Origin of the sequence: Mucilaginibacter sp. RCC_168, from assembly GCF_041355315.1 — a bacterium.
Classification (GTDB): Bacteria; Bacteroidota; Bacteroidia; order Sphingobacteriales; family Sphingobacteriaceae; genus Mucilaginibacter.
Map to the genome: position 1 here is coordinate 1 of NZ_JBFUPN010000007.1, position 57,671 is coordinate 57,671.

The 57,671-nt window shown below is 41.9% G+C and carries 55 protein-coding genes (1 of these 55 running past the window's edge); 25 read left to right on the forward strand and 30 right to left on the reverse strand.

Annotated features, from left to right (window positions below):
* Positions 1 to 211: 211 nt before the first annotated feature.
* A complete protein-coding gene (gene clpB, locus AB6735_RS07575; protein ID WP_370995301.1) occupies positions 212 to 2,833 on the reverse strand; it encodes an ATP-dependent chaperone ClpB in 2,622 nt (873 codons plus the stop codon).
* Between the two features lie 154 nt (positions 2,834 to 2,987).
* Here clpB and AB6735_RS07580 point away from each other — a divergent pair, with 154 nt between their 5' ends.
* Positions 2,988 to 4,331, forward strand: coding sequence for a sensor histidine kinase (locus tag AB6735_RS07580; protein WP_370995302.1), 1,344 nt, complete (start codon positions 2,988 to 2,990; stop codon positions 4,329 to 4,331).
* Positions 4,332 to 4,372: 41 nt separating this feature from the next.
* Here AB6735_RS07580 and AB6735_RS07585 read toward each other — a convergent pair whose 3' ends face one another.
* From AB6735_RS07585 to AB6735_RS07595, 3 genes are read right to left on the reverse strand one after another with little or no spacing between them, the layout of a single operon-like run.
* Positions 4,373 to 4,555, reverse strand: a complete 183-nt coding sequence (locus AB6735_RS07585; protein WP_370995303.1) for a hypothetical protein — start codon at positions 4,553 to 4,555, stop codon at positions 4,373 to 4,375.
* Between the two features lie 60 nt (positions 4,556 to 4,615).
* Entirely contained in the window at positions 4,616 to 5,887 is a 1,272-nt protein-coding gene (locus AB6735_RS07590) for a DUF1501 domain-containing protein (protein WP_370995304.1), read from the reverse strand.
* A gap of 20 nt (positions 5,888 to 5,907) precedes the next feature.
* A complete protein-coding gene (locus AB6735_RS07595; protein WP_370995305.1) occupies positions 5,908 to 7,887 on the reverse strand; it encodes a DUF1800 domain-containing protein in 1,980 nt (659 codons plus the stop codon).
* 178 nt (positions 7,888 to 8,065) lie between these two features.
* Here AB6735_RS07595 and AB6735_RS07600 point away from each other — a divergent pair, with 178 nt between their 5' ends.
* Complete coding sequence (locus tag AB6735_RS07600) at positions 8,066 to 8,458, forward strand: hypothetical protein (protein ID WP_370995306.1); 393 nt, start codon at positions 8,066 to 8,068, stop codon at positions 8,456 to 8,458.
* A 570-nt stretch (positions 8,459 to 9,028) separates the two neighbouring features.
* Positions 9,029 to 9,352 carry a hypothetical protein gene (locus AB6735_RS07605; RefSeq protein WP_370995307.1) on the forward strand — a complete coding sequence of 108 codons (324 nt, stop codon included), beginning with the start codon at positions 9,029 to 9,031 and terminating at the stop codon, positions 9,350 to 9,352.
* On the opposite strand, the gene AB6735_RS07610 is transcribed toward AB6735_RS07605, so the two are convergent.
* Positions 9,349 to 10,242: an SMP-30/gluconolactonase/LRE family protein gene (locus AB6735_RS07610; RefSeq protein ID WP_370995308.1), complete on the reverse strand. Its 894-nt coding sequence runs from the start codon at positions 10,240 to 10,242 to the stop codon at positions 9,349 to 9,351. The genes AB6735_RS07605 and AB6735_RS07610 overlap by 4 nt on opposite strands.
* A 677-nt stretch (positions 10,243 to 10,919) precedes the next feature.
* Here AB6735_RS07610 and lysS point away from each other — a divergent pair.
* The gene (gene lysS, locus AB6735_RS07615) at positions 10,920 to 12,641 is read left to right on the forward strand and encodes a lysine--tRNA ligase (RefSeq protein WP_370995309.1); all 1,722 of its coding nucleotides are present in this window, start codon (positions 10,920 to 10,922) and stop codon (positions 12,639 to 12,641) included.
* A gap of 274 nt (positions 12,642 to 12,915) precedes the next feature.
* Here lysS and AB6735_RS07620 read toward each other — a convergent pair whose 3' ends face one another.
* Together AB6735_RS07620 and AB6735_RS07625 are read right to left on the reverse strand one after the other, a co-directional pair.
* On the reverse strand, positions 12,916 to 14,208 hold the full coding sequence (locus AB6735_RS07620; RefSeq protein ID WP_370995310.1) for a C1 family peptidase: 1,293 nt from the start codon (positions 14,206 to 14,208) through the stop codon (positions 12,916 to 12,918).
* Entirely contained in the window at positions 14,190 to 15,761 is a 1,572-nt protein-coding gene (locus AB6735_RS07625; protein ID WP_370995311.1) for a hypothetical protein, read from the reverse strand. Before AB6735_RS07625 ends, AB6735_RS07620 begins: the two co-directional genes overlap by 19 nt.
* A 381-nt stretch (positions 15,762 to 16,142) precedes the next feature.
* Between AB6735_RS07625 and AB6735_RS07630 the strand changes: the two genes are divergently transcribed.
* Positions 16,143 to 16,703, forward strand: a complete 561-nt coding sequence (locus tag AB6735_RS07630) for a hypothetical protein (protein WP_370995313.1) — start codon at positions 16,143 to 16,145, stop codon at positions 16,701 to 16,703.
* 115 nt (positions 16,704 to 16,818) lie between these two features.
* On the opposite strand, the gene AB6735_RS07635 is transcribed toward AB6735_RS07630, so the two are convergent.
* A complete protein-coding gene (locus tag AB6735_RS07635) occupies positions 16,819 to 17,772 on the reverse strand; it encodes a hypothetical protein (protein WP_370995315.1) in 954 nt (317 codons plus the stop codon).
* A gap of 330 nt (positions 17,773 to 18,102) precedes the next feature.
* On the opposite strand from AB6735_RS07635, the gene AB6735_RS07640 reads away from it, so the two are divergent.
* Positions 18,103 to 19,197 (forward strand): MBL fold metallo-hydrolase, encoded by a 1,095-nt coding sequence (locus AB6735_RS07640; protein ID WP_370995317.1) that lies wholly within the window; start codon positions 18,103 to 18,105, stop codon positions 19,195 to 19,197.
* Positions 19,198 to 19,298: 101 nt separating this feature from the next.
* Here the strand turns inward: AB6735_RS07640 and AB6735_RS07645 are convergent, their stop codons facing one another.
* From AB6735_RS07645 to AB6735_RS07655, 3 genes are read right to left on the reverse strand one after another with little or no spacing between them, the layout of a single operon-like run.
* Complete coding sequence (locus AB6735_RS07645) at positions 19,299 to 19,802, reverse strand: SRPBCC domain-containing protein (protein ID WP_370995318.1); 504 nt, start codon at positions 19,800 to 19,802, stop codon at positions 19,299 to 19,301.
* On the reverse strand, positions 19,802 to 20,119 hold the full coding sequence (locus tag AB6735_RS07650; protein WP_370995320.1) for an ArsR/SmtB family transcription factor: 318 nt from the start codon (positions 20,117 to 20,119) through the stop codon (positions 19,802 to 19,804). The genes AB6735_RS07645 and AB6735_RS07650 overlap by 1 nt, the downstream gene beginning before the upstream one ends.
* A 54-nt stretch (positions 20,120 to 20,173) precedes the next feature.
* The gene (locus tag AB6735_RS07655) at positions 20,174 to 20,554 is read right to left on the reverse strand and encodes a DoxX family membrane protein (RefSeq protein ID WP_370995321.1); all 381 of its coding nucleotides are present in this window, start codon (positions 20,552 to 20,554) and stop codon (positions 20,174 to 20,176) included.
* A 264-nt stretch (positions 20,555 to 20,818) separates the two neighbouring features.
* Between AB6735_RS07655 and map the strand changes: the two genes are divergently transcribed.
* Positions 20,819 to 21,583 carry a type I methionyl aminopeptidase gene (map, locus tag AB6735_RS07660; RefSeq protein WP_370995322.1) on the forward strand — a complete coding sequence of 255 codons (765 nt, stop codon included), beginning with the start codon at positions 20,819 to 20,821 and terminating at the stop codon, positions 21,581 to 21,583.
* A gap of 148 nt (positions 21,584 to 21,731) precedes the next feature.
* Here the strand turns inward: map and AB6735_RS07665 are convergent, their stop codons facing one another.
* Positions 21,732 to 21,869 carry a hypothetical protein gene (locus tag AB6735_RS07665; RefSeq protein ID WP_370995323.1) on the reverse strand — a complete coding sequence of 46 codons (138 nt, stop codon included), beginning with the start codon at positions 21,867 to 21,869 and terminating at the stop codon, positions 21,732 to 21,734.
* A 116-nt stretch (positions 21,870 to 21,985) separates the two neighbouring features.
* Here AB6735_RS07665 and AB6735_RS07670 point away from each other — a divergent pair, with 116 nt between their 5' ends.
* From AB6735_RS07670 to AB6735_RS07680, 3 genes are all read left to right on the forward strand, one after another.
* Positions 21,986 to 22,807, forward strand: a complete 822-nt coding sequence (locus AB6735_RS07670) for an SDR family NAD(P)-dependent oxidoreductase (RefSeq protein ID WP_370995325.1) — start codon at positions 21,986 to 21,988, stop codon at positions 22,805 to 22,807.
* 58 nt (positions 22,808 to 22,865) lie between these two features.
* Positions 22,866 to 23,762 (forward strand): helix-turn-helix domain-containing protein, encoded by an 897-nt coding sequence (locus AB6735_RS07675; protein ID WP_370995326.1) that lies wholly within the window; start codon positions 22,866 to 22,868, stop codon positions 23,760 to 23,762.
* Between the two features lie 296 nt (positions 23,763 to 24,058).
* Complete coding sequence (locus tag AB6735_RS07680) at positions 24,059 to 24,274, forward strand: hypothetical protein (RefSeq protein WP_090465504.1); 216 nt, start codon at positions 24,059 to 24,061, stop codon at positions 24,272 to 24,274.
* 57 nt (positions 24,275 to 24,331) lie between these two features.
* Here AB6735_RS07680 and AB6735_RS07685 read toward each other — a convergent pair whose 3' ends face one another.
* Positions 24,332 to 24,883 (reverse strand): DUF2892 domain-containing protein, encoded by a 552-nt coding sequence (locus tag AB6735_RS07685; RefSeq protein WP_370995327.1) that lies wholly within the window; start codon positions 24,881 to 24,883, stop codon positions 24,332 to 24,334.
* Between the two features lie 72 nt (positions 24,884 to 24,955).
* Here AB6735_RS07685 and ung point away from each other — a divergent pair, with 72 nt between their 5' ends.
* Positions 24,956 to 25,633, forward strand: a complete 678-nt coding sequence (ung, locus tag AB6735_RS07690; RefSeq protein ID WP_370995328.1) for a uracil-DNA glycosylase — start codon at positions 24,956 to 24,958, stop codon at positions 25,631 to 25,633.
* 131 nt (positions 25,634 to 25,764) lie between these two features.
* On the opposite strand, the gene AB6735_RS07695 is transcribed toward ung, so the two are convergent.
* Complete coding sequence (locus AB6735_RS07695; RefSeq protein ID WP_090465496.1) at positions 25,765 to 26,235, reverse strand: Lrp/AsnC family transcriptional regulator; 471 nt, start codon at positions 26,233 to 26,235, stop codon at positions 25,765 to 25,767.
* A gap of 141 nt (positions 26,236 to 26,376) precedes the next feature.
* Here AB6735_RS07695 and AB6735_RS07700 point away from each other — a divergent pair, with 141 nt between their 5' ends.
* The 4 genes from AB6735_RS07700 (at position 26,377) to AB6735_RS07715 (ending at position 29,915) form a co-directional block, all read left to right on the forward strand.
* On the forward strand, positions 26,377 to 27,030 hold the full coding sequence (locus tag AB6735_RS07700; protein WP_370995329.1) for a metal-dependent transcriptional regulator: 654 nt from the start codon (positions 26,377 to 26,379) through the stop codon (positions 27,028 to 27,030).
* On the forward strand, positions 27,027 to 28,910 hold the full coding sequence (locus AB6735_RS07705; protein ID WP_370995331.1) for an Nramp family divalent metal transporter: 1,884 nt from the start codon (positions 27,027 to 27,029) through the stop codon (positions 28,908 to 28,910). Before AB6735_RS07700 ends, AB6735_RS07705 begins: the two co-directional genes overlap by 4 nt.
* 121 nt (positions 28,911 to 29,031) lie before the next feature.
* Positions 29,032 to 29,487, forward strand: coding sequence for an SsrA-binding protein SmpB (gene smpB, locus AB6735_RS07710; RefSeq protein WP_370995332.1), 456 nt, complete (start codon positions 29,032 to 29,034; stop codon positions 29,485 to 29,487).
* Positions 29,488 to 29,540: 53 nt separating this feature from the next.
* Entirely contained in the window at positions 29,541 to 29,915 is a 375-nt protein-coding gene (locus AB6735_RS07715; RefSeq protein WP_370995334.1) for a hypothetical protein, read from the forward strand.
* Positions 29,916 to 29,949: 34 nt separating this feature from the next.
* On the opposite strand, the gene AB6735_RS07720 is transcribed toward AB6735_RS07715, so the two are convergent.
* Entirely contained in the window at positions 29,950 to 30,609 is a 660-nt protein-coding gene (locus AB6735_RS07720; protein WP_370995335.1) for a protein-L-isoaspartate(D-aspartate) O-methyltransferase, read from the reverse strand.
* 214 nt (positions 30,610 to 30,823) lie between these two features.
* Here AB6735_RS07720 and AB6735_RS07725 point away from each other — a divergent pair, with 214 nt between their 5' ends.
* Positions 30,824 to 31,255: a GxxExxY protein gene (locus tag AB6735_RS07725; RefSeq protein WP_370995336.1), complete on the forward strand. Its 432-nt coding sequence runs from the start codon at positions 30,824 to 30,826 to the stop codon at positions 31,253 to 31,255.
* A 24-nt stretch (positions 31,256 to 31,279) separates the two neighbouring features.
* Here AB6735_RS07725 and priA read toward each other — a convergent pair whose 3' ends face one another.
* Together priA and AB6735_RS07735 are read right to left on the reverse strand one after the other, a co-directional pair.
* A complete protein-coding gene (gene priA / locus AB6735_RS07730) occupies positions 31,280 to 33,772 on the reverse strand; it encodes a primosomal protein N' (RefSeq protein WP_370995338.1) in 2,493 nt (830 codons plus the stop codon).
* 158 nt (positions 33,773 to 33,930) lie between these two features.
* Complete coding sequence (locus AB6735_RS07735) at positions 33,931 to 34,317, reverse strand: DUF423 domain-containing protein (protein WP_370995339.1); 387 nt, start codon at positions 34,315 to 34,317, stop codon at positions 33,931 to 33,933.
* An 85-nt stretch (positions 34,318 to 34,402) separates the two neighbouring features.
* Here AB6735_RS07735 and AB6735_RS07740 point away from each other — a divergent pair, with 85 nt between their 5' ends.
* Together AB6735_RS07740 and AB6735_RS07745 are read left to right on the forward strand one after the other, a co-directional pair.
* The gene (locus tag AB6735_RS07740; protein ID WP_370995340.1) at positions 34,403 to 35,998 is read left to right on the forward strand and encodes a hypothetical protein; all 1,596 of its coding nucleotides are present in this window, start codon (positions 34,403 to 34,405) and stop codon (positions 35,996 to 35,998) included.
* Between the two features lie 137 nt (positions 35,999 to 36,135).
* Complete coding sequence (locus AB6735_RS07745; RefSeq protein WP_370995342.1) at positions 36,136 to 37,608, forward strand: DUF5723 family protein; 1,473 nt, start codon at positions 36,136 to 36,138, stop codon at positions 37,606 to 37,608.
* A gap of 20 nt (positions 37,609 to 37,628) precedes the next feature.
* Here AB6735_RS07745 and tsaB read toward each other — a convergent pair whose 3' ends face one another.
* The 4 genes from tsaB to rpmH form a co-directional block, all read right to left on the reverse strand.
* Entirely contained in the window at positions 37,629 to 38,321 is a 693-nt protein-coding gene (gene tsaB / locus AB6735_RS07750; RefSeq protein WP_370995344.1) for a tRNA (adenosine(37)-N6)-threonylcarbamoyltransferase complex dimerization subunit type 1 TsaB, read from the reverse strand.
* Between the two features lie 111 nt (positions 38,322 to 38,432).
* Complete coding sequence (gene yidD / locus AB6735_RS07755; RefSeq protein WP_370995346.1) at positions 38,433 to 38,675, reverse strand: membrane protein insertion efficiency factor YidD; 243 nt, start codon at positions 38,673 to 38,675, stop codon at positions 38,433 to 38,435.
* A gap of 1 nt (position 38,676) precedes the next feature.
* On the reverse strand, positions 38,677 to 39,090 hold the full coding sequence (gene rnpA / locus AB6735_RS07760; protein WP_370995347.1) for a ribonuclease P protein component: 414 nt from the start codon (positions 39,088 to 39,090) through the stop codon (positions 38,677 to 38,679).
* Between the two features lie 66 nt (positions 39,091 to 39,156).
* On the reverse strand, positions 39,157 to 39,315 hold the full coding sequence (gene rpmH, locus AB6735_RS07765) for a 50S ribosomal protein L34 (RefSeq protein ID WP_110583460.1): 159 nt from the start codon (positions 39,313 to 39,315) through the stop codon (positions 39,157 to 39,159).
* A gap of 140 nt (positions 39,316 to 39,455) precedes the next feature.
* Here rpmH and AB6735_RS07770 point away from each other — a divergent pair, with 140 nt between their 5' ends.
* Entirely contained in the window at positions 39,456 to 40,334 is an 879-nt protein-coding gene (locus AB6735_RS07770) for a ChaN family lipoprotein (RefSeq protein ID WP_370995349.1), read from the forward strand.
* An 81-nt stretch (positions 40,335 to 40,415) separates the two neighbouring features.
* Here AB6735_RS07770 and mscL read toward each other — a convergent pair whose 3' ends face one another.
* Positions 40,416 to 40,826, reverse strand: coding sequence for a large-conductance mechanosensitive channel protein MscL (mscL, locus tag AB6735_RS07775; protein WP_370995351.1), 411 nt, complete (start codon positions 40,824 to 40,826; stop codon positions 40,416 to 40,418).
* Positions 40,827 to 41,019: 193 nt separating this feature from the next.
* Between mscL and rpoN the strand changes: the two genes are divergently transcribed.
* Positions 41,020 to 42,495, forward strand: a complete 1,476-nt coding sequence (gene rpoN / locus AB6735_RS07780; RefSeq protein ID WP_370995353.1) for an RNA polymerase factor sigma-54 — start codon at positions 41,020 to 41,022, stop codon at positions 42,493 to 42,495.
* Positions 42,496 to 42,647: 152 nt separating this feature from the next.
* On the opposite strand, the gene AB6735_RS07785 is transcribed toward rpoN, so the two are convergent.
* The 5 genes from AB6735_RS07785 to AB6735_RS07805 form a co-directional block, all read right to left on the reverse strand.
* Complete coding sequence (locus AB6735_RS07785; protein ID WP_370995355.1) at positions 42,648 to 43,664, reverse strand: type IX secretion system membrane protein PorP/SprF; 1,017 nt, start codon at positions 43,662 to 43,664, stop codon at positions 42,648 to 42,650.
* A 129-nt stretch (positions 43,665 to 43,793) separates the two neighbouring features.
* On the reverse strand, positions 43,794 to 44,243 hold the full coding sequence (locus AB6735_RS07790; RefSeq protein WP_370995357.1) for a response regulator: 450 nt from the start codon (positions 44,241 to 44,243) through the stop codon (positions 43,794 to 43,796).
* A gap of 151 nt (positions 44,244 to 44,394) precedes the next feature.
* Complete coding sequence (locus tag AB6735_RS07795; RefSeq protein WP_370995359.1) at positions 44,395 to 45,099, reverse strand: NUDIX domain-containing protein; 705 nt, start codon at positions 45,097 to 45,099, stop codon at positions 44,395 to 44,397.
* Between the two features lie 352 nt (positions 45,100 to 45,451).
* A complete protein-coding gene (locus AB6735_RS07800) occupies positions 45,452 to 47,212 on the reverse strand; it encodes an ABC transporter ATP-binding protein (RefSeq protein WP_370995360.1) in 1,761 nt (586 codons plus the stop codon).
* Between the two features lie 126 nt (positions 47,213 to 47,338).
* Positions 47,339 to 49,090, reverse strand: coding sequence for an ABC transporter ATP-binding protein (locus AB6735_RS07805; protein WP_370995361.1), 1,752 nt, complete (start codon positions 49,088 to 49,090; stop codon positions 47,339 to 47,341).
* A 222-nt stretch (positions 49,091 to 49,312) separates the two neighbouring features.
* On the opposite strand from AB6735_RS07805, the gene AB6735_RS07810 reads away from it, so the two are divergent.
* The 5 genes from AB6735_RS07810 to AB6735_RS07830 all read left to right on the forward strand — a co-directional run bounded on the left by AB6735_RS07810 (position 49,313) and on the right by AB6735_RS07830 (position 54,640).
* Complete coding sequence (locus AB6735_RS07810; protein WP_370995362.1) at positions 49,313 to 49,945, forward strand: MarR family winged helix-turn-helix transcriptional regulator; 633 nt, start codon at positions 49,313 to 49,315, stop codon at positions 49,943 to 49,945.
* Positions 49,946 to 49,968: 23 nt separating this feature from the next.
* Positions 49,969 to 50,568 (forward strand): GNAT family N-acetyltransferase, encoded by a 600-nt coding sequence (locus AB6735_RS07815; RefSeq protein WP_370995363.1) that lies wholly within the window; start codon positions 49,969 to 49,971, stop codon positions 50,566 to 50,568.
* A 134-nt stretch (positions 50,569 to 50,702) separates the two neighbouring features.
* On the forward strand, positions 50,703 to 51,392 hold the full coding sequence (locus AB6735_RS07820) for an ABC transporter ATP-binding protein (protein ID WP_370995365.1): 690 nt from the start codon (positions 50,703 to 50,705) through the stop codon (positions 51,390 to 51,392).
* Complete coding sequence (locus tag AB6735_RS07825; RefSeq protein ID WP_370995366.1) at positions 51,370 to 53,955, forward strand: ABC transporter permease; 2,586 nt, start codon at positions 51,370 to 51,372, stop codon at positions 53,953 to 53,955. The genes AB6735_RS07820 and AB6735_RS07825 overlap by 23 nt, the downstream gene beginning before the upstream one ends.
* Before the next feature lie 4 nt (positions 53,956 to 53,959).
* Positions 53,960 to 54,640: an arylesterase gene (locus AB6735_RS07830; RefSeq protein WP_370995368.1), complete on the forward strand. Its 681-nt coding sequence runs from the start codon at positions 53,960 to 53,962 to the stop codon at positions 54,638 to 54,640.
* Positions 54,641 to 54,647: 7 nt separating this feature from the next.
* Here AB6735_RS07830 and AB6735_RS07835 read toward each other — a convergent pair whose 3' ends face one another.
* From AB6735_RS07835 to AB6735_RS07845, 3 genes are all read right to left on the reverse strand, one after another.
* The gene (locus AB6735_RS07835; RefSeq protein WP_370995370.1) at positions 54,648 to 55,928 is read right to left on the reverse strand and encodes a serine hydrolase domain-containing protein; all 1,281 of its coding nucleotides are present in this window, start codon (positions 55,926 to 55,928) and stop codon (positions 54,648 to 54,650) included.
* 50 nt (positions 55,929 to 55,978) lie between these two features.
* Entirely contained in the window at positions 55,979 to 56,992 is a 1,014-nt protein-coding gene (locus tag AB6735_RS07840; protein ID WP_370995372.1) for a LacI family DNA-binding transcriptional regulator, read from the reverse strand.
* Positions 56,993 to 57,193: 201 nt separating this feature from the next.
* On the reverse strand, positions 57,194 to 57,671 hold the 3' portion of the coding sequence (locus AB6735_RS07845; RefSeq protein ID WP_370995373.1) for a hypothetical protein. It continues 218 nt past the right edge of the window; only the last 478 of its 696 coding nucleotides appear in the window; the start codon falls outside the window, past its right edge; its stop codon occupies positions 57,194 to 57,196.

Below are 57,671 nucleotides of genomic sequence, written 5' to 3' on the forward strand. Positions count from 1 at the left end.
TTAGTTTTCACTTTTGTTAACTTTAAGTTACTGTGAAACTTCTATCCGAAGCTTGTTTTTCAAACATACTAACTCTATGCTGTACAGAGCGAACTTTTATAGTTGACCTGCTTGTGTAGAGATTGCTTCGTACCTCGCAATGACGCGTGGAGAATTAACGCAAAGAGCCGCCCAAATGGGTGGCTCTTTGCTATATGATGGATTTATTATTTTATTGTTTTACCGGTTCATCGGCAGTTTTTGGAGTATTTAAAAACACAAAGTTGTTGTCAAACATATCCACTTTAATGGTACTGTCCTTATCAACTGTGCCGGCCAGGATCTGTTTTGATAATTCGTTCAGAATCTTTTTCTGGATGACACGTTTCAACGGACGGGCACCAAATTGCGGATCGTAGCCTAATTGGGCCAGCCAATCCAATGCTTCGTCGGTAGCTTCCATCGTGATGCCCATTTCGGCAAGGGTTTGTTTTACCTGGTTAAACTGTAGTTTCACAATATCATGTATCTCATCACGGCTCAATGGAGTAAACATGATGATCTCATCAATACGGTTCAAAAACTCGGGGCGAATGGTAGCACGCAACAGCATAAACAGTTCGTTCTTGGTTTTGGCTATCAGTTCCTCACGGTTATTATCCTCCAGTGTCTGGAAGTTTTCCTGTATAATGTTTGAGCCAATGTTAGAGGTCATGATAATGATGGTATTCTTAAAATTCACCACACGACCCTTATTATCAGTCAAACGGCCATCATCCAATACCTGTAACAGAATGTTAAACACATCCGGATGTGCTTTTTCAATTTCATCCAGTAATACTACACTATAAGGTTTACGACGCACAGCCTCTGTAAGCTGACCACCTTCATCATAACCTACGTAACCCGGAGGCGCTCCTATGAGCCTTGACACCGCATGGCGTTCCTGGTATTCGCTCATATCAATACGCACCAATGCACCTTCGTCATTGAACAGATACTCTGCCAAAGCCTTCGCCAACTCAGTTTTACCAACACCGGTTGTACCTAAGAATATAAACGAACCGATGGGCCTGCGCTTATCCTGCAAACCGGCACGGCTGCGGCGTATGGCATCACTGATAGCTTCAATGGCTTCCTCCTGGCCTGCTACACGCTTGTGCAGTTCTTCTTCCAGGTGCAGTAGCTTTTCGCGTTCACTCTGTATCATTTTGGAAACAGGTATGCCTGTCCAACGGGATACCACGCCGGCAATATCATCGGCAGTAACCTCCTCTTTCAGCATGCGGCTATCACTTTGGTTTTCCAGCAGCGCGGCCTTTAGTTTTTCCACTTCTGCCTGGGCCTGTACAATGGTTCCGTAGCGTAATTCAGCAACTTTGCCATAATCACCAGCGCGTTCGGCCTGTTCGGCTTCCAGCTTATAGTTTTCTATCAGTTCTACCTTTTGGTTAATGCCATCAACCAGGTCTTTTTCACCTTGCCATTTGGCGCGTAACGAATCACGCTGGGCAGATAGATTTGCGATCTCTTCGCTTAGCTCAGCTACTTTACGGTCGTCTTTTTCTCGTTTGATAGCTTCGCGTTCAATCTCCAGCTGCATAATGCGGCGTTCCAATTCGTCAACCACCTCAGGTACCGAGTCCATTTCCAAGCGTAGTTTAGAAGCAGCCTCATCCATCAGGTCAATCGCTTTATCGGGTAAAAACCGGTCAGAAATATACCGTTGCGACATTTCAACCGCGGCAATAATGGCTTCGTCTTTGATCCGCACTTTGTGGTGGGTTTCGTAACGTTCCTTCAAACCACGTAAAATAGATATGGCATCGGCGGCATCAGGCTCTTCTACCATAACTTTCTGGAAACGCCTTTCCAACGCTTTATCTTTTTCCAGGTATTTCTGGTACTCGTTAAGCGTGGTAGCACCAATTGACCGTAATTCGCCGCGGGCTAATGCCGGTTTTAATATATTGGCCGCATCCATGGCGCCTTCACCACCACCTGCACCTACCAGCGTATGGATCTCATCAATAAACAGGATGATCTCGCCATCGCTTTGGGTAACTTCCTTGATCACCGCTTTTAAACGCTCTTCAAACTCACCTTTGTATTTGGCGCCAGCTATCAGCGCACCCATATCCAACGAATAAACCACCTTGGTTTTCAGGCTCTCAGGTACATCGCCTTTAATAATCCGGAAAGCAATACCTTCGGCAATGGCTGTTTTACCCACACCGGGCTCACCCACCAGTATCGGGTTGTTTTTGGTACGGCGTGACAGGATCTGAATTACACGGCGGATCTCTTCATCCCTGCCGATAACGGGATCGAGTTTACCTGAACCGGCATACTCATTCAGGTTACGGGCATATTTATTCAGGGCATTATAGGTAGCCTCAGCATTCTGATCAGTTACCTTACTGTCGCCACGTAAACTTACAATGGCTTTTTTAAGATCTTTTTCATTTACACCGAGGTCTTTTAACAGCGAGCTGATAGTACCGCCAGCTGCCAGTATGCCTAATAGTATATGTTCAACCGATACAAATTCATCTTTAAATTCCTTTAAGTAACCCTGCGCTTTTTGCAGCGCCGAATTGGTATCTGATGACAGATAAATATTGCTTCCGCTTACCTTGGGGTATGAGCTGATCTGCGCATCGAGCGTTTCATTCAACCGGTTAAGGTTTACGTTCAATTTTTTTAATAAATAGGTTATAACATTTTCATCAACCAGCAACAAGCCTTTTAACAGGTGTGCGGGTTCTATTGCCTGCTGTTGATTACCAGTGGCAATTTCCGAAGCCTTTTGTACGGCTTCCTGGGCTTTTATTGTAAAGTTGTTAAAGTTCATATCAATGAGTATTAATCAAAACGCCTGCCACTTAATGTCAAGTGAAAAAAAGTCAGATAAATATAAACTGAAACGACATTTTGACTTGTTATTATTTGAAAAATTTATTATTAAATTTTGATATTTTTGCCCGACAACCTTATATGCGATACAATTGAAAAGTCATTTCTTTTTTAATAGCCTGCCAGGAAAATACCGGGCATCATACAGGGATTATTATACCTATCAAAACCTGGTTGCTATAAGGGCCGGAAGTATCATATTCCTTGTGCTGAATGTTATTATAAGGATACTATACTTTGTTTTTCCGGTGAGCCTTACACGCGCTCAAAATTTTCCTGAATTTAGCCTAAGTAATTGGGTATTTATTATTTTAACTCCTATTTTTCTGATTCTGAGTAACCTGCTCATCGCCAATTTTAAAAGCCACAAAAAAGCAACTGCCGCAATGGCATTATTGGTATTCCTGTTCTCGGTTTATATTATATCCTGTGGCATGTATTCAAGTTTCATCGCCACATCCGACCCCAGCAACGCATTAACATTATATCTTATCGCCTTAAGTTTGATAAGCGCTATATACGTGTTTGAATATTACGAAACCATTATATTAATAATAACTATTGAGATATTGTTTACCGGCCTGTTGTTTTATAGCCAAACCAGCTCAACCCAAATGGTGTATAACCAACTGATATCGGCTATTCTGCTTTCTGCTTTTTACCTCACTTCCAGGTACTTTTTCTCTTATAAAGTTAACTATTATCAGCAGGTGATCGAGATCAGAGAAAAAAATGTAGAAATAGAAAAGGCTGGCGAATTTAAGAACCAGGTATTAGGTATGGTGGCACACGACCTCCGTAACCCTATCGCGGCGGTGGAGTCGCTGGCCATGATCATGGAAATGGACCATGACCTAAACGATGAAATGCAGGAAAACCTGAATATGATGAAAGCCTCGTGTGTTAAGGCCCGAACCATTATTGACGATCTGCTGGAAGCTGCCCGCAACGATACCGGCGACGTTTTCGACATGGAAAGAACGGAGCTGAACCAATTGTTAAAAGGCATTGTGAACGACTGGGAGATACAGCAAGATCTCAAAACAGATGTAATATTTACCAGCAACATTAACCCTGCCTATGCCAAAGTAAATAAGGAAAAATTGCATCGTGCCGTAGATAACCTGATTAGCAACGCCATCAAATTTTCAAAAGATAATAGCCGGGTAGATGTACGGCTGAATAAAAAGAACGAAGAACTGATTATTGAGGTACAAGACTATGGCCTGGGTATTCCTGCCGACATGCTCCCGGATATATTTAACCGTTTTTCAAAAGCACGGAGGACCGGTGTCCGCGGTGAAGAATCAACCGGCCTTGGCCTGAGTATTGTGCGCCAGATAATCGAAAAGCATAACGGCATTATCGATGTAGAAAGCATTGTAGGCCGCGGTACCGTTTTTTATATAAAACTACCTGTTGCCTGGTTGGGGTAACATAAGAAGGCCCCCAATGATCATTGAGGACCTTTTTAAATTTAACTCTTTTTATTTTCTTGTTTACGATTGCTATCGCGATTTGATGTTTGGTCAGATCGTTGTCCGCCGCCATTACTGATACCGGCACGTTTTTGGGCTGCCTTTTGATCATAAAATGCTCTGTCTGATGTTGAACTACCCTGCATGTTTCCACCGTTTTTAAGATCCTGTTGAGTTTTCATAATATTAAAATTAAGTGTACAATAACAGGAATAAAACAATAACTATGCCGATGGGAAACACTATCCCCGCATTACCCCTATCCGGTCGCCCTTCCAATCTGGAAACAGGATATGATCATTATTAATACTCAGATGTTTATCTGCTACTTCGCTAAATACACTTCTGAAATCGGTAGTAACAGCCAGATCTCGCCCATCTTCCAGATTTTCGATAGCTAATGGCTGCATATTACCATGTACCAGCCCACCATTGATATCATTACCTAAAATAAAGTTACATGAAGCCCGGCCATGATCGGTACCGCCAGTACCGTTCTGGTGTACGGTGCGCCCAAATTCAGTCATGGTCATCACCGTAACATCATCCTGATAAGCTTCCAGATCACACCATAAGGCGCTGATGCTGTAACTTAGATCGGCCACATTACGGGCAAATATGCCGTTTTCAGTCCCCTGGTTAAAGTGTGTGTCCCAGCCGTTTGATTCGGCAAAGGCTACCTCTAATCCTACATCCATTTTAACCAACTGGGCTATTTGCTTTAACGAATTACCCAGTGTCGAATTTGGATATACCGCGTTGTTGGCTGGTGTATAGTTTTTAATATTTGTTTTTTGCAGCATTTTAACCGCCTCAAAGCTTTCTTTACCAGTTTGTTTTAGCAGACTGGATGAAGTTTGATCATACAGATCTTCAAAGCTTTTGGCAGCCATATTGGCGCCCATAGGGTTACCACGCATCTGGATGGCAAAATCCTGCAGGTTACTGATAGATACCGAAGGATTATCACCATAAAAAGACCGCGGCATAGCCGATGTCATGCTCACCGCGGTAAATGGCGTCATGGCATCATGTCCCAGTAAGCCAACCGCCCGGTTAAGCCAACCGCTTGAGGTACCTTTATTAAAAGGCGTACCCGATTCCATATAATCCTGCGCGTCAAAATGCGAACGGGTATTGTTTGGCGACCCAATGCCCTGCACTATGCCTAATCGTTTTTCACGGAACAGAGGTTCAAAGGATTTCATGGACGGGTGCAAACCAAACCTGCCGTCCAGATCAATAAGTGGGGAGCTATTACCCGTTTTCGCTGCCGACATAAATAATGTTGGCCGGGCATCTTTTAAATATTGGTCGGTAAACGGTGTCACCGCCATCAGGCCATCCATCGCCCCTCTTTGGAATATGCAGATCAGCGTTTTACGTTTTTTATAGGGCGATATGATCTTTTCGCTCGCGGCGGCTTCTGCTAAAAAACCGGGGATACCACCCATTAAACCTACACCCAATAAGGCTAAACCTCCTGATTTTAAAAAACCTCTTCTTGATACCATGATCCTATATTTTTATAGATTTAACGCCGTTGATATTCTGGTGAACCGATGATCACACCTACTACCTGCCCCAGCATGGAACTGTTGCCTCCCGGTTTTTGCATAGCTATTACATTATTTGGCCGCTTACCTTGTGCAGCCAATTTATTATCGGCCATCATCTTCTCGGGAGCGGTCATGGTCATGCTGGCAGGCTGCCCTTCTTTTACATACAGCTTATTGGAGCTTGCTTCGTCAACCCGTTGTGCCAGGTTAGGGTCGGTAAGCAATGGTGTAAGCCGTTTGATGGTCTCGTCGAGTTTACGTTCCGGCATGATCAGTTTGCTGTAGATTTCCAATGCTGCTTGTGCGCTTTCGGGCTCATGATGGTTGTTTAGCGCAGCCAGATCTATCTTTACACCTGGTATACGCCCGGCTGCCAGCGCCAGGCCAAAATTCATACGGTTAAGCAATGCCCCTGTATTGATCCAATACTGTCCCTTATCCGGAAAACCGGTTGGGGCCTGGTAATAATACACCTTCTCGCCCATTTTATTAATCCAATTGTATAACTGATAAGGCTGTTCAATGCTGGCGTGCAAACTGCGTACTGAGCCTATAGCGAACTCAAACGGAGATTTTGTCTTTTCGCGCAGGGCCGATGAATTCCAGAATTCGGGCGCGCTTACCATGGTAATGAGCACCTGTTTGATATCGCCATCCTTATCCATGAATGTTTTGGCCATCTTATTGATCAGGCTCTGTGGTGGGTTGTCGCTTACAAAACGCACTGCTATTTTACGACTGATAAACTTTGCCGTAGCCGGACTGTGTGCCAGCATGGACAATAACCGTACCCCTTCCTGGTATCCATCATCTGGACCAAAATGTTTACCTAAAACCACCTTCTCCGTTTTATCATGCCGGTTGGCATTGAACAGGAAATCGCTATCCCGGACAAAGCCCCGCTTTTCCAAACGATCGGCACCTATTTTATCCATGATGTTTTTACCCAGCTTACCGTACTGACCCATTGGGTATATTGTCCAGCCGGTTAATACTTTGGCCGCTTGGGTTACATCCTGTTGGGTATATCCTCCATCAACCCCAAGCGTATGCAATTCCATTACCTCGCGGGCATAATTTTCATTTAACCCCTGTGTGCTTTTTGCCTTTTGTAATTTATTAACCAGAGCAACACGCCTCCCGCTATCCACCATTTGGCCAGACATATTTTGCAGTTGCGCGGCACGAATGAGGTTTTTTGCAGCCGGCTTATCCATATTAACAGCCGAACTGGTAAAGTTATCCAGATAGTATAACATGGCCGGTGATTTGGCCGTAGCCAACAAAATGTCATTGAATTTACCCAGGGCATTAGGTCGGATCACATCCCGCTCATAGGCTGGTATAAATTGCGCGCAATCGTTTTTGGTGATGGATACATTAAAATGGTTAAACCAAAAGCTCGTCATTACCTCCTGCAATTGGTTATTGGTGTAAGCGGCACGTAATATCTTTTGATTGATAAACTGCCGAAAAAGCTCCTGCTCGGGCTTCATCCCATTTTGCTGCATGTAATTTTGCAGCACATCTTTGTAAGCTTTTTGGTCAGTTTTTACCGAATCCTTATTTACTACCCCGGCATTTATAGCCATGCGTAATACCTGCGCATTTTTTGGGAACTCCATAACTACCTGCGTATTACTCAATGCAAGGGCATCGTATGGCACTAACATGCGGTTAAGAGAATCATCCGGAAGATCGGCATCCATTTGCTGCTTAAACCAGTTTTCCAGACCTGATTTTACTACTTCGTCAATTTCGCCAGGAGTAGCTCCATAGGTAAATCTACTTAGTAAATGGGCCGCTGCCTGCCGCTCTGTTAAACCCTGTTGCCGGTACGGAAACCGCCATTTGAAGGGCGAGTTATGATTGCGTACAACGAAAAATGAGGAAAGCGATACTGTTCCCAAAATCAGTAACGTAATGCAACAGAGGTACTTTATGGTCTTTTTCATAGATGATCATTTGCGCAGGATCATGAATTACAGATGCTTTGACTTTATTATGACATTTTGGTTTAATTATAAATTTGAGTTTTTTGTGTTAACTTTCTGTTAATTACATTCATTTTATGTTTATTAAACCAAATGAGCCCTCGTTTGTCATATCAAGCAAACCATCAATAAAAAGATAATGAAAAAATTAATTCTAATAATAGCATTGGTAACCGGCTTAAATGTGTTGGCCAATGCCCAGCAACAAACCGCTAAAACGCCTGCTCAAAAGGCTGCGCATAAAACAGAAAACCTGCAAAAGAAACTAAAACTTACTGCCAGTCAAACCAAGCAGGTGAACGCCTTATTTTTAACCGAGGCCACACGCGTAGATAGTTTAAAAGCGCATAAGACTAATAAAAAAGCAAACAAAGCCGCTCACAAAGCGATACAGGCCCAAACGGATCAAAAATTGAATGCCATTTTAACCGCCGATCAACAAAAGGCATTCGCCGATCTGAAAGCTGCCAAAAAAGCAAAACATGATCAGAAAAAAGCTGCCGATGCGGCTAATGCTGCTCCAAAGCAATAATTAATACGATCAAATAAAAATTCGGAAAGCTGTTCCTATTGGGACAGCTTTTTTGTATTTGCCTGAATGTCCCGACGTGCGATCTTTGCAAAGAAATGTTTCGGTTTTTTGATCTTTTTGTCAGCGAAAAGCAATTTAATTTGTAAGCCTGACAGTAAATACCCTCACAATTTACAAATTCTCATCATTTCAGGAGTAATTATTAACATATGTTACATGATAAATCTAATTGATATTCAATACTTAACTGTAAAAACCACACTTAATTATATTATTAATATCATATCCTAAGTGTTGTATGATTAACAAATTGTTAACACCTAAATATTATCATTGAAACTATTGCAATATTAAACAGACTTTGTATATTTGTGCCATAGTTATTTGTAAGGAGCTGACAGGCAGCAAACGATGGTTCGACTCCTCCCTTGCAACTCTTCTCATAATTTAGGTTTATAATTGGTTAGAACGCGCCCCTGCCCATCAGGGGCGCTTCTTGTTTCTATACAGTTTTGCTCCGAGCAAACAAACGCTACAAGCTGCTGTATTTATTAACAAATAACCTGTCCTATGAAAAATCCGGCTACCCTCATTTTAAAACATGCAGACGGCAGTTCAAGAAATATTATTATTGAACCTATACTACGGCCCGATCTTACAAACACCGGCACTTACAAGATCTATAAAACTACTATCGATAACGAATCGACCTTGTTTACCGAGAACCTGGAGATAGATGAAGGCGCGCCTGCCCTACCCGATGAGGCTAATCCTGATTACCTGGGCAGTATGGTAATAGAGCCCATGCCTCAACAATGGAAATATACCGGCGACCTGCTTACATCTGATGAGCAGCAACAGATCGCCGATTTTATAGAACAACAAGCATTTTAATCAAACCCTTTTACTTTCATCTGCATGGTATACACTGCTTTTGAAGCGGTAATAAACAGGATATCCCTGTTTTTGCCGCCGAAGCATACATTGGCCGACCATGGTTCATCAATATCAATATGCCCTATTTTTTCGCCCTGGGGGTTTACAATGGTAACTCCTTTACCGCATAAGTAAATGTTTCCGCGCTCGTCGATAGCCATTCCATCGGATCCCTGGGCAAAAAACAGCGTGCGGTTGCTTAAAGAGCCATCTTTATTGATGTCATACTTATAGATCTTATTATCACCAATATCGGCTACATACAGTGTTTGGCCATCAGGTGTACCTACAATACCGTTGGGGCGTACAAATTTATCGTCCACAATAACTGCTTTAGGTTTGCCTTTAGCCAGGTAATATAACTTTTGACCGTCCAGATCGGGCTTTTTGCGGGTCCAGTAATCACGCTGATAATACGGGTCGGTGATATAAATACCGCCATTAGGGTGGATCCAGACATCATTAGGACCATTAAACAGATGCCCTTCATAATCCTTTAGCAACACTGTAACTTTACCTTTGGGACTGATTGACCATAGCTCATCCTTAGCATCGGCACAGCTGATGAGGTTGCCTTTTTTATCAAAATACATCCCGTTGGAACGACCCGCACTATCCAGAAAAACCGACAGCTTACCGTCGGTATCATACTTCCAGATCTTATTATTGGGTTGATCGGTAAAAAATATGTTGCCCTGTTTATCTACAGCAGGCCCTTCGGTAAAGGAAAATTGTTTGGATACCAGCTGCGGTTTGGTACCCGGATCATACAGATCGGTAGCACCCTGGCTAAACGCCCTGCCCGCCGCTATTGTCAAAAACAGGAATACCGAAGTTAATTTTCTCATCATCATTTGTATTAGGTTTCAAAATGTTAAAGTACGAAGTTCAAAAACTTTTTAAAGCAATAATTTTAACACTTTTCTCATCGAAAACAGGCCAGAATCAGCTTAAAAATCGTTCATAACCATCGATTTTAACACTTTTTAACAAATTCCAACGCGATTTTGAGCAGTTTTTAAAACTTTAAAAAGTGTTAAACAATTTATTTACAATACATAAAATATAAATCGATCGGTTTTTGGTCTTGTTTTTCTCTTAACCAAACAGCCCGGTACTCTGATAAAAGAGAACCGGGCTGCTGTATATACGAAGATACGAAAATAAGTCCGAAGTTTTAAGTCTCAAGTCCTGATTGCTGAATTTAAACTATCGCGCGGTGCCGACTCCCCCAGGGCATGGCTACGCTCGCCGCGCCTCTCCATGCGTCATTGCGTAGCGTGGCAATCCCCCACTCACAGAGACACTCTGCATATCGGGGATTGCCACGTCGTTCCTCCCCCAATGACGCGCCGGGGAAAATGCGCAAATTCACTCCTCTTTCCGCCGCAGGCGAAGAGAGTGATCCAGCGAAGCGCAGATCGGGTGAGTTAATTTCTCTCCCTTCCACCCCTTCTAAAAAAACTCACCACCAAACTCATTAAAAACGCTATTTTTGCAAATTATTTAAAATACCGTTTATAGCATGAGTATTGCACTATCCGAACAGGAAATTATACGCCGCCAATCTTTACAACAATTAAGGGAATTGGGTATTAACCCATACCCTGCCGAAGCTTTTGATGTTAACGCCTGGGCACAGGACATTACCGATAACTTTAAGGACAAACCCGAGGCCTACCAAAATGTAGTAATTGCCGGCCGTATTATGACCCGCCGTATTATGGGTAGCGCGTCATTTGCCGAGATCCAGGATTCAACCGGTCGCGTGCAGATCTATATTAAACGCGATGATATTTGTCCGGATGAGGATAAAACCTTATACAATACCGTATTTAAAAAACTGCTGGACATTGGCGATTACGTAGGTGTTAAAGGTTATGTATTTTTAACCCAGACCGGCGAAATATCGGTTCACGTTCGTGAGCTGATCGTGCTTTCTAAATCATTAAAACCACTGCCGGTTGTAAAACGCGAAGATGACGGCACCATCCATGATGGTTTTACCGATCCGGAGCTGCGTTACCGCCAGCGCTATGTGGATTTAACCGTTAACCCCGAATACAAAAATATTTTTATTAATCGCTCCAAAGTGATCAGCGCTATGCGCGGTTATTTTAATACCCAGGGCTGGATGGAAGTGGAAACCCCTATCCTGCAGCCTGTGCATGGCGGTGCGGCGGCGAGGCCGTTTGCTACGCACCATAACACGCTGGATATGCCCCTGTTTTTGCGTATCGCCAACGAACTGTACCTGAAACGTTTGATCGTAGCCGGTTTTGATGGGGTGTATGAGTTTGGTAAGATGTTCCGTAACGAGGGCATGGACCGCACCCACAACCCGGAGTTTACCGCCATGGAGATCTATGTAGCCTATAAAGACTATATATGGATGATGAAAATGGTTGAAGAATGCCTGGAAACAGTTGCCAAAGCGGTGCATGGTATCCCGGTGGTACAGGTGGGCAGTAATGAGATCAACTTTGCAGGTCCGTATGAAAAACTGTCGATGTATGATTCTATCCTGAAATATACGGGTATCGATGTATCGGCTATGGACGAAGCCGCTTTGCGCCAAACCTGCGCTGAGCTCAAAATAGAAGTTAACCCAACTATGGGTAAAGGCAAACTGATCGACGAGATCTTCAGTGCTAAAGTGGAGGCCAACCTGATCCAGCCAACCTATATTACCGACTACCCTATCGAAATGACCCCACTGGCCAAAAAACACCGCAGCAAGGATGGCCTTGTGGAGCGTTTTGAGCTATTTGTGAACGGCAAGGAGATAGCGAATGCCTACTCGGAATTAAACGACCCTATCGATCAGCGTGAACGTTTGGAGGAGCAATTGATACTGGCAGGTAGAGGCGACGACGAAGCAATGGCCATGGACGACGACTTTTTACGCGCCCTGGAATATGGTATGCCGCCAACATCGGGCCTGGGTATCGGTATCGACCGTTTGGTGATGCTGATGACCAACCAAAGCACCATACAGGAAGTATTGTTCTTCCCGCAGATGCGCCCCGAGAAAAAGGCCAAAGTAGCCACAGCCGAAGATTTTGTAAATATAGGTGTACCCGCCGAATGGGTACCCGTACTGAATAAAATGGGCTTCAACACCGTTGAAGAGCTCAAAGCGGGCAACCCCAACAAAGTTTTCAACGACCTGGGTGGTATGCGCAAAAAACTAAAACTGGATATTACCATGCCGACCAAAGAAGTGGTAATGGCCTGGTTTGAATAATTCTGAACCTTGATTTAAGGATTTCAGGATCAACTTGATCTTTTTGAAGAGACGCATGTAATGCGTCTCTTTTTTGTTAATCGATATTTATATGCTTGAAAGTACACACGTACGACAGCTATGATGGGATCACAATTAAACAATCGATACCATTATCGTATAAATGAAAAGGCAACCCAAAACAAAGAGACCACATTAGTTTATATACAACATGACTCCTTTCGTTTTGAAATTGCCATAATTATTTAACACATTGAGCGCTCGTTCAAACCATTTAATTTAACATTTTTCTGATTACCGGGTCAGGTGAATCAGGACTGACTTTTATCGTCAATAAAACATCGTTTTTTAAGGAACTGACACCATCAATATCGATTCCTGAAAATGTTATGTTGATCTTCTCCTTATTGTAATAAAAATATTTGGTATCATCTTCAAACAGTAAAAGATTAGCAATAAGTGTTTTTTTTGACGGTGTAAGTACAGAAACGATAACCTCCCCCTTGTTTTTATTTACATAGTTCACACCAATATTGTATTTCCCAAATTTTTTATAAAATCCCAATCGAAAATACCCCTGATAGCGTCCCCGGTTGTCCAAACTATAAGTCCGGGTTTCATTACTAATTAGTGCTGAGGGTGCTATGGCTGTTGTTGTATTCGCCTTTGCTATGTATGCTTCCTTAACATTGCCAATAAGATCCTGATACTTCATAAAAAAATAGCCGTTGGTTCCAAAACTACTTCCCCAGCTATTTAAGATTTTGAAACAACCTGTTGATTGCTCATACCCTGTAACGAGTAAGGCATGATAGCCAAAGTACGGCTTTCCAGGATCGAATTTATAGATGAATGGCTCTCCATGCTGACCTATGACGTAGCCTTTTTTAACAAAGTCTGAGTCCAAATCCATCCCTATTATTATTGGATTGAATGTAGTCAGTAAATATTGGAATTGCCTTGTATTAAAAGATGTTAAAATATCGTATGTCAAAATTTTATTTTCCTCTGCCAATACCGAAAGCTGTTCTATAAGTATAGGTGTGAGGCAATCCATGGCATCCTGGCCCTTGTATGGAAGATCACGAAGTGTGGGAGAGCCTTTGTCCCTCAATCCATCTAAAATTTTCGATAACAATACGCCACCCTGGCAATCAGAAATGCCAACCTCAGTCATTTTTAGCAGGTTATAAAGATATTTAGGACTATAGGTTCGCAGGGAATCAATTACTCCGTTTACTGTAGCACTTGTATTATTCTTACGATTCTGGATATAGGTCAGGCAATCATAAACTGCAGTAAACGCTGCACAACTGCCCTGGCTTCCCTGATTACCCGGTAGCGGCATCTGGTCAGACAGATCTGCCCTCGGATCTGGCACGAAATCATCAGGCACAGACGCAGCCGCGGCGTGTGGCAGCCGTTTAAGATAATCTTCCGACGGTTTAAGCAGCCCAGTTTTAGATTCCTGACTAACTTGGGCGTTTAGCGCTTTGATACAGACCAAAGCAAACGTCAATATTAGCAACATTACTTTTTTCATAACATTTACTTTGATAAATTCCATGATATAGAAAACATACCTTTAAAATCTAAATGCGACTCAGTGGTAACGTCTGTTATCGTTTCGCGATAAAGTACGTTTTCCTGATATTTGGAGCTCAATCGAGTCACGCTTCCCCATGCACCGCCTACTCCGAAGACTACCCTTTGAAAATTCGCTATCATGAAATTTGCGCCCACCGCCAGCACCGGTTTTGCATTGTCTTTAAACATAAAGCCTGTTCCTATGAACGCGCCATAGTTAAAGGGACCGGCTGTCATGCTATGAAAGTGCATGAACGCCATTGGCCCATAACTAAAATTAGCCCCGCTGCGTTGCTTGATGGAACTAAAAGTAGATTGATTGGGCTTTACTACAACCGTCCCGTTCTCAACTGTTGAATCCTGCGTAATACGCGTGGTTTGAGAAGCCACATACGATTTGTCATTAAGTCCCGAAAAAAAGAGTCCTGCCGAAAAATCGATCTTTGCTCCGCCCCTCCTTTTGATAATAATACCGGGAAAAGTTGATAAAGCATCCGTGTTAGTTACTAAATCAGTTTTGGAAAATTTAATGGTGATTTCATCATTTTGCTGCAGCGTAAACGGCCCTACCAGCGTTGAATATTGAAGCGCCGCCACATCGGTGACCGATACCGCGAAAGGAGCGAGTTTAGGTTGTTGAGTGGTAGTAAAATCGGTTTGATAACTTTGGGTAGCTGCCAGGCTATTCTTAAAATCCGACTTAAAACTATCATAGTCGCTAATTCCAACCTGTCTGGCGTAACCTTTTATATCGGCTGCATGGGCAGTTTCAAAAGCAGTAAGGTCATTTAAAGCAAGTTTATATTCGTCTACCCGTTTTGTCAGATCATTATTAACTGTTACCGGAAAATCAGTGATCATATAATAATCGATCTGGCAAGCGGGGGTTGTCCCGAGTGTCGGCTGGTATGGGTTGTTCGTTCCCGGGGGAAAATAATCATTGATAAGATTTCCTAACCTGTTGTAAATTTTCTTCTGTTCAGTTTGGATCGTAGCGCTAGTCAATTGTTCAATCTTTTTCCAGGACCTGTCAATCGTATTCTGATAATCTGCCAAAATATTCAGGAAATCCGAGATCGTTTTAATGTCATTGTTAATTTTGGGAGTTGTAGTGGTAATGCGCAAAATGATAGACCTTAATTTAGTAACATCTGCTGCCACCAACGCTGCCGAAGTATCTGGTGCTGCACCTGGCGCCACCTGAGTTGTGGCTGTTGGAGCAGTAATAGTGGTGTAGGCAATAACCGGACTTGCACTATTTTGAAAAGTGACAAGTCCCGTGGTTGTAGCACCAATGCGGTATTTTAATGGATTATAACCGGTGACCTCAACCATAAACACGTCATTCGATCTGGCATAACCATTCGTTAACGATCCGTAATCGATGTTGAGACCTTTTGATAGATCAAGCCTAACGGGATTTACATTAGGCTGAGTTCCGGGATTGCCAGCTACAAGAGGTTGTCGGCTTTTACACGCTCCGAATGTTAAAAGAATGGCAAGAAGCCCTGCCGGACAAATTAGTTGTTTCATTGTGATTTGGTTTAAGTAACTAAATATAAGTAACTTAAATCAAATTAGAATGATATTTAAAATATTTTCGGAGTGAAATAGATAGAACGATAAAACTTGCCTATTTTCGGGCAGTTTTTACTTGAATTCACCCACTACCGCAAGCGTCCCGCTTGTGGTTATCATGTTGAGCATCTGTTATCTTTCTTTATGCTATAAATAGCACAAGCGGGACGCTTGCGGTAGCATGTGGGCGCCTGATTTTCATTCCGGATCCGTCCGGGACTGACGATTCCGCTACTATTTTATAATTTATTTACAAAGTTTACATTTTTATTTACAATCCAAACCACTCGACCCGAAAAATATCAAAGTAGATTCGCTGAATCAATTTGAACGGATATGAAAAATAAAAAAATTCTCATCTATGCGCTGATCTTACCGCTGGTTGTGCTGAGCGGATTAGTATTTGCTAATCGTGAAATTAAAAATGAAACTGAGCCGTCCCCAAAGCCGTTGTCCATTGCTGACAGGAAAGCCCGCATGGCGGATGACAGGAAAAAATGGGAGGCTTCTCCTGACGGTATAAAGTACAAAGAATGGGAGGTTTCTCCCAAAGGTAAAAAGGTGCACGCCAGTGCTGATAAAATAAGGAAGTACATAAAAGCTTTTGCCAATATGGAGGCCGTGGTAACCTCTGTTACTTTTCAGCGCGCAAACGCGAAATCATCAGGACCAAAATGGCTAATAGTCAGAATTGATGGTGAAGAGTACATGATGCAGTTTATTCCTAAGGATTTTCAGCAGTTAAATAGCCTGAGAGTTAACGACAAAATAATTGTAAGAAGCCGCAGCGCAGGGTATTCGCCTAACCATCCATATTTGATTATATCGGGCGACTATATTGAGCAAAATAACAAGATACTTTTTAAACGTGATTTCAGCAAAAATAACCGTTGCTGAGGATTGGCTGCAAATCTTGCCGTTAAAATATGATGCATAATTAAATACAAAAGCCCCGCTACCACAAGCGGGACGCTTGCGGCAGCTGAGGAAATTATTGATCAACGACTAAACATCATGGAGCAGCTATTTTAGGCTTACTTGTTTTACTCTCACTTTGGTCATTGCTTTTTTCGGTCGAGGTATTAGGCGAAGCGGTATTAAACAAGTTTATTCCTATCCCAAATCCAATCCAATTTTTGCCGTGATAAATCCAGCTGCGTTCAACAGGTGATGGCCTATTTATAAAATCCCAACCCCAACCAAGGGTGAAATTTATATTTTTATATGCATATACAGCACCGATAGAAGGAGTTAAGGCAGGTCTATCAGTACTGGTTTTTACGACCCCTTTTGTGGAAGCACTGTCCAGAGTAACAGAAGACAAAGATAAGCCAATGATGACGCCGATTGAATTGTTTTTATTCAACTGATATTTACCAGCGACAGAGCTACCTAAGCTTAAATTACTTGTGAAATAAGATTTTTGTGGGCGAAACTTAAACGGATAGGTAAATGTTCCGAATGAGAATTCGAACTTTGAGGTTTTAGTGTATTCCTCTGCGTAAGCTAAAAACTCATCCTTAGATATTAAGAAAAAACGAATATTATTGGGCAATTCAGAAATATTGCCATTTGAATCCTTATCATCCAAGCTAATATAATTATAAATCTTCAATTTGTCGTTCTGCATAAAATTAAAATCGTAGTAAATTATCACAGAACAATCTGAACTTTTTACTCCAGCAATTTTGAATACTGTTTGAGGTTCAGCATACACATCGCCCTGTGTTTTCAAATTATCATCTAAAGGACTCCCCGAAGCTGTAACTTGAGTCAGTTTAAGGTAGCCCTTGAATATATAATTCTTATCTGATATTACAATCGGACATGAGCTGCCAGAATTGCCCGTTGGTGGTTTACTACTATCACCATTGTTTGTTGTTGAATTTGGATTGGCAGTTGTTTGACTAAATCCTCGCAAAGTTAGGGCGAGAAAAAATGCCAGGGGCATCAAAAAAGGTTTCATATAGCGATAAGTTTGGGTTTAAGTAAATTTATGAAAATACTTGATAAAACAAACACGCTTTATTGCATAATCTAAAAAATAAATATTTAAAAGCTTCGTAGAAAATCAAACAACTTGTTTACCTGCAGTAATTTATAACTTAACTAATATCCCAGCTGGCGCAAGCGTCCCGCTTGTGGTTACCATGCTGGGCAACTGTTATATTTCCATAATGTTTATAAATACTGCAAGCATCCAGCTTGCGATGACGGGGCTAATACCACTATCGCGCTATACCTGATTCCCTCACTGACGAAACAATAAGTAAGCCTTAACCGTTATTTTTAAGGTATGAAATACTGGTGTTTGCGGATGGGACTGGCTGTGCTGCTACTCATAGAGGCAGTCGGCTGTGGTATGGTAAGGTCGTTGGGGAAAGATCCAAAGGGTGAAGCGCTTGCCCGCTTGGATACTGTGTCGAATTACAAAAATGGCAGTTTCGAAAATCTGGCCGAACGTTCCGACTCTACCGTCAAGCGCAGCCGGCTACGTATGATGCTTCACCGTCGCCCTAAAACCATCAGGCCCTCTCATGCACTGCCATGGGTTAAAACTGATTTAAAGGCCCTACCTGCTCCTGCCCCCACTATCGTTTGGTTCGGGCATTCCTCTTTACTCATCAAAACCAGGCAGAATAACATACTCATCGATCCTATTTTCAGTAATCATGCCGGGCCTGTACCCGGATTGATCACGGCATTTCCGGGCACCAAACATTATCATGCAGAGGATATGCCGCCAATTGATGTGCTGATCATTTCGCACGATCACTATGATCACCTGGATTATCGCACCCTAAAAAAACTAAAAGACCGTATTAAACTGGCTGTAGTGCCGCTGGGTGTTGGCTCAGATCTGATATACTGGGGATTCGACCCTAAAAAGATCATCGAACTGAATTGGAACCAGTCAGCCATTCTGCCTGGTGATCTCCGGATCACTGCTACCCCGGCACAACACCGCAGCAACCGTTCCTATAGCAAAGAAAATAAAACACTTTGGGCATCGTATGTGATACAGGCAGGCAGTTACCGGCTATTTTACAGTGGCGATAGTGGTTATGGGCCACACTTTAAACAAATAGGTCAGCAATACGGTCCATTTGACCTTGCGCTGCTGGAATGCGGACAATACAGTCCAAACTGGCCATGGACACATTTGTGGCTTGGGCAAGCTGCCCAGGCCGCTGTCGACCTAAATGCCCGTTTGCTGCAGCCTATCCACTGGGCCAAGTTTGTAGAAGCAGATCATCCCTGGAACGAACCTATAGAAAAGCTTCTGCCTGCTGCCAAAAAGCTGGGCATCCAGGTAAATGTTCCGCGTATCGGGGAGCCTTATACCTTAGGAGACCCGCCTAAGACTTTAGTCTGGTGGGACTTTAAATAAATTAAGAGCTTCTGTGAGAGATCTTGAGTAGACAAAAGTTTTTAATTACTATCTGCAAATACACACGTAACACGCGTGCATTTGCAGACGACTCAATTCTTTTATTTTTTTAAAACCAATAATAATTCGTCCAGTTTTTCCAGTGTCGCCATCATGCCTTGTTCCATACCCATTTGGATAACCTGCTCCAAATCTGAAAGTGATTTGTAGGTAACGATAGTTTCTACTAAAGCGTTTTCTTCTTTGTCGGTAAAAGTTACCAGCCATTCTGCACGCGGCAAGTCTTTGTTTATTTCACCTTCTGCATTACTGAAAGCATCTAAAGATGTATAGTAGTCAATCGGCTTTATTTTTACATATTCTGTATAACCCCAGTATTCTGTGCCGTTTGGTTCTACCATAGCATAGTGCCAATGTCCTCCTTCACGAAAATCCATTGATTTTGTCCTGGTGGTTAATGGTTTGGGGGCAAACCAGCGGTCAAGCAATTCGCTCTTGGTGTAACAGTCCCAAATCAATTGCCGGTCGGCTAAAAATTCACGCCTGATTGTTAATGTATTTTTTACCTTGTCTGCAATAAAGTCGAAGTACAAATTATGATTCATTATTTTTTATTTTTAATAGTTGATAAAAGTTCGTCGAGTTGATGAAAACGGGTTTCCCAAATCTGCCGGAATTGTTCCAGCCATTTGTCCACCTCTTTCATTTTGTCAATCTCCAATTGGTAATAAATTTCCCGGCCCTGGTGCTCTTGTTTCACCAGTTCGCATTCAGTTAAAACTCTTAGATGTTTTGAAATTGCCTGCCGTGTGGTATCAAAATGCTCGGCAATAGCATTAGGTGTCATTGCTTGTATGGCTATTAAAGCGATGATCGCCCTGCGTGTCGGATCGGCTATGGCTTGAAAAATATCTCGTCTCATTGAAGTGTTTTTTATACTGGCTCAAATTATAATGATTAAGCCCTGTAACCAAAATTATTTCCTGATCATGGGCAGGTACTTTTCCCGGTTGTCAATAATTACCCAAAGAATAGTGGCGATCAACGCAAATACCATAGGCAAACCAGATGGAGCCATACTGATGTTGGCCAGCATAATGCCAGTTAAAACAGGTACAAGAACTATAGCGCCAAGAGGCCTGGTTCTGGGGATTATCAACAACAAACCGCCAAGGATCTCCATGGCACCCACAAGTGGCATAAGCCAGCCAATTTCCATAAATGCCTTTCCTGCCTTTACCATTTTCTCGGGCATTTCCTTTGGCATCGGTATGTAGTGAAAAAATTTATCCAGGCCAGCGTTAATAAACATCAAACCGGTTAGCAAGCATAAAACAAATAGAATTTTACTTTTCATAATTATTTATTTAAATAAGAAACCAACTGGTTGCAAATATATACGCAACCGACTGGTTTCGCAAATTTTATTAAAAAAATTTCTCCCCTTTTTGCTTATTCTGATCAAATTGAAGGAATGGATCTCTTTATGTGAGTGGAGGGTTGCTTAAATAGCAGGAAAAGCTGAACAAAATTGCCGGGAACGTTGTTTTCATAAACTGACGTTTGGCAAACGGTGTAGAATGTATTAATTGTTATTTTTGTTACGGATAAAAGCTTAACAATGTCTATAACTACCGAAGACGAAAAAATTGGCATGCAGCAGGCAAGTAATGCAGTTGCCATTACGCTTAAAAAGATGCGTAAGTTTGCTAAACCTGGCATTTCAACAAAGGAACTTGATGAGTATGGCGGCGAATTGCTGGCACAGATAGGCGCCCGTTCTGCACCTATGCTAACCTATGGTTTCCCCGGGCATACATGTATCAGTATTAATGAAGAAGCTGCGCATGGTATACCATCAATGGATAAAATCCTAAAAGAAGGCGATCTGGTAAATATTGATGTATCGGCAGAATTAAATGGCTATTGGGCCGACAATGGCGGCTCGTTTGTATTAGGCGAAGATATCCACGGCCATGGCAGGCTGGTAGAAGCATCAAAAGAGATATTGAGAAAGGCGATCAGCAACATTAAAGGTGGTGTCAGAATATCGGAGATAGGCAGGTTGATTGAGACTGAAGCCAAAAAAGTTGGCTACACAGTAATAAAAAACCTGACCGGGCATGGTGTTGGTCGCAGTTTGCACGAAGAACCCCACGAGATAGCTAATTACAGCGACAGGTACAACACTACGCGTTTCAAAAAGAATTCGGTAGTAGCGATAGAGACATTCATTTCAACACGGTCAACAATTGCCGATACCCAAGCCGATGGCTGGACGCTACGCGGTAATAAAGGCGGTTTTGTTGCACAGCACGAACATACCATTATGGTAACTGGCGGTAAACCGGTAATATTTACAGCGCAGAATGGCATTTGGGATTAATTATCGCACAACAGTAATGTAAACCAGAATTGCCGGCCAAAACACCTCCAACTTTTACACCACCTTTTTAATAAGCATGGGCCCGTTTTTTGTAAATCGGACTTATATACGTATTTAACATATTACGCTTTTTTTGGGCCGATCTGGCTTATGGGGTAGCTATAGGCGTAGGTTTACCTGCATTGCTTTTTAAATAAAACAAGCAAGAAATCGTATACTCATCAATGTAATGATACCGCTGACGCTCGGTTGAAGCAGAGCGGCTGTTTACTGGATCAATCTCCATTGATATGATATAAAGCCCCAGAATCCCATACTGGAAAAATATGTATCCGATATTCAGCGATATGTATAACTCACCGATACCCGCCACCGGTAATTTTGTATCATAAAATAATTGATATGAAATCTAAAGTAATTTTAATAACAGGCGCATCCAGGGGGCTTGGTAAAATATGGGCCGAAGCATTTTTAAAACGTGGTGATAAAGTAATCGCAACCGCACGAAACACTGATTCATTAAAGGATCTGGTAACCATTTATGGAGACGCTGTATTGCCCGTTCAATTAAATGTAAATGACCGCGAACAATGTTTTGCCGCCGTTAAGCAAGCTAACGAACATTTTGGAGGCATCGATGTTTTGATCAATAACGCTGGTTATGGTCTGTTTGGTGCCATTGAAGAGGCGACTGAACAGGAAGCCAGGGATCAGTTCGAAACCAATGTGTTCGGGTTGTTGTGGATGACTCAGGCGATTATCCCGGTTATGCGGGATCAGGGTCATGGACATATCGTACAAGTTTCAAGTTTGGCAGGTCACACAGCTGCACCAATTATAAGTATTTACATCGCCTCTAAATGGGCGGTTGAAGGATTAAGCGAAAGCCTTGCTGCAGAGGTAAAAGGATTCGGTATCAAGGTAAGCCTTGTTGAACCCAATGCCTTTGGCACAGACTGGAGCGGAGATTCGGCTGTTAAAACTCAATCTCTTGCCGTATATAACGGCCTTAAGGAAACATTCAATGGCTATTTTACCCCGGAAATGGTTGGCTACCCCGAAGCAACAGTACCGGCTATTTTAAAATTGGTGGATAGCGATCAGCCGCCATTGCGTTTATTTTTAGGAAAAGTCGCCTTACCCAGAGTACAACAGGTTTATGCAGACCGGCTGGCAGTTTGGGAATCATGGAAAGAAGTTTCAGCAGCAGCACACGGTCATTGATCAGTTAAATTAAAAATGATACGGTATCCTATCAGCCGGATGCTGTATCTTTATTAAAATGAAGCATTTTAAAAGTTTAAGCGAACTGCATAAAGCCAGAGGGTGGCCGATGTCGGAAAGCCCCTTACTTAGCCTGATTACATGTGTAGATACATGCCCAACTACCTGCGGTATCCCTAATAATGAATATACAACCGACTTTTATACCATCGCGTTTAAGAAAGTCTTATCCGGCAGTCTTTATTACGGCCGTACCAAATACGATCACAATGGAGGTTCCATGATCTATATTAAACCAGGTCAGATTGTTGAACTTAAAAACATTAAACTGGAAGGTAGTGGGTTTACGATTATGTTTCACCGTGATTTCCTGAATGGGGAATCGTTGCATCAGACCATCAAAAAATATAGTTTTTTTGATTACGAAACCAATGAGGCCCTCCATATTTCGCCTCGCGAGGAAGAAATTATGTGGGAGCTATTCCGCAAGATCGAGACTGAATATAATAATAATCAGGATGAGTATACCAAGGAGATCATTTTAGGTCATATTGAAGCTATCCTCAAATATTCACAACGGTTTTACAAACGTCAGTTTCTGAACAGGACCGAGCTGACGGGCAAGGTAATTTCCAAATTTAATAAAGCCATCCGGCAGTATTTTGAGAATGGTGCATTACAAACCAATGGTTTGCCCACTGTTACAGCTATTGCAGCCCTGCTAAAAATGTCGCCTCATTATCTCAGCGACTTACTTAGGCAGGAAACAGGAAGATCGGCAATTGACCACATTCACAGTTACCTGATCACAGAAGCAAAAAACCTGTTAATTGGGGCCGATCTTACTGTGGCGCAGATCGCCTATCAGCTTGGATTTGAAAATCCTCCTTACTTCTCCAGGCTTTTCAGAAAAGAAACAGGCATCAGTCCTGTGGCTTATCGTAACCAGCATTAATAAAAAGTGCGGTACGGTAATAACACCAACTACGGTTAAGATATCAAGATATAAGCCACAGTAGATGCTGACAAGTGTCCATATAAAAATAAAAACGAAAACTCTCCGATTTGTATTTCTTTTTATGCTATTTTTACCCCAGTTAACACCTTAACAGGGCCATTATCCGGGCTATTTTGATACCCAACTCTGTATCAGTAATTTAATAACAATTTATTAATAAAAGCTTAAAGCAAACGGTACTTTGTGTTTAATTATGTTGATTATACTTGCAATAAACAACTATTAAAAAAGTCATGACCAATTCAATTTTGGAGATCACCGAGAACGAATACCTGATCAAACTGAACAGAAGTAACTTCAACTTATCGTTCATCAGGAGTTTATTAAAGATGGTCGAAGTGGCCAACCCGAGCGAAGAAAGCGACTATTCTTATAGCGACCGTGTAGTATCGCCTTACCAGAACCATTCTGCTACTGCCGATTATTTCAGCGCTATCGACGAGAAATAAAAAAGGGATGCTTTCGCGTCCCTTTTTTATTTTATTCCTTTTTATTTTCTTTCCCGATCAAAACTGGCGATATCCGCCCCTTACTACCTGTTGTTTATCCATCTGAGCCATTTGCCCTTTCATCATCTTGATCTGCTCGGCCAGTAATTTATTCTTATCGTCCTTGGCAGCTTCTGAAAGATACATTTGCGCCTCGCGCTTATTGCGTTTAGCCATGGAGATACCTGCCAGGCTCAATTTAGCTAAAGCCGTATTGTGCGACATTTTCATACCCAACTGAAGCGCTTTTTTAAAGTATTTTTCCGACTTCATAGGTGCCTTACGCGATTCAACCAAACCAATCAGTAAGTTATAATAGCCATGCTGGTTTTTATGCAGCTGTTTTTCGTAATCAGTGATCTTCATTAACCAGGCCTCGGCTTTTTCTGAATTTTCTTTACGCAGGTAAAACTGTGATATGATCATGTTCTCGTTAAAAAAGAAGCTCAATAGCACAATACCGCCCAAAAACAAAACTAAAATTCCCCAACCCCAAAATCCGAAGGCACAAAGCGCAACCGCCGCACCGAACAGTACACAGGCTATAATTAGCCTAACAATATTTGACATAATTTATGATACTATATATTGAGTACAAATATCCGTTAATTTGTACGCTTAATCAACATTATATCAATATTTATGGCAAATGCATTAGACCCCTCCTGGATGGAAGTTCTGAAAGACGAGTTTGGGAAAGACTATATGATAAAACTAAAGGATTTTTTACAAAATGAAAAGGCAGCAGGCCAAGCGGTTTACCCCAAAAACAGCGAAATTTTCAACGCCTTTAACACCACCCATTTTGATGATGTAAAAGTGGTGATACTGGGTCAGGACCCATATCATGGTGCGCACCAAGCCCACGGACTTTCGTTTTCGGTGCAAAAAGGCATTGCTATCCCCCGTTCGCTCAGCAATATTTATAAAGAACTGCAAACCGATATTCCCGGCTTTAAAGTACCCAACCATGGCAACCTGGAAGACTGGGCCAAACAAGGGGTATTATTATTGAACGCTACTTTAACGGTTAGGGCCGGCAGTCCGGGTTCGCATCAAAAGCAGGGCTGGGAAGAATTTACCGACGAGGTGATCAAAACTATATCCGACAAAAAAGAAGGCATTGTATTTATACTCTGGGGAGCCTTTGCGCAATCAAAAGCAGCATTGATCGACGAGAAGAAGCATTTTATCCTAAAATCGCCCCACCCCTCACCTTTCTCTGCCGACCGTGGCTTTTTCGGCAGCAAACCATTTTCAAAAACCAACGAGATATTAAGAAGAGCAGGTAAACAAGAGATCAATTGGCAGATCAGTTAGATGTGCAGATTTCAGATGTGCAGATGAAAAACAACCAGTAATATTATATAAAAAGAATATACCTAAACAAAAATGTGCAAATCAGCTTAATTGAAGCTCATTTGCACATCTGAAATCTGCATACCTGCACATCAATATTCAAGCGGCACAATAGGTTCCTTTTTGCTGGTTGACATGATCATCATGGTTTGAAAAGTTTTTACTACCGTAATACGGCTTATCTTTTCCATGATCAGTTGTTCGTATGATTTAATGTCGCGCACATAAACTTTCAGCAAAAAATCGCACTGGCCGGTTACATGGTGGCACTCCGTTACCTCTTTAATGTGCTTGATCTCATCCAAAAATGTTTGAATGGTATTTTTCTGATGAAAATCAAGCGATATCTGTATAAAGGTTTTGATACCCAGGCCCAGTTTTTCCTCATCAACCAGGGCATGATAGCTCTTGATGTACTCGGCATTTTCCAGCTTACGTACACGCTCCAGGGTTGGGGCAGGCGAAAGCCCTATTTCGTTTGAAAGTTGAAGGTTGGTTATTCTTCCGTTTTCCTGTAGTATCTTAAGTATTTGAAGATCGATTTTATCTAATTCCGCAGCCATTAGGTTACAATAATGTACGCAAATATACAGTTTTCCTCTGTTCACAAAATTATATTTCTCTTAAAAGTAATTCAGCAAAAATATATTTCCCGGTATTTTCATAATTTAGATAAGTCTAAATTTTTTATTAGATTTGTATAAATGAATACGTTAGCCGAGGAAAACTATTTAAAATCCATCTATCACTTGTCAATGGATGCCGAAAATGTGAGCACCAATCAAATTGCCGCGTCATTAAATACCAAGGCCTCGTCGGTAACGGATATGCTGAAAAAGCTGGCCGATAAGACGCTGATCAACTATACCCGGTACCAGGGCGTAAGCCTTACCCCATCGGGCGAAAAAATAGCCATTAACATTATCCGCAAACATCGGCTTTGGGAGTATTTTTTGGTAGAGAAATTGAAGTTTAAATGGGACCAGGTGCACGATATGGCCGAAGAGATGGAGCACATATCATCGGTAGAATTAATTGACCGGCTTGATGAATTTATGGATTATCCACAGCATGACCCGCATGGCGAACCTATCCCTGACTGTAATGGCAGGTTTACCGCTTCGGAGCTGACGCCCGTATCTGCATTAAGCGTAAACGACAGCGGCACCATATCCGGTGTACGCGATCACAGCTCGTCGTTTTTACAATACCTGGAAAAACAACAGCTTACCCTCGGGAAAAGAATATCCATTATAGAAATTGTGGAGTTTGACCATTCCATGATCATACAAATGGAGAATAAAAAAGAAATACACATCAGCCGCGAAGCGGCCAACAATTTACTGATAGCTTTATGACCGATAACCATAATCAATCATTAGGAGACGTACATAGTTCGGTTACAACCGAAAACAAAACGGGCTGGCGTAAAATAATGGCCTTCCTGGGACCCGCCTATCTGGTAAGCGTGGGTTATATGGACCCGGGTAACTGGGCAACCGACATTGCCGGCGGCAGCGCGTTTGGTTATAAGCTGATATGGGTGTTGTTTGCGTCCAACCTGATAGCACTACTCCTGCAATCACTCAGTGCACGCCTGGGCATCGTTCGCGGGCTCGACCTGGCGCAGGCATCCAAAAACGCCTATCCCCGCTTTGTTAACTTCTGGCTATACATACTGGCGCAAATAGCCATCATAGCCTGCGACCTGGCCGAGATCATCGGTATGGCCATCGGCTTGAAACTGCTGTTTAACCTGCCCCTGATATGGGGCGTATCGCTTACTATTACCGATACCATCCTCATGCTGTATTTAATGAATAAGGGCATGCGTAAACTGGAGGGCTTTATCATATCGATGATATTTATTGTAGGTCTATCTTTTTTAATAGAGATGTTTATTGTGAACCCCAGCGTAGTGGAAATTGCTAAAGGTTTTGCTCCAGGTAATTTAAGCGGCGAATCGTTATACATTGCTATTGGCATTATAGGGGCTACGGTGATGCCGCATAACTTGTACCTTCACTCCTCGCTGGTGCAAACCCGGCAGATCACCCGTACAGACGCGGGCATTAAATCGGCTATTAAATTCAATCTTTTCGATACCGTTATAGCGCTTAACCTGGCCTTTTTGGTGAACGCGGCTATACTGATACTGGCGGCTACCGCGTTTTATAAGAACGGCTATTTTAAAGTTGCCGAGATACAAGATGCCTATAAATTGCTGGAACATATTTTTGGCAGAGTTGCCCCCGTGCTTTTTGCCATCGCCTTGATCGCCTCCGGTCAAAGCTCAACCATTACAGGCACCCTTGCCGGGCAAATTATTATGGAAGGCCATATTAACCTGCGTATTGAGCCCTGGCTGCGCCGTTTGCTTACCCGTGTGCTGGCTATTGTGCCTGCTGTTTTTACCATTATTTATTTTGGCGAGGCTGGATTAGGCAGCCTGATCATATTAAGCCAGGTGGTATTGAGCCTGCAGTTAGGTTTTGCGGTTATCCCGCTTATCCACTTTACATCCGACAAGAAACGAATGGGCAAATTTGCCATCAGCTTTAAGGTAAAAGTACTGGCCTGGGCTTGCGCTCTTCTTATTGTTGCATTGAATGCTAAACTGGTGTACGAGCAATTATTCGACTGGATAAAAGAGTACCCATCCTCCGCTATCTGGATCTACTCCCTCGTTTTTCCCATCGTAATTGGTGTAGCTGCACTGCTGGTATATGTATTTTTCAGACCAATGCTGTACAAGCATAAAGATCAGCCGGTTTATGTTCCCCACGGCATTGCCAGCGCCATTACCGAGCTTGACGCCATTACCTATAAACATATAGCGATAACTATAGATTTTTCAAAAAATGATAACGACTGCCTGCGGCATGCTATTATGCAGGGTGGTAAACGGGCCAATTATACGCTGATACACGTAGTAGAAACTGCCGGGGCACGCTACTATGGTAAACAGGTAATGGATAGTGAAACGCAAAGCGACGTTGACAACCTGAACCAGTATGTAACCGCGATGGAAAATCTGGGCTATAAGGCGCAGGCGCAAATTGGTTATGGTAACCCGGCAAGTGCTATCGCTAAGATAGTAAATGAAGAAGGCGTTGATTTTATAGTGATGGGGTCTCATGGTCACAAAGCCCTCAAAGACCTGATTTTTGGTACAACTGTAAACTCGGTAAGACATATGGTTAATGTGCCGGTACTGGTGGTAAAGCCGAGCCGGTAACCAGAGCCCCACCCAACCCTCCCCAAAAGGGAGGGCTTTGAAAATAAAGTCTCCCCAACCGGGGGAGATTTAGAGGGGGCGGAAATTTTACGTAATTTTGCACCTCACCGAAAGGAAAAACATGACTACCCAGGATAAAATATATATAAAAAACAAGAAGGCTTATTTTGAATACCACATACTGGATAAATATGTGGCCGGCATTCAATTATTAGGCACCGAAATAAAGTCGATACGGGAAGGCAAAGCTAATATTAACGATGCTTTTTGCACCTTTATCAATAACCAGCTGTTTGTACGAAACCTGCATATATCAGAATATTCATACGGATCGTTCTATAACCACGAGGCCAAACGCGACCGTGTACTGCTACTTACCAAAAAAGAGCTCAAAAAACTCCTGACCCGCGGTGAAGAGAAAGGCCTGACCATTGTACCATTGGCCCTGTTTATCAGCGAGCGCGGTTTTGCCAAGCTGGAGATCGGCCTGGCGCAGGGTAAAAAGACATTTGACAAACGCGAAACCCTAAAAGAGCGCGACACCAAAGTTGAAATGGACCGGGCGCTGAAAAGGTAATTTGATTTCGGATTTGGGATGTTCGATTTCGGAATTATTTTATATTTGATAATATGACGAACTATCCAAAATTCCATCCGTCTCAAACGCGCGCAGTTCTCTGGAATAAGATAGAGGAACGTTATGCTGATTTTGTTAATCATGGATTTGTGCTTCAACCAATCCTATCATTAGTTCAATTTATCAGGGAAAATGGTTTTAACAAACGATTACATGCATTCACATCAATGCATAAATTGGTGATTTCAATTTATGACCCTTTGGAATGGGATAGAGAAACATTGCATATAGAATTAGATATCCCTTCTAAAAAAGTACACTTTGTATACTGTCCCAAGCCCTTTGAGCCGTCAGAAGCAGTAAGATCCTATCCTGAGGAAGATATAATACCACGATTTTCAAGATATATGAGTCATCTGAAATGGTAAATCCGAAATCGAACATTCCAAATCCGAAATCCCTCTACCAAGCCTTATCCCCCACTAATGGCACAAATCTGAAGGTATCGAGTACTATCTTTTCGTAATCATGTTCGGCAACTTTGAGTACAGTTACCATTTTTTGGGTTTCCTCGTCGCCAACAGGAATCACCAAAATGCCGCCTATTTTAAGTTGTTTCAGCAATACATCGGGTACAGTAGGTGCGCCGGCAGTTACGATGATCTTATCATAAGGTGCGTGTTTGGCTATACCAATGGAGCCATCACCGCAAAAAAAGTTAGGTTTGTAACCCATTTTTTCGGGCAGGATAAACCGGGTGCGCTCGTACAATTTTTCCTGGCGCTCAATGGTATAAACTTTGGCGCCAAGCTCCATGAGTATACAGGTTTGATAACCTGAGCCTGTGCCTATCTCCAGTACTTTATCCCCTTTGCGAATGTGCAGCAATTCGGTTTGGTAAGCTACGGTATAGGGCTGTGATATGGTTTGTCCCTCGCCTATCGGAAAAGCGATATCGCTGTAGGCTTGGTTCCAGAAAGTTTCATCAAAAAAATAGTGCCGCGGTACTTTGCTTATGGCCAGCAACACCTCTTCATCCTGGATTCCTTTTTTTCGCAGGATGTCAACCAATCGTTTCCGGGCGCCTTTTTCGCGATAATTATCAATATACTTATAAGCCATTTATACGGCAAAGTTAGCAGGAATTTTTACACGATTTAATGATTAGAAAGAATTACAGGACAAGGCACCATTAAACACTTCATTGACAAACCTTAACAATTTTTAAACAATTTTCTCGCATGATGAAGTTTAAAGAATTGTACCTTATGGATGATATTTGAGATTTATCTCTAAATTTATATGCATAATCTATACCGGCATCCTTAAATAATTTATGATACTCAAATCAAAAGAAGAAGTCAATAATATAACGCACAAAATTATCGGTTGCGCTATGCAGGTTCACAAAACTTTAGGTTGCGGATTCCAGGAGGTTATTTATCAAAGAGCCTTAGCTATTGAAATAAAGATGGCAGGACTATCTTTTGAAAGGGAAAAAGAAATGTCCATATTTTATCGGGATGAACTAATAGGCAACAGAAGAGTAGATTTCTTCGTTGAAGAATGTGTAATGTTAGAATTAAAAGCCGTTGAAACTATTGCCGACCTTCATAAAACTCAAACTATAAATTACTTAGAAGCATATAATTTAGCCGATGGCCTCCTGATAAACTTTGGAGGACTAAGCCTTGATTTTAAACGTATGTATAACAAAAGATTGGTAACCCCTCAAAGTCACCCTCTAAATAATCAACAAGTCCTGTAAATCCTTCTCAATCCCGTAATCGTGTCAATAGGGATCAACATCGGGCTGAATAATGCTCCCTTTACTCAGCTTAGTAGTTTGAAACTGGGTGATCACATCACGCAATATGGCTTTGGCCTTAACTATGGAAATGCCATCCCGCTCAAATTTGAGCATGATTGATTTGATATAATAATTACGGATACGGCTGATCAACGGCGATTCAGGACCTATTACCCGTTCTCCAAAATGCCTGCGCAACTCATTACCCAGATAATTGGCCTGGTTGTATAACACATCAGGATCCTTATGTTTAATATCCAGGTTGATGATGCGGTAGAACGGTGGATATTTGAAACTTTTGCGCTCCTCCATTTCTGTAAAATACAGATCATTATAGTCATTGGCGATCACCTGTTTGATAACCCGGTGATTTGGATCGTAAGTTTGGATCACTACCTTACCCTGATTGCCCCTTCGCCCTGCACGGCCGCTTACCTGTGCCAGCATCTGGAAACTGCGTTCATTGGCCCGGTAATCCGGAAATTTGAGCATACTGTCTGCATTGATGATCCCAATGAGGGTAACATCGGCAAAATCCAGGCCTTTAGCTACCATTTGAGTACCTACCAGTATATCTATCTTTTTCTCTTCCAGGTTGTTCAGTATGGTTTGCAGCGAATTGCGGGCACGGGTGGTATCCAGATCCATACGGGCAATGCGTGCATCGGGGAGCAGGAGGCTCAATTCATCTTCTATCTTCTCGGTACCAAAACCTTTATATTCCAAATGCGTTGAGCCGCAGGCTGGACAAACAGATGGCGAATCTTCCTTATAGCCACAGTAATGACAATGCAGCTTACCACTGCTTTTATGATAGGTCAAACTCACATCGCAATTAATACATTTGGGCGTGTATGCACATATTTTACACATGAGCACCGGCGCGTAACCACGCCGGTTTTGAAACAGGATCACCTGCTCCTTATTGATCAAGGCCTGGTTGATCCCTTCCATCAACACGCTGGTAAAATGCGATTGTATGGTTTTCTGCTTAGTTTCATGACTAATGCTCACCACCTGCACATCTGGCAGTTGTACACCTCCGTAACGTTCGGTAAGCTCGGCAAAGCCATATTTATGGGTGCGGGCATTAAAATAACTTTCGAATGATGGCGTAGCAGAACCGAGCAATACCTTTCCCTTGTGGGTATTGGCCAGAAAAATTGCCGCATCACGGGCATTGTAGCGTGGAGCAGGGTCAAACTGTTTGTAGGAGGTTTCGTGCTCTTCGTCAACCACAATAAGGCCAAGGTCATTAAAAGGCAAAAATACCGACGACCTTGCGCCCAGGATCACCTTGTAATCATTGTTGAGCACCTTCTGCCAAACCTCCACCCTTTCGTTATCATTAAACCGGGAATGATAAACACCAATGTCGGCGCCAAAATATAACCGCAGCCGTTCAATAATATGGGTAGTAAGCGCAATTTCGGGCAACAGGTAAAGTACCTGCCGTTCGTTACGCATCATTTCTTCTATCAGCCTGATGTAAATTTGCGTTTTGCCTGATGAGGTTACCCCATGCAACAAAACCACATCCTTTTCCTGGAATTGTGTACGCACACTTTGCAATACTTCGGCTTGTTGTTCGCTTAGTTCAAAATTGCTGGCCAGTTCCTCATCCTCCTCAAAATGCAGGCGGCTAACATTTTTTTCTTCGGCTATCAGGATCTCTTTTTCTATAAGCGATTTAATGCTCGATTCGCCGGCGCCGCTTTCTTCTATCAGCTCGTTTTTGGTAATGGCTTTCTGATGCCTTGCCAGTTTAATATAAGCCAGCAGCGCGTCGGCTTGTTTGGGCGCACGTTTTTCCAATATCGGGAAAAGCTCACGTAGATTATCGGGGTGATTATAAACCGGGTTCAGCGTAATAAAAGTACGCTTACGGGGTTTATAACGTTCACTTACTTCTTCGGATATATGGATGATGTTTTTCTCAAACATCAGTTTCAGAATAGGCATTACCGTTTTTTGGCCAAGCAATTTGGCAATATCGCTTACGGTAAGCTCCGGCTGGATATCCAGGGCTTCTACAATCAGAAACTCTTTATCGTGCAGGGTTGATCGGTCAATATCATACTCTTTGTTGAGCACAATACGGGTTTCGCTGGCCAGTTTAAGCGCAGCAGGTAGCGCAGCATTCATCACCTCGCCAATATTACACATATAATAGTCGGCCAGCCATTGCCAGAAGTTGAGTTGATGAGGAGTTACAACCGGTTGATCATCCAGGATCTCGATAATATATTTTGCCTCATACTTTTCAGGCGCAAGGGTGCTTATCTCTTTAACAATGGCCGTATATAGCTTGCTTTTGCCAAACTGTACCACCACCCTTTTGCCTATAGCGATGGCGTCATTTTGCTCATACGGAACCCTGTAAGTATAATTTTTGGAAATTGCCAGCGGTAAAATCACTTCGGCAAAAAGCGTTTTACGATCGGTATGTTCAATTTCAGCAAATTCCAATATCATGTAAATCCTAAACTCTAAAAACTAAATGCTAAACTCTAAATGCTAAATGCTAAACTCTAAATGCTAAATCCTAAACTCTAAACCCTAAATTGCCAGGCATTTTTACTCACAACTCACAACTCACAACTCACAACTCACAACTCACAACTCACAACTCACTATTTACTGCGAAAAGCAGCGATCGACAGCATTAGCCAGCCTAAAATAAACAGTAAGCCGCCAAGCGGTGTAATTGGGCCAAGCGCTATCAGCCAGTCCCAGCCCAGCAAACTACGGAATGATAACAGGTACAATGAACCCGAAAAGAACAAGATGCCAAAGCTAAAAAAGTAATAGGCCAGGGTTATCTGGCTATTTTTAAACCTGGCAAAAGTCGACAGGAAAAGCAAAGCGAATACATGGTAAAAGTTGTATTGTACAGCGGTATGCCATACTTCCAGGTCGACAGCTGATAAGCGCCCTTTTAACCCATGCGCTCCAAAGGCTCCTGTAACAACGGCCAGCATGCCAAAAACCGAAGCTGTAATAATTATTTGTTTGTTCATGCAGATATAAAAAGCTAAGTTAACCAATTGAAAGTATTACTTTAATGCCGCAGGGTAAAATTCTATCTTTGTAAAGCAATCCGCTATGAAACGTCTGATAGTTATCACCTTAATTTTACTTGCCGCTGCTATAGCTATAACAGTTGTTTACTTTAAAAACTTAAGTCCGCCAGGCGTGCGTACCGGCCAGGTAATGCATACCATACCGGATAATGCTACCGCCGTATTTGAATTTAACAGCGAAAAAGGGTTTTATGACATTTTTAAGGGCAACCAACTACTCAGCGCCGTTATGGGTAAAGATAAACTGGCCGATCTGGATACCCTGCGTAAGTTATTGATCTCTTCACCACAATTGGAGCGCTTTTTCGACGGGCAAAATGTATTTATCTCGGTACATCCATCCAGCGGTAACGATATCAACCTGCTCATCACCATACCCACCACTAATGATTTTAAAACAGATGCCTTTACTGCCTTAAATACACAACCCAATAGTGGCTTATCCGTTAGCCCGGTACATAATACAATTGGAACAACTTATGATGTATTGGTTAAGGCCATCAATAAACACTTTTATATCACCCAAAAAGAGAATAATATTTTTGCCGGCAGCTTTTCAAAAGAGCTGATAGATCAAAGCATTTTATATAGGGACGATAAAAGCAAAAACGTTTTTATTCCACTGCCCGAACAGCAAAACGCCAACTCCCTGGCTAACCTTTATATTAACTACAGTCAGCTTACCCCTCTGTTCGACCAGATATTTAAAAACAAGAACACCGACATTTTTAAGAGCTTTAAGCTATTGCCTGCTTTAGCGGCCCTGACTTTAAACTTCAAAAACGATGCCTTGATGTTTAGCGGTTTTACCACCATACAACACAATCACACAGCCAGTTATTTAAATTTATTTGCCGATCAGCAGCCGGTGGTGAATCACCTAAAGGAGATTTTCCCGTCCACTGCAGCTTATACCATTAACTTCGCTATATCAGATCCTGCCAAATTTTCTGCCGGGCTTTCACAATGGCATATTCAAGCAGGTATAGGTAAAGAGAAGGACCAGCTCTTCAATAAAATAAAGGCAGAAACCGGTGTTCTTTTAAAACCAGAGTTCGAGCACTTACTGAGTAACGAATTTGCTGTGGTTACTACCCGTTACCAGGAAAAATACGCCATTGTTTCTGTTAAGGACGGTTCAAAACTGAGACCCATCCTAATGAACATCAGCACCATGACCAATGATAATATCGGGCAGTTCAATTATGATAAAGTTCCGTTTTATTTATTAGGCGATGCATTCAGCATTTTCAGGAAGCCTTACTTTATGATCATTGATAATTACCTGGTGTTGGCAGCTACTTCCTCCGAACTTACCAGCTATTCAGACACCTACTATAACCGCAAGTTTATTAGTAAAACCGATCAGTACAACCAGTTTGACAATCTGCTGGCCGAAAGAAGCAATGTTGCTTTTTTTATCAATTTCAAAAACTCACAATCTATATTCAAACGCGATCTGAAAGATGCTTTTTATGATGCTTTTGAAAACTCCAGCCCCGGCTGGAAAAGCTTTTATGCCGCAGCCTATCAGTTTAGCGCTTCGGATAAAAACTTCTATACCAACCTCTGTATGCGCCTGAATAATACAGACACCACCACTACTCAAATTAAATAAAAAAACACACAACCATACGTTAACAATTCCCGTTAAAAGGGCCTATCGAACCTGCAATATTTCCCTATAGTTTATGGAAATATTTCCTTGTGGCTTAAAATAAACCATTACTAAACAGAAAGTCGGCAAATTATCGTATGAATAAAAATAAACTATTAATTGTTTTTGGTATACTATTTTTCTCTTTATCAGCTTCTGCACAGCAATTTTCGCAATACAATACCGGCACTCTGTATGATTCTTTTGAGAATCCTTCACAACGATCATTCATCCCCGACTCCAGCCGGCAATATGCTTTTAACTTTTTTATCCCCGGTTTTAATGTAAATACATACTTAACCGGTAACGCGCAGCGTACTTTTAAAAACAAGATATTTGGCAGCAATTCACAATACTATACCGATAATTTACAAATTGGCCGGGGCAAATACAACCATTTTAATGCCAATATAAATGCCTACGCCATTATGTTTAAGCTATTCACAAGTTTTAAGGGCGATGTAGAGATCGGCTTTTCGGCACAAATAAAAGCAGAGGCGCGGGGGCTTTTTTCAGATGAATCATTCGCCCTGTTAAACGGCACCCGGAACTTCCCGAACGATAATTACAGTAATATATTTAATGATAATTACCGGTACCAGGCCTATCACCAAATAGGTTTTTCGTACCGCGAGCGCATTAATAAAAAGATAGCGCTTGGTTTTAAAATAAGCGCCCTGCTGGGCATCCAATACCAGGAATTTAACATTAACCACTCACAAATTACTTTTGACCGTACTAATCCGAACAATCCAAGCGCCGTATTGGCTTTAAGCGGCCGCTATTACGCCAACTACATTCCCGGGCAACGGGATTCCCGTGATTACCTGCCAAACCTCCGCAACCCCGGGGCTGCTATTAGTTTAGGTGCATCATATATTACTGATGACCGAATAACCATACAAGGCAACATTAAAGATCTGGGTTTTATTCACTGGAGCAACAGATCAACAACGTATGATTTTAATAACAGTGGTGTGATCAATAATTTGGGATCCCAGCACTTTGCAGATACACTTTATGACCGGGTGCATAAAATTTTGCAGGATGATAATCACAAAACAGTTAAACCGCTCACCACTGCCATAAACGGCCTTGCAGAACTAAGCGCAACTAAAAGTTACTGGATAGGTTATGGTAATACCTGGAAATACTCACCTACGCTTATAGCCTCCAAAGCGTTATTCTATCCTGATTTTAAAGGAGCGCTGGTTAACCATTTTAATTACAGAGGTATTTTTACGGCTACGCTTACCACGAGCTATGACGATATGCATTTTTTCAATATCGGCACGCAGCTCATGATCAAATCGCCCAATACCGAATTTTATATAGGTACCGAAAGGTTGACTAATACCGGCAGATTGGCATTAGCGGCCGTACATAACAATTCACAAATAAACCAGGTGGGTAATTACTCAGGAGGTGATTTTTATTTAGGATTCACCCTGAAATTTGGGCGCGTAATTGAACATCCCATGAATGCCAGCATCATCCCAATGGGCGAAAAAGGCTTTTTTGGGCGCCTGTTTGGCCGCTTGTTTAAAACCAGTACCAATAAAGGAGTTTAAATATTAGGTAGCTATTCTATTTATAAAGCTTTCTTTCCGGCTATAAAATCTTTGAGATAATAAGGCTCAAAATAAGCCACATCTTCAAATTCTTTTTTGTCGAATTTTTCGACAGCCTTTTGAGTAAGAAAAGTTGCCGAGTTAACAAAGCCCGGTAAAAATTGCGCGTTCGGATTAACGCCTAATGTGGCCTCGCATTTATCAGCACCATCGCCAAAAAACAGGATCTTGCTCTGTTTGAGTTCTTCGGCAAAACTATGCTCGTCTATAATATCTGCCGAGGTTGGTCGTACTTTTTGACCATGAGCATTAAACAAGGAACAATAAACCTCCATGCGCCGGGCATCAATCATGGGGCATAAAAGTATATTCGGATCAATTGTAAAATCATTGCCGTAAATAACCCCATAGGCCATAGCCTCCAATGTTTCAATGGCGATAAGCGGCTTATCCAGGGCAAAACACAACCCTTTAGCTGTTGAAACCCCGATCCGCAGACCGGTATATGACCCCGGACCGCTACTCACGGCAATAGCATCAAGATCAGTATAAGTTAAATTTGCCGTGGCCACCAGTTCATCAATAAACAAAGTGATCACCTCTGCATGTATGTTACGTTCGTTAATCTGTTTAAATGCCACAACTTTACCATCAATAGCCAGGGCTACTGAACAGGAAGTGGTTGCGGTTTCAATTTGTAAAATAACACTCATCGTTTTAGTTCATTAGTTTACCGGTTCATTTGTTCATTGGTGTTAATTGCATTCTTTAGTAGAAGTAGATCAAAATACTAATGAACAAATGAACCAGTGAACAAATTCCACTCAAGGTACCGGATCGTGGCCGTGCCCTCCCCATGGGTGGCAGCTGGCAATGCGTTTTATGGTTAACCACCCGCCTTTAAAGGCTCCATGTTTTTTGATGGCTTCCACACCATATTGCGAACAGGTTGGCGTATACCTGCAGGAGGCGCCTGTGAGCGGAGAAATAAAATATTGATATATTTTGATCAGCAATATAAAAATGCCGCCTACAGTTGCCTTCAATATATTGATCACCGCGTTCATATCACTTCACCGGGATATTATTTGCAGCTGTTAGTTGCTCGGCAAGCTGGCTAAGCATCTTCAGCATTTTTTTTTCAATAACGCTATAAGGAACAATTTCTTTCCCGATATACCCTACCGACAATACAATAGTTTTATTGGCTGCCGTGAGTAAATTATAAAGGCATTGCTGCTTGTGCAGCCGGTACGACTCGCGCATGCACCTTTTTATTAAATTACGGTCGACAGCATGCTTATAACGCTTTTTGGAAACCGAAAATAAAACCTGGGCCGGGAATTGCTGTGGTTCGGAATTAATTAGCCACGAAGCTTTGAAGGGATAACACAAAAAAGAAGAACCGTTATGAAAAAGCTTATCTATAAGCCTTTTGTTACATAATCGTTCTTCTTTTTTAAAAGTATACATAGTTGCCATAATTGAACCGGAGTTTGAGCATATAAACGGTCCATGTCCCCTTATGAAAGGACCAAGCAACCAGGTTTATGCTTTATGACGACCTTCGTCAGAAACTGTTAATCTTTTTCTGCCTTTTGCTCTTCTGGCTGCTAATATTCTTCTACCGTTAGCAGTTGACATGCGCTCACGGAAACCGTGTTTGTTTCTTCTTTTTCTTTGAGAAGGCTGGAAAGTTCTTTTCATGACTATATATTTTTATTCTGTTCGATCTTTTTAAAAACAAGAGCGCAAATGTAGTAATTTTTCAAAACATTTCAAATACTATTTTTCTTATTTGTTGCTCTATGTTTCTTACTGTAAATTAAGCACTTTAAAACTGTAATATGAAATCATTACTAATCCTGCTCCTAATAGGTTTACCATCAATTGTTTTAGGGCAGGATATATCGCCATCTCATTACAAAATATACAGCACGACTGAGCAAAAACTGGTCACAATTAAGAATATTATTGACCAAAGCAACAAAATTGATGTACTGTTTTTTGGCGAAGAGCATAATGATTCAACCGCCCATTTTCTGGAATTTACCTTATTTAAAGGTTTAGTAGAAAAATATCCTAATCAGGCAGCGCTTTCCATGGAGATGTTTCAAACCGATTGCCAGTTGGTGTTAAACGAATATCTCAATGGCCTTATCCGTGAAAAAAACCTGTTAACCGATGCCCGCGCCTGGCCAAATTATAAAGATTACCGGCCGATGGTTGAACTGGCCAGGCTTAATCATTTACCGGTTATGGCCGCTAATGCGCCTTCGCGTTATACCAACATGGTTACAAGAAATGGTCTTGCCAGCCTGCAGCAACTGAGCGCTCAGGCCAAAAGCTACCTGGCTCCCCTCCCTATTGATACCGCTACCGGGGCTTACTATGATAAGTTTGTTAAGATCATGGGTGGGCACGAAGCGATGGCCGGTATGCAGATCTACCAATCACAAAACCTGTGGGATGCAACCATGGCCTGGTCAATAGCACAGTTTCTTAAAATCCATAGCGGTTTTAAGGTATTACAACTTAATGGAGGTTTTCACAGCGAAGAAAAGCTTGGAGCCGTGGCTCAACTCAAAAAGTATGCGCCGAAAGCAAGGGTGTTAACCATAGCCTCCTATAGCGGAGACAATTTTGACAACCCGGATTGGGCAAAATTTAAAACCCTGGCAGATTATATTATTTTAACTGATACAAAATTACCAAAAGATCAATGACCAGTTACCAGTGACGCGGAGCGGGGTTCGTGTTCAAGACATTCCAGTTCCCGAAACTCAAAACCCGCTCCACGCACCAGATTATGCTTTTTTAGCTAATAAGTCGCGAATCTCAGTAAGCAATGTTTCTTCTTTTGTTGGTGCAGGATCAGCAACAGGAGCTGCTTCTTCTGGTTTCTTCAGTGAATTGATAGCTTTTACTACCATAAAAATACAAAAAGCAACAATCAGGAACTCAATCACAGTATTGATGAAATTACCGTAGTTGATAGCAACCTCTGCTACTTTATTTGCAGGGTCAGCTGGTTTTAAAAGCACTTTTAAGTTTTTAAAATCAATACCACCGGTTATGTAGCCAATTGGCGGCATAATTACATCATTTACCAATGAGGTAACTATTTTGCCAAAAGCAGCACCGATGATAACGCCCACTGCCAGGTCAACAACGTTGCCACGCATAGCGAACTCCTTAAACTCTTTGATTATTGCCATAATAATGATAGATTTTAGTTAATAATTAGTTCAGGTAACGGAATAAATAGGTTTTAGTTTTAACTAAAGTAACGAATAAATTTTAATGCTTTTCAAACAAATTATATTTTTTAATATTTAATACCAGCGTCCATTGGGCATAAGATATTTTAAAGTTAACGGTAATTGATGTATTTTTGGGCTCATCTTAATTATGCTTAAACAGAATCTTCAACAAAAACTCTTACAAAAACTCTCCCCGCAGCAAATACAATTTATAAAATTGCTGCAGGTTCCTACAGTTTCATTAGATACCCGGATAAAAGAGGAACTGGAAGAGAATCCCGCGCTTGAAGATCTGAGCTTAACCAATTTAAACGAACCAGAGGAGCAATATCCAGATCGCGACCCGGACGAAGAATCCTATAACAACGATGAGGAGAAGGGCGAAATGGATGAGTTTAATATTGATGATTACCTGCAGGATGACAGTGTGAACGATTATGGATCGCGATACGATCAAAATGGCGATGATGAAGATGAGCGCAAAGAGATCCCGATAGCGGTACAAAATTCATTTTTTGAAAGCTTGCAATTACAGCTCGATCTTTTGCCGTTAAGTGATAAGGATTTTAAGATCGGGCAACAAATTATTGGCAGTTTGGATGACGACGGCTATCTGCGCCGCCCCATCATGTCGCTTACCGATGACCTGGCATTTTCGCAAAACGTAATGGCCGAGGATGAAGAGGTAGAGGATATGCTAAAGGTGATACAAGGGTTTGACCCTGCCGGCGTGGGTGCACGAAGTCTGCAGGAATGCCTGTTGATACAATTGCGTAAAAAAGACCCTAATGATCCGATCATCGCGAAAGCTATTATTGTTGTTGAACAATACCTTGACGAATTTACCCGTAAACATTACGATAAGCTGGAGAAATCGTTGAACATGAACTCCGACGAATTGCGCGGCGTAGTGAACGAAATACTAAAGCTTAATCCCAAACCAGGCGATTCCAACGAAATCAACACCAAGCAGATGCAGGTGATCCCCGATTTTCATATTACCAACAACGATGGCGTACTTATACTCACACTCAACTCCAAAAACGCGCCCGAACTTAGGGTAAGCCGCTCTTACCAGGAGATGTTTCAGCATTATGATAAGGCAGCCCAGAAAGATAAAAAACTCAAAGAAGCGGTACAGTTTGTAAAGCAAAAGCTGGATTCGGCCAAATGGTTCATTGACGCTATTAAACAGCGCCAGCAAACTTTACTCAAAACCATGAATGCCATTATGCAGTACCAATATGAGTTTTTTTTAACGGGCGACGATAAAAATCTTAAACCTATGATCCTGAAGGATATTGCCGACAGGATAAACATGGATATCTCGACAGTATCCCGCGTGGCCAACTCAAAATATGTACAAACTGAATTTGGTACCTTCCTGCTCAAATCATTCTTCTCCGAAGCTATCCAAACCGAGAGCGGTGAAGAAGTATCCAACAAGGAAGTAAAAAAGATACTGGAAGAGCATATTGGAAAGGAAGACAAACGCCATCCTTTAGCTGATGAAAAACTAACCGATATCCTGAAAGATGCCGGCTACAATATTGCCCGCCGAACCGTTGCCAAATACCGCGAACAAATGAACATCCCGGTTGCCAGATTGAGAAGAGAACTATAACCCCCGCTTTTGATGTGCAGATATGCGGATTTCAGATGTGCAAATGAAATAACGAAAAACCCGATTTTATTAAACCGACATTTTTTATTAGCATCTGCATATTTGCACATTTAAAACCTGCACATTTACTCCCCCTTCAGGGGGCTGGGAGGCTAAAACGTATGCTGGGCGCTACTTACCTTGTAGCGGTTGTTGAGCAATATACCTATTACAATTTCATGTGTACCATTACTTACAGTGTTCAATGATGATGTGGTAACGTCATAAGAGTATCCAATATTGACAAATGAACTAAGATTAAGGCCTACCAACCCTGCATAGGAATCGTTATGGCGGTATGAGCCGCCTATCCAAAGTTTATCAGCAAAAGATAATTTCATGTTAATATCATACGTTGTGGGCAGAGGACTGATATACTTCAGCATAAAGGATGGAATAAATGTCAACTCGTCCGACAGAAAAACCTTAATTCCTCCCGTCAAAAAATAATTTGGTACAGTTTTGTTCTGATATTGATTTGCTTTGCTGGTTACATACAAATTCTGTGGTAAGATCTGCTGGGCCGAAATGCCAATAAAATAATCGGAAGCGTAGGCCCAAATACCTATTCCCAAATCGGGTTTCCATTGGTTATTGTTCAGGCCGTTGAATATAGGATCTGAAGGATCGGCGGTAGTAATTGCTGATAAGTTTAGCACATTATGGCTAAAACCGGCCGATACACCAACCGCCAGGTTCAGTTTGCTTGTCAGGCCCAGATGATAGGCATAAGTCGCGTCAATATTTGTTTGTGTAAAAGGGCCGGCTTTATCCGAAACTACTGTTAAACCAACACCATGATGTGGTTCTGCCGCCTGATACTGTTGAGTATATAACCTGCTGGCCGGATTAAGCCCTCCACTGGCCGGAAAAGCGGTAGCATCTCCCTGTATAAAGTTTTGGCCAATGGGCATATTTACCGATAAATAAGCAGTTACCGGAGCGCCTTCCAGTCCGGTCCATTGGCTGCGGTAACCTGTCTTTACGTCGGTATAGTTTTCAATCCCTGATAAAGCAGGATTTAAGAGATAGCTGTTGAAAATATACTGCGTGTACTGGGGCCGTTGTTGCGCTATGGCACACTGAATAAAAAGAACAAAATTAAAGGTTATGAATAAGATCCTTTTCATCAGTTAGCGTTTACAGCAGGCATAATTCAACCTTATTTCAAGACCAAAAAGCCCCAAATACGAGCAATAAACTAATATAATCTTTATAAACAAAATTGACCAAAAGGTAATACTGCAAGGGTAACAGGTTTACCGGAAAGCTTTAGCCAGCGTTTCCAGTTCCATGTTTGCTATCTGCAACTTATAGGTGAGTTCTTTATTTTCTTTCCGAAGATTATAAACTTCAATGGCATTTTGGATATGGATCCGCAGTTCATCATTTTGCCATGGTTTTACCAGATATTTATAAACCTGTCCACGGTTAATAGCATCAATAACCGCATTGATATCCGAAAACCCGGTTAGTAATATCCTGATGGTATCCGGGTTTGTATGTAAAACCGATTCCAGAAATTCAATACCAGTAGTAACAGGCATACGCTGATCTGTGATGATCACTCCAACCTCATTCGCATCCAGTATCCTGCGTCCTTCGGCAGCAGAGCTTGCCGTATATATGTTAAAATCGCGTCTGAAGGCTGCTTTAAAACTATTCAGGTTATTTATTTCATCATCAACATACAACACTCCTACGGCCATAGCAAAACACTTTAGTGAACGGTTAATATCGGCTTATAAAAGTAAATTTATGCAAAGTTTAATTTACTGCGAATTTTATTATAATTATTGTTCTGCATAGATGTAACAACTATTGGCCGCTAAAAACATAGTCAAACCTGCGCTGTCCTAACTAAAAGAATTTTTCCGGATTAGGTACCAGATTCAGGAACGATTCAAAATTCTGTTCGTAATGCGACTGGTCAAGCCTGTAATAAAAAGCCCCTTTCTTTGATGATAGCTTATCCTTCTCGGGCAGTTTTACCAGCAGGCCTGTAGATAACAATTTACGGCTAAAATTACGATCGTCAAATTTGGTTTGATAAACACCTTCATAAAGCGCCTGCAACTGCGGAATGGTGAACTTTTCGGGCAGTAACTGAAATAAGATCGGATGCAGGGCAGCCTTATAACGCAACTGACGCAAGGCAAGCCTTACCATTTCTGTATGGTCAAATATCAGTTCGGGCATTTCATTCAGTAAAAACCACTCCGGGTGATATTCTTCGCTTAGTTGTTTTTCATACTGATGAATATCAATAAGTGCGAAGTAAGCTATAGACAAGGTTCTTTCTACCGGGTCGCGGTCTGGATGTCCAAACACATGAAATTGCTCCATGTACACGTTTTTAAGGCCGGTACGTAATTCTAATATGCGATTAGCAGCATCATCCGGTGATTCCGATGGCTGTATGAAGCCCCCCATCAGGCTCCATTTATTTTTTTCGGGTTCAATCCCGCGCTGTACAAGCAATAATTTGATATTAAATCCGTCGAATCCAAAAATGATACAATCTGTCGCCGCTAAAATGCGTGTCTCGCCGGTATACTTATGCATAATTTGGTTAAAGTTTATTTGCAAGTGTAAAAATAATTATGCAATTATTTAGTGTAGATACAACAACTATTTCATTCGCGGTGGCATTTTTTAATTTTTATAAGATCCCTTATTGTAGCGGGTTTAAAACTAAAATACTTGCTTAATAAAGTTTTCAAAATAAATTCGGCGAAAGCTTGTATATCGGCGGCCGACTCACCCCGACGTCGCTGCGCTTGTCATCCCTCTCTACGCTTCGGGCATAGAGGGGATTTTCTTTTTTTACCCTCTTTGCGGCAAAGCCGCAGAGAGGGTGGTCGAGCGAAGCAACGACCGGGTGAGTCAATTATCAAAGCGCTATTTGCCATTTCCCTTAACTCACCCGCTTACCCTGCAGCAACATATCCATAGCATCGTTAAGCGAACCTGCACGGGATACTTCGCCTGAATTGACAAAAAATATCTCATCGGCATTTTCAATGGTATTGAGGCGATGAGCAATGATCACCCTGGTGGTAGTATCTGGTAATTTGTTCAGTATATCACTTAATAACTGCTCGGTTATGGTATCAATATTGGCTGTGGCTTCATCCAATATCAGTATTTGCGGATTACGCAATACCGCCCGCATAAAAGCGATCAGTTGTTTTTGACCAAGACTGATGCTATCACCAGAAGAAAGCACCTGGGTTTCCAATCCGCTTTCAAAAATAGCCAGCAAACTACCCAGGTTTGCATCAATAATTACTTTTTCCAGTTGCTCATTGGTATGATCCTTATACAGATCGTTACCATATAAAATATTATCCTTAACTGTCCCGGTAAATAAAAACGGCTCTTGCAAAATAAAACCTATTTTCTGAGTACGCTCTTCCGGGCTGTAGGTTCTGATATCCCTGCCATCCAGCATAACCAATCCTTTAGAAGGGTCATATAAGCGGGCAATCAATGATGCTGTAGTGGTTTTACCGCCACCGGTTGGCCCCACCAGCGCATAGGTTTTACCTTGCTCCAGCTTAAAGCAAACATTATGCAGTATTTCCTGATCCTCGTTATAACCAAAGTGCACATTCCTGAATTCCAACAAAGCGGCATTCGACTCAGTTATGCCATTTTCTATAACGGGCAGATCGGTTTCAAGGGATAATATTTGTGATATTCTGTCCCAGCCAGCCATAGCCAGCTGAAAGTTTGTCCATAACGCGGCTAATTGCCTCAAAGGGTTATAAAAGTTGGTGGAGTATGATAAATAACTTACTAATAGCCCGATACTAAACTGCCCGATAGTGATCAAATAAATACCGAAGGCCAGTACAATCAATTGCGCAATACTGGCAAACAAGCCATAAACAGGTATAAAAACATTGTTCGCCAAACCTGATCCGATCGCGGTTTTGTAATTTTCACGATTAGCTGTTTCAAAGCGCTTACGAAAATAATCGCGGCGGTTAAAGGCTATGATCACCTTAAAATTATGCAGGCTTTCCTGTATCTCTGCACTCATCCCTCCTACACTTTTCAGGTTCCTGGCATTTTTCCGCTTTATCCAGGGCGATAAGGTCAGCGTTAACACCAAAATAAGTACGGCCGGCGCCAATGTTGCCGCGCCTAATTCAAACTTGATCAATAACAAAAATACGCCTGCGCCTACCATAATGGAGATGTTCCCGATAAATTGCATCAGTGATTGCGAAAAAAACTGGTTCAGCTTGTCGGTATCATTGTTTACCCTCGATATCAGGTCACCGGCTTTATTCTGATTAAAAAAGCCCACAGGCAGTTGCTGCAACTTATTGAATATGGAATTACGCAAAGTAAACAGCATACGCTGACTCACACTACCCATTAATTTGGTTTGACTAAAACTGGTAAACAAAGCCAGCAGGTACATACATAACAGTATAATGGCGTTATGAATAACCCCGCTATAATCTTTATGCTGCACATACTTATCAATGGTATGCCCTATAACCAGCGGGCCCAATAAGTTGAGCGAAGAATTGGTTAATATAGCTAACAACGCCAGCAAAAGCACTTTTTTTTCATGTGCTATCAGTTGCAGTAGTTTTTTTAGCCCCGCCAGGGTTGAGGTCTTTTGCTGTGCCTGGCTAAGCTTATTCAGATCGTAATTCATATATAATTATTGAATTTTGAATTAGTGAATTTTGTCTAAACTCGAATTTTTAGAATTTTAGAATTAACAGAATCTGCATATCCGCACATCTGCATACCTGCACATCTAAAATCTGCACATTCGTTTTTACTGAGCAACACCATGTTCGTAATTACTGGTGCTCTGCTGCGAGTTAAATATCTGCACATAATCCGGACTGCTTTGCATCAGTTCATCATGCACACCACGGGCAACAATTTCGCCCTGGGTAAGCAGCAGGATCTGGTCATAATGCTCCACCGATGCTATTTTCTGGGTAACCGATATCAGTGTTAATCCGGGATAATTTTTCTGGATATTGCTTAATATCTTTTTCTCGGTATTGGTATCCACGCGGGCCGTAAAATCATCCAGCAATAAAACTTTGGGATTAACCGCCAATGCCCTGGCCAGCATAATCCGTTGTTTTTGCCCGCCCGAAAGGCTTGATCCGCGTTCGGAAACTATGGTATTCAGCTTATCAGGCAAGTTATTTATAAAATCCCTCAGTTCCGCTGTTTCAATGGCTTTCTCCAATGATTCATCAGTAACCGTATCACTAAAAGCGATGTTTTCGCGGATACTCATATTAAAAATGATACTATCCTGAAAAACAAAACCCACCTGACTATGGAACGATTCGCTGTTATAATCGTTAATACTGCACCCATCATAATGCACATAACCGGATGTTGGATTGATGAGATTGGTAAGCAAATAAAGAAGCTGTGTTTTACCGGCGGCCGTAGGACCAATGATAGCAATTTTTGATCCTGCTGCTACCGAAAACGACACATTTTTAAGTGCTGGTTTTTGGCCGTAAACTAATGATACATCCTTAAGTTCCACATCTCCTCGTAATGTTTCCTTCAAAGTTCCGCCATCAACCATATCCGGTGCATCCAGCACTACGCTAATACGGGTAAATGATGCCGAGGCCTGCGCAATAAGGTTGCTCATAAAGCCTAATATAAAAATCGGGAATATGAGTAAAGACAGATAACTGTTAAAGGCAGCAAAACTACCCAGGCTCATGCTGCCATTGATCACAAAATGCCCACCCATCATTAAAATGGTTAGCGCCGCCATGTTGGCTGTAAAGGTTACAATAGGTATCAATCCGGCAAAAAAGCCTAATATCTTCAGTCCGTATCGTTTAGCCTCGGTATTGGCCTCCAAAAACTTATTATACTCCAATTGCTGTGAGTTGATAACACGGATGAGCGCTGCACCCAGGATGCTTTCGTTTATTACCTTGTTCAGCTGATCAATTACTCCCCTGCTTTTTATAAACAGCGCGCGTACATTCTTCAACACATAAAAAAATGTACATCCTATGATCGGGATAATAGCGATCACGGCCAGGGCAAGCTTCCAGTTTATAGTAAACAGCAATATGCTTGCACCAATGATGATAAATAAGGATGACACGATAGATACCAGCGCCTGCGATACAAACAGCTTTATGGAATCAACATCAGCAGTTAAATTGGTAAGCAGTTTGGAGGGGTTGGCTTTTTCAATAAAGGCGTTACTTTGTCTTGATATCTTATCAGCCAGCTTTTGCCGCAAATCGCGGGCTACCCGCTCCGAAGCATAAGTTTGAATAATAGTTTGCAGGTAACTGAACACAAAAATAACCAACACCGCTAACGAGAACTTTTTAATAATATCGCTAAATACAAAATGTTGCTTGGTATAATCGTCTATTCCGCTGGCTATAATCTTGGGCAACCAAAGATTTACACCGTTGCTGAGTAAGGCAAACAACAAAAGCAGCGAAACCAGCCCCATGTAAGGCTTTAGCAAGCTAAAAACACCAGGAGGTTTTTTATCAGGTTTTTGAGTATCGGTTTTCATATTTTCATCTATTAAGAGATGTTTTAAAGTTTAAGGCTTAGTAAAAGTACGCCATTATAAATGATGACGATTGTGAAAGTAAAACATTTTGCCATGGTATAAATATTTCCAACCTTTCACAATATTACAATACGGTAATATTTATACAAATATATTCCTATTATGTAATAATTAAAACATTTTGGAAATAATTTTATAAATTTACAACCAAACAGGACCAATATGAAGCCAGTTGTGCAATTAATAGAAGAATGGACTGATTTTGAAGAGATTAGCAATGAGCAATCCGTTGAAGCTTTTTGCCGGTATTACCTTCAAAAACAACGACCAAAACCCAAACATCCGGGCAAAAAAGGCGAACGTATTATGAATGGTGTTAGCCTGCTTAAAACAGTAGGCCGTATTTTAAGCGCCTACTCCCTTTACTTCCGATCGGCAGTTAACCATATCGAGATGCCCCCCGTCGAAAGCTTTTATTATCTGAATACGCTTGTGCACATGGGCGAAGTAAAAAAGAGCGATCTGATTAACCAGATGTTTGCCGAAACTACTACCGGTATGGAAATCATCAACAGGCTTATCCGCGAAAAAAAGATAACGGAGCGTACTTCGCCCGATGATAAGCGTGCTAAGCTCATCAAAATAACTCCCAAAGGAACAGCTGCCCTTGATGAATATTATAAAATTTCTGCCAAGGTAATCGAAATGACATTTAAAGACCTGAGCGATGATGTTTTGGTTGATTGTTATGAGATGCTAAAATATTGCGAGCAACGTAATTCAACCCTTGCTATTGAATTAAAGAACAAGCCATTTATGCAGATGTATGAGCACGCCATGGCTGATAAAACCTGAAAACTTAAAAAGTAAAACACGCCATGAATTCAAAATTTTCACCAGAGGCTGATTATATTTTAGAAGATGACTGGGTACTGATCAGACCTTTAACTATCGACGACTATCAAAACCTGCTGCCTTTTGCCCTATATGAGCCCAACACCTGGAGCTACTCTCAAGTAAGTGCTAAAGGCGCTGATGGCATGCTCAATTATATTGATCAGGCCCTTAAAGCCAGGCTTGAGGGTAAGGAATACCCTTTTATTATTTATGATAAAAAAACTGGCGAATATGCCGGCAGTACCCGCTTTTATGATATACAACCGGTTAACCAGGCACTGGAAATAGGTTATACCTGGTATGGCGAAAAATTCAGGGGAACCGGTCTCAACAAGCACTGCAAGTTTCTACTACTGCAACTGGCTTTTGAAGATCTGGATATGAAACGGGTAGGCTTTCGTGCCGATGCCCGGAATGAACGGAGTATAGCGGCTATGAAAAGCATAGGATGTACGGTAGAGGGTATTATCCGGAGCCACATGCCCCTTCCAGACGGAACCAGACGTGATTCTATTCTCCTGAGCATTTTACAACACGAATGGCAGCAGGATGTAAAAGAACGACTGAAAGCTAAGCTGTAATTGTATTTTTAAAGTCATTTAATAAAAACCTATCTGCGTTTAAGCTCCAAATGGCACAATTCATGGATATTTATGCAAACTGGCCGGGTAACAAATTATGGTCAGGTGCATCTATACCATAAAAAACATACCGTTTGGAAACTATACTCAATATTTCAGATCTGGGCAAAACCTACCAAAGTGCGGGGCGTACGCTCAACGTGCTACATGATATAAATTTCAGCATCGCTGCCGGTTCTACCAATGCTATTGTAGGCCCTTCGGGTAGTGGCAAAACTACCTTATTGGGCCTGTGTGCCGGGCTTGACCGCTCCAGTAAAGGTGCAGTGGAACTAAACGGCATTAATCTCGGAAATTTAAAAGAAGACCAACGCGCGCAGGTACGTAACCAATACGTGGGTTTTATATTTCAGAATTTTCAGTTACTACCTACCTTGACGGCCCTGGAAAACGTAATGGTTCCGTTGGAGCTTCGTAATGAAAAAAATATCCGCGCAAGGGCGTTGGATCTGCTGGATAAGGTAGGTCTGGCCGACCGCGGGCACCACTACCCATCTCAGCTATCGGGTGGTGAGCAGCAACGTGTTTCGCTGGCCCGGGCCTTTTCCAACTCACCCAAAATACTATTTGCGGATGAACCTACCGGCAACCTTGATGCCGAAACCAGCGAAAAAGTAGTAAAGCTCCTTTTTGATTTGAATAAAGAAGCCGGTACTACACTTATCCTGGTAACACACGACCTGGAACTGGCTGCAAAAACACAACGCATCATCCGGATAAAAGGAGGCCAGCTGATAGCTGATGAAAAAACAATTAACGGATAAGTTTATGGAGACCAATCCTGTTAATTATCAAAGAAAAATAAATATCCCCTGGCTGTTTAATATGGCCTGGCGCGATAGCCGTAAAAACCGTTCAAGGCTGTTTCTGTTCATATCTGCCATCGTATTTGGTATAGCCGCACTCGTAGGCATTTATGCTTTCAAATACAATGTCCAAAATGACATCAACGGACAAGCGGCAACATTGATCGGTGCCGATCTTTCTGTATCAGGCAATAAACCTGCCGATGCAAAACTGAAAAAACTATTGGATTCATTGGGTGATGACCGATCACAAGAGCGCAGTTTTGCTTCGATGGCTTATTTCCCAAAAAGTAAAGGGACAAGACTGGTACAGGTACGGGCATTACAGGGCAATTTCCCATACTATGGGGCTATTGAAACCACACCCGAGCAAGCGGGTATATCCTTTAGAAAAGGCCAGATGGCCATAGTTGATAAAACCCTGATGCTACAATTCAATGCTCATGTGGGCGATTCTATCAAGATTGGTAACAGCCAGTTTTTAATTACCGGGATCTTAAACCGTGCACCCGGACAGGCGGGTGCTGTCGCAGGAATAGCGCCTGTGGTTTATATTTCCATGCAATACCTGGAGCAAACCGGGCTGGTCAAGATTGGCAGCAGGGTAAACTACAGTTTTTACTATAAGTTCACCAAACCGGTAAACCTGGACAAACTTACCAAAAAGCTCGATCCCATGTTGGATAAAGCAGGTATGCGGTACGAAACCATTGAAGGCCGCAAAGAAAATACCGGTCGTAATTTTGGCGATCTGAGTCGCTTTTTATCCTTGGTGGGCTTTGTTGCTTTGCTATTGGGCTGTGTGGGTGTGGCCAGTGCTGTTCATATTTATGTACGTGAAAAGATCCCGTCCATTGCCATAATGCGTTGCCTGGGCGTTAAGTCATCCGAGGCATTTCTGATCTACCTGATTCAGATTGTTGGCATCGGTCTCATTGGTTCTATTATTGGAGCAGCATTGGGTACAGCTATACAACATTTATTACCTCTGGTGTTTAAGGATTTTATACCCTTTACCATATCTGTTCAAATTTCGTGGATGGCTATTGGTCAGGGTATTTTGTTGGGGGTGATTATTTCTCTGCTTTTTGCCTTACTCCCGCTGATATCCGTTCGTAATGTATCGCCCTTAAATACCTTGCGGCTATCCTTTGACGATGCGATGTTATCCCGCGATCCCTTACGTTGGCTGGTGTACCTGTTAATTGTACTTTTCATCATCACTTTCACCTATTTACAACTGGATAGCTGGTTGGGGAGCCTGTTCTTTACGTTGGGCATACTGGCTGCTTTTATGATACTATCAGCAGTAGCCTGGCTATTAATGCGTTTGACTAAATTGCTGATCAACGGCTCATGGAGTTATTTGTGGCGGCAAGGCTTTGCCAATTTATACAGGCCCAATAACCAAACGCTTATCCTCATGGTATCCATAGGTTTAAGTACCATGTTTATTTGCATATTGTTCATTATCCAAAATTTGCTTATTGGTCAGGTTACCCTGTCAAGCAGTGGTAATCAATCCAACATGATCCTGTTTGATATACAAAATAACCAGAAAGATTCTGTTGCCCGTTTAACCCGTCAGCAGGGCTTGCCTGTATTACAGCAGGTACCTATTGTAACCCTGCGGATAGAACAGATAAACGGTAAAACTTTTGCCGACCTGCAAAAAGATTCGACCATAAAAATCCCCCATGGGGTATTTGCTTATGAATACCGCGTTACTTTCCGCGATTCCCTTTCCGGATCAGAAAAACTGACGGATGGCACCTGGATAGGCAAAGCAACACCCGGAAAAGATATTCCGGTGTCTGTAGAAGAAAACCTGGCACACCGCGCAAACCTTAAAATTGGCGACAAAATAGTTTTTAACGTTCAAGGGGTAGAAATGCCTGCCTACGTGGCCAGCGTACGTAAAGTAAACTGGGGTAAAGTACAAACCAACTTCCAGGTGGTTTTTCCTAAGGGTGTTCTTGAAGATGCTCCGCAGTTCCAGGTATTACTTACGCACGTGCCATCAACTAAAGTATCAGCCACCTTTCAGCGGGCAATTGTGCATAGCTTCCCAAATGTTTCTATAATCGATCTGGGCTTGGTTTTAAGTGTACTGGATGAATTATTGAGTAAAATAAGCTATGTGATCCGTTTTATGAGCGCGTTCAGTATTATAACCGGTGTAGTGGTATTGGTGGCATCGGTACGCATTAGTAAATATCAGCGCATACAGGAAAGTGTATTACTGCGTACTTTGGGTGCAAGCCGTAAACAAATTTTTGCCATTACCGCGTTAGAGTATTGGTTCCTGGGTTCTTTATCGGCCCTTACCGGTATCGTGATCGCTTTTGGGGGCAGTTGGCTATTGGCTAAGTACAGTTTTGAGATACCTTACACTGTTAACTTTCTACCAGCATTGATATTATTTTTCGTTATATCCATACTAACCGTTATTATTGGTTTGTTAAATAGCCGGGGTGTTTTGAATAAACCCCCGCTTGAAATATTACGCAATAACGCTTAATACCATGTACAAATTCAAATTAACGTTCCTGTTATTGACCACGCTTATTTTGACAGCGTGCAACCAAAATAAAAAACCTGCCGCTGACGAAAATGCCAAAAGTGATACAACCGCCCAATCAAACGCAAGCACCTCAAAAACCGTTTTGTTTTTTGGCGATAGTTTGACCGCCGGTTATGGATTGGATGATCCATCTGAGGCTTTTCCGGGTGTGATTAAGGATAAGATAGATTCGCTTAAACTCCCCTATAAGGTTGTTAACGCTGGCTTAAGCGGCGAAACCACAGCAGGCGGCAACGCGCGTTTAGACTGGCTGCTGAAACAAAAGGTTGATATTTTCATATTGGAGCTTGGTGCTAATGATGGTTTACGTGGTATCCCGGTAAGCGAAACCAGCAAAAATCTGCAAAGCATTATTGATAAGGTAAAAGCTAAGTATCCGGAGGTAAAGATCGTACTGTTGGGCATGCAGGTTCCACCTAATATGGGTGCCGATTATGCCAATAAATTCAAGACCGTTTACCCCGATCTGGCAGCCAAAAATCATACCCAATTGGTGCCTTTTCTTTTACAGGGTGTAGGCGGCATACCGGCATTGAACCAGGCCGATGGTATTCATCCAACAGCAGAAGGGGCCAAAATAGTAGCCAACAACGTTTGGAATGTTTTAAAGGACGTACTTTAAAGGGTTATCAATCGGCCAAAGCCTGGTAAACCAGGGCGCGGAATTTATCCTGTATAGCATTATGCGGTAATGGCCAGTTTTGAATAAAAAGCAGGCAAACCAGGTGTTCTTTTGGATCTACCCAGTACAAGGTACCATAAAAGCCGCCCCAGGCAAACGAACCGGGACTTACACCCAATTTGGCCGAACTTGCCGGGGTAGTAATACCAAAACCCAAACCAAATTTATCCTTATCAGGATTAATATACAGATCGCCTATCTGATTTTCGGTCATCATTTCAACCGTATGCCGGGCCAGTAAACGCTGACCATTGTAAACTCCTCCATTCAGCATCATTTGTAAAAAGATGGCATAATCCTTAATTGTTGAACTTAAACCAGCCCCGCCAGAAAAATATGTTCCTGCGGTTTTTGGATAATCAAAATCTACTCCGGGAAGCGTAGAAGCAGTCCATTTTACCAGACGCCCTTGCTTATCGGGTGTGTAAACGGCTACTAACCGGCTTTGCTTGGCGGCAGGTATATAAAAATAGGTATCCTTCATTCCCAGTGGATCAAATATTCGTTCTTTAAAAAACTGATCTAAGGTTTTTCCTGATACCTTTTCAACAAGGTAACCTAATACATCTATGTTCAAGCCGTAAGTCCAGCGCTCGCCAGGCTGGTGAGTTAAGGGTAACTTACCCAATTTGTCCATCACATCTGCCAAACGGATCTTATCGGCTACAAACCCTCCGGGTATTTTCGATTTGGCATAAATGGCATTCATTCTGGGCGAGCCGATCTGCGCGTATTCAATACCGGAGGTATGGGTAAGCAGATCCCGGATAGTTATTTCGCGTTTAGCGGGAACGGTGGTAAAAGTGGTATCTTTTTCATTATACAGATCGATCACTTTAGGGTGCGCGAAAGCGGGAATATACTTGGAGATAGGCTCATCCAGTAAAAACTTTCCTTCCTCAAATAACATCATGACCGCTACACTGGTGATGGCCTTGGTTTGCGAAGCAATACGGAATATATGATCATTTTCCATCAACTTTTTTTGCTCCACATCGGCAATGCCGAATGATTTATTGTACACTATTTTACCGTTCCGGGCTATGAGACCAACAGCTCCATTGATATATCCGGAGTCGATATTAGCTTCTATCAGATGATCGATGCGCTGCAACCTTTCAACAGAGAATTTTTCTGATACCGGGTTGCCCACTTGTAAGGTAACACCCTGAGCAGTGGCAACTAAATCAACGCTAACGAGTAGCAAAAACAAAAAGATCTTTTTCATCATCAATAGCTAATTAAATGATACTTACTCGTATGTCGTTTCCAGATGTTTTATTTTGTTGATTTTCTGACTCTCAAGTCGGTACTTAATATCACTTGTTGCTTTACATTATTCTCTACAGAAGTATTAAGTCTGTTAAGCAACAGCGTTATCACTTTATCTGCAATGGCATCAATGGGTTGGGCAATTGCCGTTAGCGGAGGATTGCAGAGTTCAAAAACCTCATAATCGTCAAAACATATGAGCGCAATATCATCCGGTATCTTTTTGCCCAATTTCATGAGCACTTTAAGCCCGCAGGTTCCTAAACGGTTATTACCAAATAATATGGCATCTGTTTCCGGATGTTCATTCAGAAACTCCAGGATCGGATCGGTCATCAGCTTTTCATCCTGGTAAAAATCTACCTCTTTAATACTGGTTTTAAGCTTACTTTGGACCATGGCTTTTTTATAGCCGCTGAGCCTGTCGGCCATTTGGGTTTGCTGATTATTAAAGCTGATAAAAGCTATGTTCTTAGATCCCTTGTCAATAAGGTACCGTGTTGCATTGTACGTACTGAACAAATTGTCAACCACCACATAATCAGTCTCCACTCCGGGCAGATACCTGTCAAACAATACCACGGGTAAACCATCTTTGATCAGGGCGCTGATGTCCTCCTCAATGCCCTCCGGCGGAACGATGATATATCCATCAACATGCCTGTCACGAAACATGGCTATCAGTTCCTGGGTTTTTTGGGTATCATTATCGGTACTGCTATAAATAATTTTATAACCGTTTTTGTAAGCGCGGTCTTCAATTTGGCGGGCTATGGTAGCAAAAAAGTTATTGGATATATCCTGTACCAATAAACCTATAATGTTTGATTTGCCGGTACGCAGGCTTTTTGCCAGTGAATTTGGTTTATAACCAACTTCTTTTACATATTTTAAAACACGTTCAACCAGTTCTTCGCTTATCCGTTTTTCGCGTGCCCTGCCATTCAGAATAAAGGACACCGTGGTTTTAGATATATTAAGGCTGTTGGCAATATCAACAATAGATAATTTCTTCTTCAAATTCTTTAGCGTTGTTTATCCAAATATATAACATAAATAATAACACAAAAGAGCCTTTGGCATGATAAGTTAGCTATAGACATAAATAAATGCTAAATCGAGCTATTTATATAACCTTTATTAAAACCCTATAATAAAAAAATCGCCCATTACGGGCGATCTCTTTATTATTTATATATTTTGGGAGTTTATATTATTAACTTATTGACGTACGCCGTAGCCACGGTTTTCGGCAAAACGCTGGCCACCTCTGTTTTCTGAACGTTGGCCGCCCCAGTTGCCGCGGTTGCGGTTATCATTGTTATTATCTCTGCCGCCCCAGTTGCCACGGTCATGATTACCTCTGTTCCAACCACGGTTGTCATTTTGGTTACCACCCCAGTTACCGCGGCCATAATTACCTCTGTCCCACCCGCGGTTATCCCGGCTTGAATATGCGTAACCTCCGTTGTAACGATTATCAAAACGATGGCCCCAATTGGCGCGACCGCCAGCATAGCCACCCCACCTTGACCTGTAAAAATCATGGTGCATATAAGGCCTTGGTGAACGCACTTCGTATCTTACAGCAGTGCGCCAGTTATAATTACGGTAAGCACCTGGCAAATAAGCGGCAGTTACCCATGAACTGCCATCGTTATAGTAATAACAGTGCCTTGGCACAGAATAATAGGCTTCA

What these genes read in the sequence shown, in the direction of transcription:
- clpB (WP_370995301.1), bottom strand. Translation starts at nt 2,833, where the DNA reads ATGAACTTTAACAACTTTACAATAAAAGCCCAGGAAGCCGTACAAAAG.
- AB6735_RS07585 (WP_370995303.1), bottom strand. Translation starts at nt 4,555, where the DNA reads ATGAAAACTCAACAGGATCTTAAAAACGGTGGAAACATGCAGGGTAGT.
- AB6735_RS07590 (WP_370995304.1), bottom strand. Translation starts at nt 5,887, where the DNA reads ATGGTATCAAGAAGAGGTTTTTTAAAATCAGGAGGTTTAGCCTTATTG.
- AB6735_RS07595 (WP_370995305.1), bottom strand. Translation starts at nt 7,887, where the DNA reads ATGAAAAAGACCATAAAGTACCTCTGTTGCATTACGTTACTGATTTTG.
- AB6735_RS07600 (WP_370995306.1), top strand. Translation starts at nt 8,066, where the DNA reads ATGAAAAAATTAATTCTAATAATAGCATTGGTAACCGGCTTAAATGTG.
- AB6735_RS07605 (WP_370995307.1), top strand. Translation starts at nt 9,029, where the DNA reads ATGAAAAATCCGGCTACCCTCATTTTAAAACATGCAGACGGCAGTTCA.
- AB6735_RS07610 (WP_370995308.1), bottom strand. Translation starts at nt 10,242, where the DNA reads ATGAGAAAATTAACTTCGGTATTCCTGTTTTTGACAATAGCGGCGGGC.
- lysS (WP_370995309.1), top strand. Translation starts at nt 10,920, where the DNA reads ATGAGTATTGCACTATCCGAACAGGAAATTATACGCCGCCAATCTTTA.
- AB6735_RS07620 (WP_370995310.1), bottom strand. Translation starts at nt 14,208, where the DNA reads ATGGAATTTATCAAAGTAAATGTTATGAAAAAAGTAATGTTGCTAATA.
- AB6735_RS07625 (WP_370995311.1), bottom strand. Translation starts at nt 15,761, where the DNA reads ATGAAACAACTAATTTGTCCGGCAGGGCTTCTTGCCATTCTTTTAACA.
- AB6735_RS07630 (WP_370995313.1), top strand. Translation starts at nt 16,143, where the DNA reads ATGAAAAATAAAAAAATTCTCATCTATGCGCTGATCTTACCGCTGGTT.
- AB6735_RS07635 (WP_370995315.1), bottom strand. Translation starts at nt 17,772, where the DNA reads ATGAAACCTTTTTTGATGCCCCTGGCATTTTTTCTCGCCCTAACTTTG.
- AB6735_RS07640 (WP_370995317.1), top strand. Translation starts at nt 18,103, where the DNA reads ATGAAATACTGGTGTTTGCGGATGGGACTGGCTGTGCTGCTACTCATA.
- AB6735_RS07645 (WP_370995318.1), bottom strand. Translation starts at nt 19,802, where the DNA reads ATGAATCATAATTTGTACTTCGACTTTATTGCAGACAAGGTAAAAAAT.
- AB6735_RS07650 (WP_370995320.1), bottom strand. Translation starts at nt 20,119, where the DNA reads ATGAGACGAGATATTTTTCAAGCCATAGCCGATCCGACACGCAGGGCG.
- AB6735_RS07655 (WP_370995321.1), bottom strand. Translation starts at nt 20,554, where the DNA reads ATGAAAAGTAAAATTCTATTTGTTTTATGCTTGCTAACCGGTTTGATG.
- map (WP_370995322.1), top strand. Translation starts at nt 20,819, where the DNA reads ATGTCTATAACTACCGAAGACGAAAAAATTGGCATGCAGCAGGCAAGT.
- AB6735_RS07665 (WP_370995323.1), bottom strand. Translation starts at nt 21,869, where the DNA reads ATGGAGATTGATCCAGTAAACAGCCGCTCTGCTTCAACCGAGCGTCAG.
- AB6735_RS07670 (WP_370995325.1), top strand. Translation starts at nt 21,986, where the DNA reads ATGAAATCTAAAGTAATTTTAATAACAGGCGCATCCAGGGGGCTTGGT.
- AB6735_RS07675 (WP_370995326.1), top strand. Translation starts at nt 22,866, where the DNA reads ATGAAGCATTTTAAAAGTTTAAGCGAACTGCATAAAGCCAGAGGGTGG.
- AB6735_RS07680 (WP_090465504.1), top strand. Translation starts at nt 24,059, where the DNA reads ATGACCAATTCAATTTTGGAGATCACCGAGAACGAATACCTGATCAAA.
- AB6735_RS07685 (WP_370995327.1), bottom strand. Translation starts at nt 24,883, where the DNA reads ATGTCAAATATTGTTAGGCTAATTATAGCCTGTGTACTGTTCGGTGCG.
- ung (WP_370995328.1), top strand. Translation starts at nt 24,956, where the DNA reads ATGGCAAATGCATTAGACCCCTCCTGGATGGAAGTTCTGAAAGACGAG.
- AB6735_RS07695 (WP_090465496.1), bottom strand. Translation starts at nt 26,235, where the DNA reads ATGGCTGCGGAATTAGATAAAATCGATCTTCAAATACTTAAGATACTA.
- AB6735_RS07700 (WP_370995329.1), top strand. Translation starts at nt 26,377, where the DNA reads ATGAATACGTTAGCCGAGGAAAACTATTTAAAATCCATCTATCACTTG.
- AB6735_RS07705 (WP_370995331.1), top strand. Translation starts at nt 27,027, where the DNA reads ATGACCGATAACCATAATCAATCATTAGGAGACGTACATAGTTCGGTT.
- smpB (WP_370995332.1), top strand. Translation starts at nt 29,032, where the DNA reads ATGACTACCCAGGATAAAATATATATAAAAAACAAGAAGGCTTATTTT.
- AB6735_RS07715 (WP_370995334.1), top strand. Translation starts at nt 29,541, where the DNA reads ATGACGAACTATCCAAAATTCCATCCGTCTCAAACGCGCGCAGTTCTC.
- AB6735_RS07720 (WP_370995335.1), bottom strand. Translation starts at nt 30,609, where the DNA reads ATGGCTTATAAGTATATTGATAATTATCGCGAAAAAGGCGCCCGGAAA.
- AB6735_RS07725 (WP_370995336.1), top strand. Translation starts at nt 30,824, where the DNA reads ATGATACTCAAATCAAAAGAAGAAGTCAATAATATAACGCACAAAATT.
- priA (WP_370995338.1), bottom strand. Translation starts at nt 33,772, where the DNA reads ATGATATTGGAATTTGCTGAAATTGAACATACCGATCGTAAAACGCTT.
- AB6735_RS07735 (WP_370995339.1), bottom strand. Translation starts at nt 34,317, where the DNA reads ATGAACAAACAAATAATTATTACAGCTTCGGTTTTTGGCATGCTGGCC.
- AB6735_RS07740 (WP_370995340.1), top strand. Translation starts at nt 34,403, where the DNA reads ATGAAACGTCTGATAGTTATCACCTTAATTTTACTTGCCGCTGCTATA.
- AB6735_RS07745 (WP_370995342.1), top strand. Translation starts at nt 36,136, where the DNA reads ATGAATAAAAATAAACTATTAATTGTTTTTGGTATACTATTTTTCTCT.
- tsaB (WP_370995344.1), bottom strand. Translation starts at nt 38,321, where the DNA reads ATGAGTGTTATTTTACAAATTGAAACCGCAACCACTTCCTGTTCAGTA.
- yidD (WP_370995346.1), bottom strand. Translation starts at nt 38,675, where the DNA reads ATGAACGCGGTGATCAATATATTGAAGGCAACTGTAGGCGGCATTTTT.
- rnpA (WP_370995347.1), bottom strand. Translation starts at nt 39,090, where the DNA reads ATGGCAACTATGTATACTTTTAAAAAAGAAGAACGATTATGTAACAAA.
- rpmH (WP_110583460.1), bottom strand. Translation starts at nt 39,315, where the DNA reads ATGAAAAGAACTTTCCAGCCTTCTCAAAGAAAAAGAAGAAACAAACAC.
- AB6735_RS07770 (WP_370995349.1), top strand. Translation starts at nt 39,456, where the DNA reads ATGAAATCATTACTAATCCTGCTCCTAATAGGTTTACCATCAATTGTT.
- mscL (WP_370995351.1), bottom strand. Translation starts at nt 40,826, where the DNA reads ATGGCAATAATCAAAGAGTTTAAGGAGTTCGCTATGCGTGGCAACGTT.
- rpoN (WP_370995353.1), top strand. Translation starts at nt 41,020, where the DNA reads ATGCTTAAACAGAATCTTCAACAAAAACTCTTACAAAAACTCTCCCCG.
- AB6735_RS07785 (WP_370995355.1), bottom strand. Translation starts at nt 43,664, where the DNA reads ATGAAAAGGATCTTATTCATAACCTTTAATTTTGTTCTTTTTATTCAG.
- AB6735_RS07790 (WP_370995357.1), bottom strand. Translation starts at nt 44,243, where the DNA reads ATGGCCGTAGGAGTGTTGTATGTTGATGATGAAATAAATAACCTGAAT.
- AB6735_RS07795 (WP_370995359.1), bottom strand. Translation starts at nt 45,099, where the DNA reads ATGCATAAGTATACCGGCGAGACACGCATTTTAGCGGCGACAGATTGT.
- AB6735_RS07800 (WP_370995360.1), bottom strand. Translation starts at nt 47,212, where the DNA reads ATGAATTACGATCTGAATAAGCTTAGCCAGGCACAGCAAAAGACCTCA.
- AB6735_RS07805 (WP_370995361.1), bottom strand. Translation starts at nt 49,090, where the DNA reads ATGAAAACCGATACTCAAAAACCTGATAAAAAACCTCCTGGTGTTTTT.
- AB6735_RS07810 (WP_370995362.1), top strand. Translation starts at nt 49,313, where the DNA reads ATGAAGCCAGTTGTGCAATTAATAGAAGAATGGACTGATTTTGAAGAG.
- AB6735_RS07815 (WP_370995363.1), top strand. Translation starts at nt 49,969, where the DNA reads ATGAATTCAAAATTTTCACCAGAGGCTGATTATATTTTAGAAGATGAC.
- AB6735_RS07825 (WP_370995366.1), top strand. Translation starts at nt 51,370, where the DNA reads ATGAAAAAACAATTAACGGATAAGTTTATGGAGACCAATCCTGTTAAT.
- AB6735_RS07830 (WP_370995368.1), top strand. Translation starts at nt 53,960, where the DNA reads ATGTACAAATTCAAATTAACGTTCCTGTTATTGACCACGCTTATTTTG.
- AB6735_RS07835 (WP_370995370.1), bottom strand. Translation starts at nt 55,928, where the DNA reads ATGAAAAAGATCTTTTTGTTTTTGCTACTCGTTAGCGTTGATTTAGTT.